This is a genomic window from Roseospirillum parvum (assembly GCF_900100455.1).
Classification (GTDB): domain Bacteria; phylum Pseudomonadota; class Alphaproteobacteria; order Rhodospirillales; family Rhodospirillaceae; genus Roseospirillum; species Roseospirillum parvum.
In genome coordinates, this window is sequence record NZ_FNCV01000010.1 from 1 (window position 1) to 56,671 (window position 56,671).

The 56,671-nt window shown below is 69.8% G+C and carries 48 protein-coding genes and 1 CRISPR repeat array (1 of these 49 cut by a window edge); of the genes, 23 read left to right on the forward strand and 25 right to left on the reverse strand.

The window, feature by feature from the left end; translation table 11 throughout:
• The first annotated feature begins 722 nt into the window (after window positions 1–722).
• Window positions 723–1,117: direct repeats of the CRISPR family, unit length 29 nt; unit sequence CGGTTCATCCCCACGCGGGTGGGGAACAC.
• Window positions 1,118–1,188: 71 nt separating this feature from the next.
• From cas2e to BLR95_RS12940, 10 genes are all read right to left on the reverse strand, one after another.
• Complete coding sequence (gene cas2e / locus BLR95_RS12895; protein WP_092620878.1) at window positions 1,189–1,590, reverse strand: type I-E CRISPR-associated endoribonuclease Cas2e; 402 nt, start codon at window positions 1,588–1,590, stop codon at window positions 1,189–1,191.
• A gap of 4 nt (window positions 1,591–1,594) precedes the next feature.
• On the reverse strand, window positions 1,595–1,897 hold the full coding sequence (locus BLR95_RS16330) for a hypothetical protein (protein ID WP_425438444.1): 303 nt from the start codon (window positions 1,895–1,897) through the stop codon (window positions 1,595–1,597).
• A gap of 5 nt (window positions 1,898–1,902) precedes the next feature.
• On the reverse strand, window positions 1,903–2,655 hold the full coding sequence (gene cas6e / locus BLR95_RS12905; RefSeq protein WP_092620886.1) for a type I-E CRISPR-associated protein Cas6/Cse3/CasE: 753 nt from the start codon (window positions 2,653–2,655) through the stop codon (window positions 1,903–1,905).
• A complete protein-coding gene (gene cas5e / locus BLR95_RS12910) occupies window positions 2,652–3,461 on the reverse strand; it encodes a type I-E CRISPR-associated protein Cas5/CasD (protein WP_092620889.1) in 810 nt (269 codons plus the stop codon). The genes cas6e and cas5e overlap by 4 nt, the downstream gene beginning before the upstream one ends.
• Window positions 3,458–4,549: a type I-E CRISPR-associated protein Cas7/Cse4/CasC gene (gene cas7e / locus BLR95_RS12915; protein ID WP_092620892.1), complete on the reverse strand. Its 1,092-nt coding sequence runs from the start codon at window positions 4,547–4,549 to the stop codon at window positions 3,458–3,460. Before cas7e ends, cas5e begins: the two co-directional genes overlap by 4 nt.
• Window positions 4,546–5,097, reverse strand: coding sequence for a type I-E CRISPR-associated protein Cse2/CasB (casB, locus tag BLR95_RS12920; RefSeq protein WP_092620895.1), 552 nt, complete (start codon window positions 5,095–5,097; stop codon window positions 4,546–4,548). The genes cas7e and casB overlap by 4 nt, the downstream gene beginning before the upstream one ends.
• 22 nt (window positions 5,098–5,119) lie before the next feature.
• Window positions 5,120–6,811 carry a type I-E CRISPR-associated protein Cse1/CasA gene (casA, locus tag BLR95_RS12925; protein ID WP_092620898.1) on the reverse strand — a complete coding sequence of 564 codons (1,692 nt, stop codon included), beginning with the start codon at window positions 6,809–6,811 and terminating at the stop codon, window positions 5,120–5,122.
• Between the two features lie 93 nt (window positions 6,812–6,904).
• Complete coding sequence (locus BLR95_RS12930; protein ID WP_092620901.1) at window positions 6,905–9,655, reverse strand: CRISPR-associated helicase/endonuclease Cas3; 2,751 nt, start codon at window positions 9,653–9,655, stop codon at window positions 6,905–6,907.
• 26 nt (window positions 9,656–9,681) lie between these two features.
• A complete protein-coding gene (locus BLR95_RS12935) occupies window positions 9,682–9,942 on the reverse strand; it encodes a hypothetical protein (RefSeq protein ID WP_092620904.1) in 261 nt (86 codons plus the stop codon).
• Between the two features lie 78 nt (window positions 9,943–10,020).
• Entirely contained in the window at window positions 10,021–10,410 is a 390-nt protein-coding gene (locus BLR95_RS12940; RefSeq protein ID WP_092620906.1) for a hypothetical protein, read from the reverse strand.
• A 122-nt stretch (window positions 10,411–10,532) separates the two neighbouring features.
• Here BLR95_RS12940 and BLR95_RS12945 point away from each other — a divergent pair, with 122 nt between their 5' ends.
• The gene (locus BLR95_RS12945; RefSeq protein WP_092620909.1) at window positions 10,533–11,519 is read left to right on the forward strand and encodes a helix-turn-helix transcriptional regulator; all 987 of its coding nucleotides are present in this window, start codon (window positions 10,533–10,535) and stop codon (window positions 11,517–11,519) included.
• A gap of 6 nt (window positions 11,520–11,525) precedes the next feature.
• Here BLR95_RS12945 and BLR95_RS12950 read toward each other — a convergent pair whose 3' ends face one another.
• A complete protein-coding gene (locus BLR95_RS12950) occupies window positions 11,526–12,449 on the reverse strand; it encodes a metallophosphoesterase (RefSeq protein ID WP_092620912.1) in 924 nt (307 codons plus the stop codon).
• A gap of 316 nt (window positions 12,450–12,765) precedes the next feature.
• Here BLR95_RS12950 and BLR95_RS12955 point away from each other — a divergent pair, with 316 nt between their 5' ends.
• On the forward strand, window positions 12,766–14,097 hold the full coding sequence (locus BLR95_RS12955; protein WP_092620915.1) for an anaerobic C4-dicarboxylate transporter: 1,332 nt from the start codon (window positions 12,766–12,768) through the stop codon (window positions 14,095–14,097).
• Between the two features lie 84 nt (window positions 14,098–14,181).
• Here BLR95_RS12955 and BLR95_RS12960 read toward each other — a convergent pair whose 3' ends face one another.
• Window positions 14,182–14,718: a pseudouridine synthase gene (locus BLR95_RS12960; RefSeq protein WP_092620917.1), complete on the reverse strand. Its 537-nt coding sequence runs from the start codon at window positions 14,716–14,718 to the stop codon at window positions 14,182–14,184.
• A gap of 22 nt (window positions 14,719–14,740) precedes the next feature.
• Complete coding sequence (gene ppa / locus BLR95_RS12965) at window positions 14,741–15,295, reverse strand: inorganic diphosphatase (RefSeq protein WP_092620920.1); 555 nt, start codon at window positions 15,293–15,295, stop codon at window positions 14,741–14,743.
• 236 nt (window positions 15,296–15,531) lie between these two features.
• Here ppa and BLR95_RS12970 point away from each other — a divergent pair, with 236 nt between their 5' ends.
• From BLR95_RS12970 to BLR95_RS12995, 6 genes are all read left to right on the forward strand, one after another.
• Window positions 15,532–15,963: a SufE family protein gene (locus BLR95_RS12970; RefSeq protein ID WP_245689521.1), complete on the forward strand. Its 432-nt coding sequence runs from the start codon at window positions 15,532–15,534 to the stop codon at window positions 15,961–15,963.
• The gene (locus BLR95_RS12975) at window positions 15,960–17,333 is read left to right on the forward strand and encodes a M16 family metallopeptidase (RefSeq protein ID WP_092620926.1); all 1,374 of its coding nucleotides are present in this window, start codon (window positions 15,960–15,962) and stop codon (window positions 17,331–17,333) included. Before BLR95_RS12970 ends, BLR95_RS12975 begins: the two co-directional genes overlap by 4 nt.
• Window positions 17,330–18,652, forward strand: coding sequence for a M16 family metallopeptidase (locus BLR95_RS12980; protein ID WP_092620929.1), 1,323 nt, complete (start codon window positions 17,330–17,332; stop codon window positions 18,650–18,652). Before BLR95_RS12975 ends, BLR95_RS12980 begins: the two co-directional genes overlap by 4 nt.
• Window positions 18,653–18,742: 90 nt before the next feature.
• Entirely contained in the window at window positions 18,743–20,392 is a 1,650-nt protein-coding gene (pgi, locus tag BLR95_RS12985; RefSeq protein ID WP_092620932.1) for a glucose-6-phosphate isomerase, read from the forward strand.
• A 5-nt stretch (window positions 20,393–20,397) separates the two neighbouring features.
• Window positions 20,398–22,287 (forward strand): DNA mismatch repair endonuclease MutL, encoded by a 1,890-nt coding sequence (gene mutL, locus BLR95_RS12990; protein ID WP_092620935.1) that lies wholly within the window; start codon window positions 20,398–20,400, stop codon window positions 22,285–22,287.
• The gene (locus tag BLR95_RS12995; protein ID WP_092620938.1) at window positions 22,288–22,980 is read left to right on the forward strand and encodes a hypothetical protein; all 693 of its coding nucleotides are present in this window, start codon (window positions 22,288–22,290) and stop codon (window positions 22,978–22,980) included. It begins immediately after the preceding gene.
• Here BLR95_RS12995 and BLR95_RS13000 read toward each other — a convergent pair.
• The 4 genes from BLR95_RS13000 to acnA form a co-directional block, all read right to left on the reverse strand.
• Window positions 22,949–23,794, reverse strand: coding sequence for an ABC transporter permease (locus tag BLR95_RS13000; protein WP_092620941.1), 846 nt, complete (start codon window positions 23,792–23,794; stop codon window positions 22,949–22,951). The genes BLR95_RS12995 and BLR95_RS13000 overlap by 32 nt on opposite strands.
• Window positions 23,795–23,805: 11 nt before the next feature.
• Window positions 23,806–25,053 carry an ABC transporter permease gene (locus BLR95_RS13005; protein WP_092620944.1) on the reverse strand — a complete coding sequence of 416 codons (1,248 nt, stop codon included), beginning with the start codon at window positions 25,051–25,053 and terminating at the stop codon, window positions 23,806–23,808.
• 83 nt (window positions 25,054–25,136) lie between these two features.
• Window positions 25,137–26,186 carry an ABC transporter substrate-binding protein gene (locus tag BLR95_RS13010; protein ID WP_176787862.1) on the reverse strand — a complete coding sequence of 350 codons (1,050 nt, stop codon included), beginning with the start codon at window positions 26,184–26,186 and terminating at the stop codon, window positions 25,137–25,139.
• 251 nt (window positions 26,187–26,437) lie between these two features.
• The gene (gene acnA, locus BLR95_RS13015; protein WP_092620950.1) at window positions 26,438–29,122 is read right to left on the reverse strand and encodes an aconitate hydratase AcnA; all 2,685 of its coding nucleotides are present in this window, start codon (window positions 29,120–29,122) and stop codon (window positions 26,438–26,440) included.
• 715 nt (window positions 29,123–29,837) lie between these two features.
• On the opposite strand from acnA, the gene BLR95_RS13020 reads away from it, so the two are divergent.
• The 8 genes from BLR95_RS13020 (at window position 29,838) to BLR95_RS13055 (ending at window position 39,928) form a co-directional block, all read left to right on the forward strand.
• Window positions 29,838–31,808, forward strand: coding sequence for an AMP-binding protein (locus tag BLR95_RS13020; RefSeq protein ID WP_245689523.1), 1,971 nt, complete (start codon window positions 29,838–29,840; stop codon window positions 31,806–31,808).
• Window positions 31,809–31,901: 93 nt separating this feature from the next.
• Window positions 31,902–32,711, forward strand: a complete 810-nt coding sequence (locus BLR95_RS13025) for an ABC transporter ATP-binding protein (RefSeq protein ID WP_092620956.1) — start codon at window positions 31,902–31,904, stop codon at window positions 32,709–32,711.
• 58 nt (window positions 32,712–32,769) lie between these two features.
• Window positions 32,770–33,786 carry a branched-chain amino acid ABC transporter permease gene (locus BLR95_RS13030; RefSeq protein WP_342720041.1) on the forward strand — a complete coding sequence of 339 codons (1,017 nt, stop codon included), beginning with the start codon at window positions 32,770–32,772 and terminating at the stop codon, window positions 33,784–33,786.
• Window positions 33,787–33,863: 77 nt separating this feature from the next.
• A complete protein-coding gene (locus tag BLR95_RS13035) occupies window positions 33,864–34,940 on the forward strand; it encodes a branched-chain amino acid ABC transporter permease (protein WP_092620959.1) in 1,077 nt (358 codons plus the stop codon).
• A gap of 120 nt (window positions 34,941–35,060) precedes the next feature.
• Window positions 35,061–36,389 carry an ABC transporter substrate-binding protein gene (locus BLR95_RS13040; RefSeq protein WP_092620962.1) on the forward strand — a complete coding sequence of 443 codons (1,329 nt, stop codon included), beginning with the start codon at window positions 35,061–35,063 and terminating at the stop codon, window positions 36,387–36,389.
• A gap of 122 nt (window positions 36,390–36,511) precedes the next feature.
• Window positions 36,512–37,360, forward strand: coding sequence for an ABC transporter ATP-binding protein (locus BLR95_RS13045; RefSeq protein ID WP_092620965.1), 849 nt, complete (start codon window positions 36,512–36,514; stop codon window positions 37,358–37,360).
• A 53-nt stretch (window positions 37,361–37,413) separates the two neighbouring features.
• Window positions 37,414–38,643, forward strand: coding sequence for a phenylacetate--CoA ligase family protein (locus tag BLR95_RS13050; RefSeq protein ID WP_092620968.1), 1,230 nt, complete (start codon window positions 37,414–37,416; stop codon window positions 38,641–38,643).
• Window positions 38,644–38,647: 4 nt separating this feature from the next.
• The gene (locus tag BLR95_RS13055) at window positions 38,648–39,928 is read left to right on the forward strand and encodes a trans-sulfuration enzyme family protein (protein WP_092620971.1); all 1,281 of its coding nucleotides are present in this window, start codon (window positions 38,648–38,650) and stop codon (window positions 39,926–39,928) included.
• Between the two features lie 129 nt (window positions 39,929–40,057).
• Here BLR95_RS13055 and BLR95_RS13060 read toward each other — a convergent pair whose 3' ends face one another.
• The 3 genes from BLR95_RS13060 to cbiE are packed head-to-tail and all read right to left on the reverse strand — an operon-like array spanning window position 40,058 to window position 43,667.
• Window positions 40,058–41,539 (reverse strand): hypothetical protein, encoded by a 1,482-nt coding sequence (locus tag BLR95_RS13060; RefSeq protein WP_143131006.1) that lies wholly within the window; start codon window positions 41,537–41,539, stop codon window positions 40,058–40,060.
• Window positions 41,540–41,586: 47 nt separating this feature from the next.
• On the reverse strand, window positions 41,587–42,351 hold the full coding sequence (cobF, locus tag BLR95_RS13065; protein WP_092620977.1) for a precorrin-6A synthase (deacetylating): 765 nt from the start codon (window positions 42,349–42,351) through the stop codon (window positions 41,587–41,589).
• Window positions 42,348–43,667 carry a precorrin-6y C5,15-methyltransferase (decarboxylating) subunit CbiE gene (cbiE, locus tag BLR95_RS13070; RefSeq protein WP_092620980.1) on the reverse strand — a complete coding sequence of 440 codons (1,320 nt, stop codon included), beginning with the start codon at window positions 43,665–43,667 and terminating at the stop codon, window positions 42,348–42,350. Before cbiE ends, cobF begins: the two co-directional genes overlap by 4 nt.
• A 258-nt stretch (window positions 43,668–43,925) precedes the next feature.
• Here cbiE and BLR95_RS13075 point away from each other — a divergent pair, with 258 nt between their 5' ends.
• The 3 genes from BLR95_RS13075 to BLR95_RS13085 are packed head-to-tail and all read left to right on the forward strand — an operon-like array spanning window position 43,926 to window position 46,652.
• Entirely contained in the window at window positions 43,926–44,504 is a 579-nt protein-coding gene (locus tag BLR95_RS13075; protein WP_245689529.1) for a TadE/TadG family type IV pilus assembly protein, read from the forward strand.
• 25 nt (window positions 44,505–44,529) lie between these two features.
• Window positions 44,530–45,075 (forward strand): TadE/TadG family type IV pilus assembly protein, encoded by a 546-nt coding sequence (locus tag BLR95_RS13080; protein WP_092620986.1) that lies wholly within the window; start codon window positions 44,530–44,532, stop codon window positions 45,073–45,075.
• 14 nt (window positions 45,076–45,089) lie between these two features.
• Window positions 45,090–46,652 carry a TadE/TadG family type IV pilus assembly protein gene (locus BLR95_RS13085; protein WP_092620989.1) on the forward strand — a complete coding sequence of 521 codons (1,563 nt, stop codon included), beginning with the start codon at window positions 45,090–45,092 and terminating at the stop codon, window positions 46,650–46,652.
• 18 nt (window positions 46,653–46,670) lie between these two features.
• On the opposite strand, the gene BLR95_RS13090 is transcribed toward BLR95_RS13085, so the two are convergent.
• Window positions 46,671–48,638 carry a sensor domain-containing diguanylate cyclase gene (locus BLR95_RS13090; protein ID WP_176787858.1) on the reverse strand — a complete coding sequence of 656 codons (1,968 nt, stop codon included), beginning with the start codon at window positions 48,636–48,638 and terminating at the stop codon, window positions 46,671–46,673.
• Between the two features lie 368 nt (window positions 48,639–49,006).
• On the reverse strand, window positions 49,007–50,167 hold the full coding sequence (locus BLR95_RS13095; RefSeq protein ID WP_092620995.1) for an aminotransferase: 1,161 nt from the start codon (window positions 50,165–50,167) through the stop codon (window positions 49,007–49,009).
• A gap of 315 nt (window positions 50,168–50,482) precedes the next feature.
• Between BLR95_RS13095 and BLR95_RS13100 the strand changes: the two genes are divergently transcribed.
• Both BLR95_RS13100 and glnA read left to right on the forward strand, forming a co-directional pair.
• Window positions 50,483–50,821 (forward strand): P-II family nitrogen regulator, encoded by a 339-nt coding sequence (locus tag BLR95_RS13100; RefSeq protein WP_092620998.1) that lies wholly within the window; start codon window positions 50,483–50,485, stop codon window positions 50,819–50,821.
• Between the two features lie 174 nt (window positions 50,822–50,995).
• Window positions 50,996–52,405, forward strand: a complete 1,410-nt coding sequence (gene glnA, locus BLR95_RS13105; RefSeq protein ID WP_092621001.1) for a type I glutamate--ammonia ligase — start codon at window positions 50,996–50,998, stop codon at window positions 52,403–52,405.
• A gap of 179 nt (window positions 52,406–52,584) precedes the next feature.
• Here glnA and BLR95_RS13110 read toward each other — a convergent pair whose 3' ends face one another.
• The 3 genes from BLR95_RS13110 to BLR95_RS13120 all read right to left on the reverse strand — a co-directional run bounded on the left by BLR95_RS13110 (window position 52,585) and on the right by BLR95_RS13120 (window position 54,741).
• Entirely contained in the window at window positions 52,585–53,439 is an 855-nt protein-coding gene (locus BLR95_RS13110; RefSeq protein ID WP_218119558.1) for a ParB/RepB/Spo0J family partition protein, read from the reverse strand.
• Window positions 53,436–54,098, reverse strand: a complete 663-nt coding sequence (locus BLR95_RS13115; protein ID WP_092621004.1) for a hypothetical protein — start codon at window positions 54,096–54,098, stop codon at window positions 53,436–53,438. The genes BLR95_RS13110 and BLR95_RS13115 overlap by 4 nt, the downstream gene beginning before the upstream one ends.
• A 76-nt stretch (window positions 54,099–54,174) precedes the next feature.
• Window positions 54,175–54,741 carry a recombinase family protein gene (locus BLR95_RS13120; protein ID WP_092621007.1) on the reverse strand — a complete coding sequence of 189 codons (567 nt, stop codon included), beginning with the start codon at window positions 54,739–54,741 and terminating at the stop codon, window positions 54,175–54,177.
• A gap of 343 nt (window positions 54,742–55,084) precedes the next feature.
• Between BLR95_RS13120 and BLR95_RS13125 the strand changes: the two genes are divergently transcribed.
• Window positions 55,085–55,528 (forward strand): very short patch repair endonuclease, encoded by a 444-nt coding sequence (locus BLR95_RS13125; protein WP_092621100.1) that lies wholly within the window; start codon window positions 55,085–55,087, stop codon window positions 55,526–55,528.
• A protein-coding gene (locus tag BLR95_RS13130; protein WP_092621010.1) for a DNA cytosine methyltransferase crosses the window boundary here: on the forward strand, window positions 55,512–56,671 show its 5' portion. It continues 46 nt past the right edge of the window; 1,160 of the gene's 1,206 nt are visible here — the first part of the coding sequence; it begins with the start codon at window positions 55,512–55,514; its stop codon lies off the right edge, out of view. Before BLR95_RS13125 ends, BLR95_RS13130 begins: the two co-directional genes overlap by 17 nt.

A 56,671-nucleotide genomic window follows, 5' to 3' on the forward strand; every position in this document is an offset into this window, starting at 1 on the left:
TCGAAAAGTCGGCACAGAACTTCTTGGCCGCTGTCATGTTGGCTTCAACACGACTCTGGATGCGGGATTATGAGTCCAGAACCTAGAGCAGATCGTGCGAAATGTGAATCGCGGAGCGCTTCACATTTCGCACGATCTGCTCTCGATCTTAGATGTAGAGCCGATTTGAGCGAAAAATCGTTAACCACCAAGTGGTTCCGATTTTTCGCTCTCGGCTCTAGGCGGGGCAAACGTGATCCGCCGTGAGAGGCGAGACGCGCCGACATGGCGCCCTGGGGTGGTCTTGATCCACCGACAGCGCGGATATACCCTGAAGGCGAAAGGCGGTGGTCGCGGACGGGCGCGCCAACCACCGCTGGCTTGCCAACCGCCCGATCAGGTTGGCGCTCACACCTCTTCAGGTCAGCGGGAGAGCCGCGTTCCGCTTTGGGCGCGATTGACGGTTCATCCCCACCCGGGTGGGGAACACCGAGCGGCGCTCCATTGGCGGGGCAAGTGAACTGAGGGGGCTCGAAACAGACTGAGGGGGCCCGGCCCATCCGGCCCCCCTCAAGTAGTGTGATCGCCTTGGGAGGGTGATGGGCACCTTCGGCGATGTCACCAACCTTTACCCTACGCCCGTCGAGCCCACGATCAAGGCGCCCAGGAAAGGCCGCACCCCTCCCACCCGCCCCTCCATGGCGGATCGGCTGCTCCGGCGATCCAGCCCCCCTTCAATCCCCCGGCTCATCCCCGCGTGGACGGGGAACACAATCAAATCCGAGAGCTGCGCAAGCCCCGAGGCGGTTCATCCCCACGCGGGTGGGGAACACGACAAGCCCATGCATCCCACCCTCATGCGCGACGGTTCATCCCCACGCGGGTGGGGAACACACAGACGCCCGGCGGGTTGTCCGGGTAATTCCCGGTTCATCCCCACGCGGGTGGGGAACACGTGCGCACGCTGTCCCGGCTGATATCATGCCCCGGTTCATCCCCACGCGGGTGGGGAACACGATGCCGCTGCCCGACCCGCTGGTGATCGACACGGTTCATCCCCACGCGGGTGGGGAACACCCGTGCACCCCCAGGCGCTGCTGGAAATCCAGCGGTTCATCCCCACGCGGGTGGGGAACACTCTTTCCAGAGCGCCCTGATTTTAAACACGTTTCACAATGTCAAACAAGCCACCGAGCGTTCATGCCCTGTTCAGGGCGTCCGTCCGGGCCCAGTTTCGATATTGGTTTCGATATTGGCTTCCATCTTGGTTGCCGCGTTGCTTTCGTCCCCGGGCGTGTCCGGTCCGGAGACCTCCGGCCGCTCCACGGCCGCATCCCGGGGCTGAAAGGCGACCAGCCGGAAGCCGTCATAGTCCACCGGCAGGCGCCGGTTGGGGCCGCAGGTGTCGATCTCGAAGCCGGCGTCGGTGGGGGCGCTGAAGGCCAGCACGCCACTGCCCTGGCCGATGTTGTCGAGCACCTGTTGCCAGATCATCTCGCGCGTGCGGCGCCCGTAAACGCCCACATAAACCCCGGCCCGCACCTCCAGCAGCCACACCGCGAGGCGGCCACGCAGGCGGGGCGGCACGTTCTCGACCACGATCACCATCATCGCCCTACCCCCGGTGCCCCTGATCGCCCGAGGGCGTCTCGGCAATGGCGGGAGGCTGGGCCTCCGGCGGCGCCTGGGGCGGTTCCAGGCCGCCGGCGGCCAGCACGTCCTCGATGGTCGGGATGAGCCGTCCCAACAGCTTCTCGCGACGGAAGGCATCGCGGATCAAAAGCCGCATGCCGGTGGCATCGACCACCACGAAGGTGCCGTCGATGACATCGAGCTGGCCCGGCTCGACAAAGATCAGGCTGGAGCGATCCTTGAGCGGGATCGGCTTGGGCGGGGTCAGGCCGGGCAGCGGCGGCACCGGGGTTATGCCCCCGGCGGCGCCGGACGGACCAGCAGCAGCCCGAAGCCGAACGCCTTGGCCGGGCCGATCCCCTGGCGCAGGGCGGCGGCGAAGGCGGCCGGGTCGGTGATGGTCAGCAGGCCGTCGAAATCGAGGCTGGAGAGCACCGCCTGACCGCCCCCGCGCCGCCCCACCCGATGCCGCCGGTAGCCGTCCACGGTGACGCGCGGCGTGCCATCGGTGGCGCGGTCCAGGGCAAAGCCGCGGGACTCGGCGCGGGCGGTCAGCCAGTCCAGGCCCTGGGTGCGCTCGAGCCCGGCCCGGGCGTCGCGCCGCGCCGCGCCGCTGTCGAGCGGATACAGCCCCTCCATGACCACGTCGCGGCGCCGGCTGGCGCGGCTGCCGTCGCCCCGGCGGCGGGCCACCGTGGGGTTGGCGCGCAGCGAGAAGGCCAGCCGTTGGCCGACCCGCCAGGGCACGTCCAGCGGCTTGGGTTCATCGATGTGGAACAGGTCGCCGTGATGGCTCGGCGGGCGGGCCGAGTAGGTGAGGAAGCGGCCCGGCTCGATCTCGCGCCACAGGAAATCGCGCCGGCGTTCGGGCGCGTCGGCGAACAGCGACCACATCAGGCGATGCCCGGTGGCCAGCGGCATCGGCGCGTCGCGACCGCCGGGCAGCAGGATCGGGGCCAGGGCGGCGGCGGCGGCATCGCGCTTCAGGGTGACGCGGGTGAGCAGCCAGGGCCGGTCCGACTCCGAGATCGAACGATCCGTCATGGCGTGGCCTCCTCGGTGGTGGGCGGCGGGGCGGCGGGCGGCGGGGTGGTGGGCGGCGGGGTGGTGGGCGGCGGGGTGGTAGGCGGCAGGGTGGCGATCAGCACGTCGCGCTCGGCGAACTGCCAGCGGTCACGGTTGAGCGGCACGTCGCGGCGGGTTTCGCGCCGCTCGACGCCGCTCAGCCCGGGGGCGCCGACATCGGCGGCGACGGTCCGGCCATCGGCGCCGAGCGCCGCGCGCAACGTCGCTTCCGGAGCCTTGGGCGCGCGCCCGGCCAGCGCCTCGGCCAGACTGTCGGCGGCGATCACCTGGGGATCGAGAGGCAGCGCGAAGGGGCAGCCGCGCCGCCCGAAGTAGGGCGCGAAGACCGGGCGGCGCAGGGCCTCGGCCAAAGCCTCGGGATCGGCGCTGCCGGTGCCATCGGGGCGTGGCCACAGGGCGACGGTGAACAGCGCGTCGGCCCGGTAGTCACGCCGCGAGACCAGGGTGTTCAGCTCGTGACGCGGCAGGGCCAACTCGTCCCGCCGGGTGGCGAAGGCACGCCCGCGCCGGGTCGAGGGCGCCTGGATGGTGTGGTAGTCGGTGAGCGGGCGGCCCGGCGCGTCGTCGCGCACGGCCATCGCCCAGGCCCCATCCAGCACCGCCAACGCCGCCCCCTGATGACGCCGGATGCCCAGCGCCGCCGCCAGCAGGCCGAGCACCCCGGAGCGCCCGGGGCGCGGCCAGCCCGGGCGGTTCTCGCCGACCGCGATCTCGCCCATGGCGGCCAGCGGGCCGTACAGGGCGAAGGTGACGAAGGTGGTCATGCCGTCTGCCTCGCGGCAAAGGCGGCCAGATCGGCCAGGGTCCCCGTCTCGCCCGGCCACTGCCCGGTCAGGTCCAGGGCGCGGGCCGCCGGATCGTTGCCATAGGCCCCGGCGAGGGCGGCCCGGGTCTCGATCAGCGCCGCCACCGACTGCCCCATCTGGTCGGTGCCGCCGACCGGCTTCAGGAACGCCATGGACAGCCCGCGCGGCATGTCCGGGCCGCGCTCGACCAGCACGAACTGGGCCAGGGTGTGGTGGGCGTAGCTGTTCACCTTGCCCTTGGGCACCACGGTGGCGGCGGCGCGGACCAGGGCGGCGATGGAGTCGTCGGCCAACCCTTCCTGACCTTCCAGGTTTTCGACCAGCAGGTCGCGGTTGATGCAGGCGTAAAGGTAGAAGACGCCGGCCCCGTACTCCTGCACGCCCACATGCCCGGCCCCGGAATCGTCGGCCTCGTGCGGGTCCTTCAGGTCATCGACGGCGGTATAGTAGTCGTCCTCGACGATCACCCGGTGGGTGGTCATGGCGTGGGCCACCTGGGCCGCCGCCTCGCGGTTGTAGCGCGGATCGTCGGCCAGCATGCGCCCGAACAGGGCAAGGTCGGCCGCCGTGTCGGTGCGCCGCAGGACGCTGTCGGCGCTGGGCTCGATGCTCTCGCCGGCCAGCGCCCTGTCGGCCAGGGCAAAGGCGGCGGCCCGCTCCTGGGGACTGATGAAGGCCAGTTGCTTGAGGTGGCGGGGGTCCTTGTTCGCCTTGGCCGCCTCGCCGTCGCCGCCGTCGTCCTCCAGCTTGCCGAACACGTCGGCGATGGCCCGGGCCGTCGACAAGGCCGCCTCCGGCGCCATGCCGCCGGCCACCAGATGGTCGTGGAGTTCCTCGCCCAGGCGCTTGGTGCGCTGGGCCAGATGGCCGGCCAGGGCCTGTTGGAAGGCGTCGGAGGTGCGCCAGGCCCGCTTCAGCGACTGGCTGGAGACGCGCAGACGGGGCGCGCCGCCCATGACCACCGTTTTCGGCCGGCCGCTGTCGTCGCGGTTCAGGTTGGCGGCCGGGTACGAGGCCAGGGCGTGGATCTGGATGAAGGTGCTCATGGGCTGTCTCCGGAAGCGGACGGAAGGTCGGCGGTGGGATCGGCATCGGGGCGGGCCCGGCCGGCGTTGTAGTAGTCGAACACCCAGCGCTGGCGGGTGTGGTCGGACCAGAAAAGAAGCGAGTGGGCGAGGTCGGCCACGTTGGCCGTGCCCTTCATCAGGCGGACCAGCCGCACGAAGGCGCTCATCAACTCGCTCTCGTCGTCGCCGTCGGTGAGCAGCAGGCGGCGCAGACGCTGTTCGGAAAGGGTGGCGCCCTCCACGTCGTCATCCTTGGTCGAGGTGGCGCCGACGGCGCGCATCACCGACAGGCCCGGGGCGTGCTCCTTGACGTGGGCCAGGGTCACCGCCAGGGCGCCGACCCGGCCCAGACGGTCCGGGCGGTCGGCACGGTTCAGGCGGCGGGCCAGGGTCAGGGTCTGGGGGACCAGCAGCGCCTCCAGCGGGCTGTGGCAGCGCCGGAGCCTGGCGGCGGCGGCCCGGTTGTCCCGCAGGTCGCGCCACCAGTCGAGCGCCACGGCGCCGCTATCGGGTTTGGGATCGGTCATGGGCGGAGTCTCCAATGGGGCCTCAGGTCTTGGCCGGGCGTCTCTTGGCGGAAGGGCGAGCCTTGGGCTTTTCGGGCGGCGGCAGGCCCAACGCCTCGACCACCTTGCGGCCGTCCTTGAGCTCGGGGACGAAATGGCCGGTGAGCCAGGAGCGGGCCGAGACGACGCGGCGGAACTCGGCCAGTTCCAACCCCTCGACCGGCGCCAGTTCGTCGAACAGCGCGGCGGCGGCGGCGCGCAGGGCGCGCAGGAAGCCACGGCGCGGGACGAGATACGCCTCTTCCGTCTCGCGCCCCTGCCCGGCGGCGGCGGTCAGGGCCGCGAAGAAGGCCGACTCGGTGGCCCGCCAGAAGCGGGCCTCGAGATGTCCGAAGTCGCCCCGGGCATTCTTCTTGGGGTTGGGGAACAGGGCCTCCTTGATGGCATCAACGGTGGCCCGGGCAATGATCTGAGCCGCCGCGACCAGGGCGGCGGCGGTGCCGTGGAGGCGGTCGCGGGTGTCCTCGTCGGGGCTGAGCAGCAGGGGCATCTCGGCCTCCACCCAGCCCCGGGCCTTCATGTTGTCCATGTCATAGCCGAAGGCACGCAGGCGCACCCCGTCATAGCCCCCCAGCCCGGCCAGCCGCGCCCGCGCCGCCGAGACACCGGCGGCGCACCGCCGGGTGGCCTCCCCGGACTCCCCGGACTCCAGGGTCAGGGCCAGCCAGTCGCGGTAGCCGATGCCCGAGGGCCCGCCGTGCACCGGCAGCCAGTCGGCGCCCGGCTTGGGACGGTAGTAGGGGCTCAAGGGGTGCCGGAAGCCGCCCTCGCCGTACTGGAAGCCGTAGGGGCGGGTGACGTAACCGGCGACCATCACCGGATCGGCCTCGCCGGTCAGGTCGCACGCCTCGCCCGGCTCGGCGGCGCGGAAGGCCAGACGGATGCGGCGCGGCATGGCGAACCAGACGTGGCGCGGATCGACCTCGGCCTGGGTGGTGCGCCGTCCCTGCTTGCCGGAAACCCGGGTCGGGCCGAGCCAGGGGAAGATGGCGGCGGGGTCGGCCGGCGCGCCGGAAGGTCGCCGTTCCTCGCAGTCCGGGCGGCTTTCCGCGTTGAGCCAGATCAGGTGCCACAGGGTGGCGCTGCCCGGGGGATCGGCTGGCGGCAGGACCACGGTGGTCAGGGGACCGCCGCCGCGCAGCGAGGTCATGTGGCCGGCGCCACCGCCCGGGGCATAGGTCTGAAGGGTCAACAGGGCCCAGGCGGCGGCGGGGCGCGACAGCCGGGCAACCCGGTCGCGGTGCACGAACAGATCGGTGTTGCGGCTGCGGGTCTGCTGGCCGGGGGCGTCGATGAGCAGGGCCTCGACGCCGGTTTCGTCGCCCGACAGCGCCGCCTCGTCCTGCAGGAAGCGGGGTCCCGCGCCGTCCAGCACCAAGGCCCGGGCGTGGGCCGAAAAGGCGGCGCGCAAGGTTTCCGGCGAAGGCGGCGATTGCCATCCCTCGTCCCAAGCCTCGCCGTCGGCCGGCGGGCAGGCGGTGGAGACCAGACCGATCAGGAACTCGAGCAGGGCGCCGTTGAAATCGGGGCGCGGCGCGGCCAGGGCGACCACCGGCGCATGGGCGCCGCCGGTGAAGTCGGTCAACTGGTCGGGCCGGATGCGATCCACCCGCCCATCGGCCCGGCGCACCGGCAACCAGGGGTGGTCGAGGAGGGAAAAAGAGCCGGTGGCCATGCGGGCTTACCTTTCACAGCGGGCATCAGTTCATTCAATGCGCGCATTGCATGTTGGACGCGCGGGGAGAGTTTTTAAGAGGCCGCCGAAAGTCTAGGAGTGTCCCGGGGGCAACCCACAGCCACCTTGAGGCGCGGGCTGTTCGTCGCCCGCCAGGCCCAGCCCCCGGCGGGCGCAATAGGTCAGGGCGCGCGGGCGGCCCTCGGGGTCGCGGGCCAGGCCCCGCCATGTGCCGTCGGCCCCGGGCTCCAGCGCCACCAGGGGCAGGTCGCGCTCCCAGCGCCCCCAGTCGGCCCGCGCCGCCGCCGCCGCCCGGGCCAGCTCCGGGTCGGGCTCTTCCCAGGCGACCGGGGCCAGCCACCGGGCCGACCAGGAAAGCTGCGACAGGCGCCAGGCCAGGGCCGGCGGCTGGTCGGGGCCGGGATCGATCCACGGGCGCAAGGTGGCGCCCTGCCGGCGGCCCAGGCGCAGCACCACCGGGTCGTCGCCGTCGCGGGTCTTCAGACGGTGGTCGGGCGCCCACAGCGGGGCGTGGGCGTAGCCCGCCGACAGGGCCAGCACGGTGGCCCGGGCCTTCGAGCCGCCGGCCAATGCCGCCCCGTCGGCGACGCGGCTGGCCGCCGTCAGGGCGGGCGGCTCGGTCGCCGCCGGCCCATAGACCGCCTCGATCAGCTCCCGGGCCCGGGCCGGCAGGTCGAAGGCGCCCAGCCGCTGGATCAGCCGCGCCGTCCGCCACAGCACCCCGGCATGGCGATAGACGGCGGCGGTGCCCGGCAGCTCGGCGCGCAGCCAGTCGGCCGGCGGGTCCTCGGCGGCCGGCGGGGCGACGACCAGCAGTTCGGGCGTGCCCAGGCGGTCCGGACGCGGGTGGCGCCACAGCCGGCCGGCCCGCTGGATGAGCAGGTCGATCGGCGCCAGATCGGTGACCAGGGCATCGAAATCCACGTCCAGCGACTGTTCCACCACCTGGGTCGCCACCAGGATGCGGCCCGCCCGCGCCTCGGGCTGGCTGTCGCGGCCGAAGCGGCGCATCACCTCGGCCTCGATGGCCAGCCGGTCGCCCAGGGCGAAGCGGGCGTGGAACAACAGCGGGGCGAGCCCCCGCGCCGCCAAGGCGTCGTGGGTGGCGATGGCGTCGTCCACCGTGTTGCGCAGCACCAGCACGGCGCCGCCGGCCCGCGCCGCCGCCTCGGCCGCGTCCAGCCCGGCGGCCACCGTCGGCAGGCAGCGCACCGGCAGGCGGCGGGCCTGCCGCGTCCAGGCGTCCACCGGCTCGGTCCGGGCGATCCCGGCGCCGTGCAGGGTCGCCGCCGGATAGGGCGCGGTGGCGGTCTGGCCGGCCGCCTCCAAGCCCCCGGCCCCGCGCGCGAAGGCCGCCGTCAGCCGGGCCCGCTGGGTCGCCGGCAGGGTCGCCGAGAGCAGCAGGGTATGGCCGCCCAGGGCGGCGTGGGCCTCGATCAGGGCGGCGATCTCCTCGCCCACGTAGGCGTCGTAGGCGTGGACCTCGTCGAGGATCAGCACCTTGCCCAGCAGGCCGAAGCGGCGCAGCCCGGTATGGCGGGCCGGCAGCACCGACAACAGCGCCTGATCGACCGTGCCCGCCCCCACGTCGGCCAGGAAGGCCAGCCGCCGGTCGTCGGCGATCCAGGCGGCGCACTGCGCCCCGGCCGGCTCGTCGGCGGGGGTTTGCGGCACGCCGCCGCCATAGGCCCCCTCGCCCGGCGCGGCGGGCAACCGGGCCGCCCGGAAGCCCGGGTGCAGCCCCCGGTCGCCGTGGGCCAGGGCCAGGGAGGGTGCCGCCGAGGCAGCGAACAGGCGGCGGTAGAGGGCGCCCAGGCGGTCGAACATGGCGTTGGCGGTGGCCTGGGTGGGCAGGGCCAGATAAAGGCCGCCGGCCCGGCCCGCCGCCATCAGCCGGTGGGCCAGCAGCAGGGCGGCCTCGGTCTTGCCGCTGCCGGTCAGGTCCTCGAGCAGGGCCAGCACCGGGCCATGCGCCGGCAGGGCGACGGTGGCCGCCCACTGTTGCAGCGGAGTGGGCGTCAGGTCGGCACCGCCGGTCAACCCGGCCAGCCCCCGCGCCGGGGCCGCCGGGGCCGGCACCACCCCGGCCTCGGCCACCGCCGTCGCCGCCGCCGGCCGGGCCACTTGGTGCCAATAGGCCGCCGGATCGTCCGGCGCGGCGGCGTAGGGAAACCAGCCCTGGGCCGAGCCGATCCAGTCGGCGGTGGCGATCAGACCGGCGACCGCCAGCGCCGCCCGCTTGGCCGCCGCCTCCTTGAGGGGGGGCGGCTCGGCCGGGGCCAGGGTCGCCACTACCCAGCCGGCAAAGGCGTTGGCGGCCGCGCGGCTGGGCGGCGGAAACAGCCGCCTGGCGAGGTCCCGGGTGGTGCCGGGATCGTCGCGCGGCGGCCGCCCGTGGTGGCCGAAGGCCGCCGGCAGCAACTGGTTCAGGCCCCGGCGCGGACCCAGCCGTTGGGCCACCTCGGGCGGGCACAAATGGGCGAACCACAGCCAGCCGGCGGTGTCGTGCCCGGGATCGGCGAGCACCGCATGCCCGCCCAGCACGGCGGGCAGATGCGCCGGCACCTTGGCCTGGAAGGGCAGCGCGAACTTGCCCATGTCGTGCAGCGCCGCCAGGGTGACGAGCAGCGGCGTGCAGACCGTCTCCGGCAGGGCCAGCGCCTCGGCCAGGGCGCGGCGGCGCAGCGGGTCGGCGGCCAGCAGACGCTCGGCCACCGCCGCCACGTCCAGGGCATGGCAGACCAGGGGATGGGTCGGCAGGTGGAGCGGTGCGTCCCGCGACGGGTGGGCCTTGCCCCAGAACGCCAGGAACGGTTGCCGCATGGCCTCGGCCCCTCCGCTCAATGGGCTCAGCCCCGGTGGTCCGAGGCGGCTTCGGCGGAGACTTCGGCGGAGACCTCGGCGGCAACCTCGGCGCTGGCCAGGGCGTTCTGGACCGCCGCCACCTGGCGCAGCGCGGCCCGATCCTGGCGGGCCCGGGCTTCCATCCCCAGGTCGGCCAGTTCGTAGTGGAAGGCCGCAAGGCGTGCCTTCAGGCGATCGGCCAGCGGTCCGGGCGGCTGGCCGGGACGCTGGGGGTGACGGTGCGGGTGAAGCGATGACACGGACATGGCGGACTCCCTCTCGGCCTTATTCTCGGCAACGGCCCCGACATCCCGCAGCCTGACTCACCGCCCTGCCAGTTTCGGTCACCCTTGGGGGAGAAACGCGATCTCCACGGGTCGGTCCGCCATGCCCAAGCGCGGCGCCACCGGAATGGCCGAGAAGAAGGCCGCGACATCGGCCATGCCGCGCGCCCGGGGATGCTCGCACAGCAGCGGCCCGGGCCACAACCAGACGCCGCGACGGTCGAACAGGATCACGCTTTGCAGGAAGGGGCGATGCGTGCCATTCTCGGTCACCCACGCGCCGCGCAAGGCGCCGTCCCAGGGCGCCAGGATGAGCAGCCCATCGGGCCGCCGCACGGCCAGCGTCCCATCGGGCAGCAGGCGGGCTTCGGGCGGGCGGGCCTCGGGCGGGCGGGCGGACGGGTGGTCGGGCGGGCGGTCGGTCGGGTGGTCGGGCGGTCGGGCGGCCATGGCGACCCCTTGGATGGTGGATGGGGAGGTGGTCTCCCGCGCGTTCCATCATACTCGGTCGTGGGGGAGTCAGAAGCGGTCACCCATGTTCCACCTCCGTTCCCTCTTCCCGGAGTCCCGGCATGCGTCACGAGAAAGGCGAGAACCTGCTCCATCTGGCCCTGGAGATGCAGGCGGCGCGCCACGGCCTGTCGCTGGCCGACATCGAACGGCGCTTCGGGGTCGGCCGGCGCACCGCCATGCGCATGCGCGACGCCGTGCTGCGCCTCTTCCCCCAGGCCGAGGAGGTCCCCCAGGGCGACCGGGTGCGCCGCTGGCGGCTGCCCTCGGGCACCCTGGACCGGCTGCTGGCGGTACCGGCCGACGAACTGGCGACGCTGGAGTCCGCCATCAAGCTGATGGAGGACCACAACCGGCCGCTGGAGGCGGCCACCCTGGCCGGTCTGGCGGCCAAGCTGAAGGCGGTGATGCCGGCCGCCCATCTGCGCCGCGTCGAGCCCGATCTGGAGGCCCTGCTGGAGGCCGAGGGGCTGGCCTGCCGCCCGGGGCCGCGCCCGCGCCTCGACCCTCAGGTCATCGACACCCTGCGCCAGGCCCTGAAGGCGGGCCGCGCGGTGCGTCTGACCTACGGCTCGCGCCGCGCCCCCGAGCCGACGACGCGGGTGGTCCATCCCTACGGCTTCCTGCACGGCCACCGCCACTATCTGGTCGGCCGGCAGAGCGCGCCGGCGCGGCCCGAGGTGCGGCTGTACAGCTTCCCGCGCATCACCGCCGCCGAGGCCCTGGACCTGCCCCTGGAACGCGACCCCGACTTCGATCTGGCGGCCTTCGCCCGGCGCGCCTTCGGGGTCTTTCAGGAGGCGCCGCAACAGGTGGTCTGGCGCTTCGCCCCGTCGGCCGCCGAGGAGGCCCGAAGCTTCCTCTTCCACCCCGACCAGACCCTGGAAGCGCAGCCCGACGGCGGGCTTGTGGTGCGCTTCACCGCCGGCGGCCTGCTCGAAATGGCGTGGTACCTTTATACCTGGGGCGAGGCGGTGGAGGTCCTTGAGCCGCCCGAGCTGGCCGCCCTGGTCCACCCCCACCGCCGGGCCTGGGGCGCCGTTCCATAGCCGGTCTCACGCGCCCCGTTCGCAGGCCACGAAGCCGTCGGGGCGCAGCACCGCCTCGCCATCCCACCGGTAGGCGACCAGCTTGCCGCCCGGCTTGGCCACGCTGTAGTCGAGGCAGGCGATGTTGGGGGCCAGCGGCTCGGGGGTGCCCTGCATCCAGTAGTGGCCCACGAACAGCGGCTTCTCGTGGCGCCCGTAGGTCACCAGATGGTCGCCGTCGATGGGGTCGTCGGGGATGTGGGGGGCGGCGCTTTCCGGCCCCAGGTAGAGGTCCCGGTAGGTCCGCCCCTGGCCCCACCAGCGAACCCGCATCTGATGACGCCGGATGCCATCGTTGTCGGCGTAGCCGGCGCCCTCGGGCAGATCGATTTCCTTACCCTTGAGCAGCGTCTCGACGGCCCGGTACTGCCACGTGCCGCGCCGCGTGGCGGCGTGGAGCAGGGCGTCATCCAACCTGACCTCGGCCCCCGGACCCTCGGCGAGACGGCGGATCGCGGCGGCATCCCAGCAGGCGTGGATGACGCGCAGGCCCGGCAGGTCCAACCACAGGGGCAGGGTGCGGAACCACGCCACCGCCTCGGCCCAGACCGCCGGCCGGTCGGCAAACTCATCCAGGAAGGCCCGGTGCTGATGGGTGTTGCGCTCGTTTCTCGGCCGCAGATGGCCGCCCGCGCCGTCCGCCGTGTGATAGGCGATGGCGTTGAACTCATGATTGCCCATGACGGCCAGCGCCGCGCCGCCGTCGATCATCGGGCGCACGAGGTCGAGGACGCGCCGCTGGTGCGGCCCCCGATCGACGAAGTCACCCACGAAGATGGCTTGCCGGCTGGTGTGCCGGTAAGCGGCCCCCTGCCGACGATAGCCCAGGCGGACGAGCAGCGCCTCCAACTCGTCCGCCCGGCCGTGAATGTCGCCAATCAGATCGTACATGCGTCTTCCTCGTCCCCGGGCCCGGCGGCCATCACGATCCGGGCGCGCCGTGGCGACATCATGGCGATGGCGGCGGCGGCGTGCATCAACCGTCGGCCCCCACAACAGGGAGCCCCGCAACCCGGCCATGCGCCAGGGCCAGCCCAACACGCCTGGACCGCCGGCGTCGAAGCGGTCACCATGCCCCTCTTCCGGCCGGCTCGGCGGGGCCCCACGCTGGTCCACGCCGCGCCGTGCCCCACGCCCGGGCAGGGACGTGGTTTCGCGCCGTCCGTGGTCCGCGCCACGGAAAACGAGAGCAACAAGGAGACTGGCGATGTTGTGGATCCAACTGGCCATCACCCTCGGCGCCCTGTACCTGGGGGCGCGCATCGGCGGCCTGGGGATGGGCATAACCGGCGGCCTGGGCGTCGTCATCCTGTGTTTCGGCTTCGGGCTGGAGCCCGGCTCGCCGCCCATTTCGGTGATGCTGATCATCCTTGCCGCGGTGACCGCCGCCTCGGCGCTGGAGGCGGCCCGGGGCATGGAATGGCTGGTCCAGCTTTCCGAGCGCCTGCTGCGCCGCTTCCCCAAGGCGGTCACCTTCCTGGGGCCGCTGGTCACCTACAGCATGACCGTTTCGGTGGGCACCGGGCATACCGTCTACGTCATCCAGCCGATCATCGCCGACGTGGCGCGCAAGACCGGCATCCGCCCCGAACGCCCGCTGGCCGCCGCCTCGGTGGCCTCGCAGTTGGGCATCACGGCCAGCCCGCTGTCGGCCGCCGTGGTCTGGATGGTGACCCAGTTCGAGGAGCAGGGCGGCGCCTACACCCTGGGCGACGTCTTGATGATCACCATCCCGGCGACCCTGGTCGGGCTGCTGGTGGCGGCCACCGCGCAAAGCTTCGTCGGCAAGGACCTGAAGGACGATCCGATCTATCAGAAGCGCATGGCCGACCCGGTCACGCGGGCCGAGATCGAGGACGCCGATGCCTCGCTGCTCGGCATCACCCTGCCGGCCAGCGCCAAGCGGGCGGTGGCCATCTTCCTGGCCGGGCTGGTCTCCATCGTGGTGCTCGGCATGTTCCCCGAGTTGCGCCCGGTGGCCGACGCCGCGACCGGCAAGCCGGTCGGCATGGGCGACGTCATCCAGATGGCCCTGCTGGCCACCGCCGCGATCATCGTGCTGACCTGCGGCGTGAAGGCCAAGACCATGGTTTCGGGCGGCGTCTTCCGCGCCGGCATGAGCGCCGTGGTGGCCATTTTCGGCATCGCCTGGCTGGCCGACACCTTCGTCACCAACAACCTCGACACCATCAAGCCGGCCATCGAGGGCATGGTGTCCGAGAACCAGTGGATGTTCGCCTTCGCCTTCTTCCTGGTCTCGATCATCGTCAACAGCCAGGCGGCGACGGCCAAGATGCTGGGCCCGTTGGCCTTCCAGTTGGGGGTGGCGCCGGCCACCCTGATCGGCATCTTCCCGTCGGTCTATGCCTACTACTTCATCCCCAACTACCCGAGCGATCTGGCCACGGTGAACTTCGACCGCACCGGCACGACGCGGATCGGCCGCTTCCTGCTCAACCACTCGTTCATGCTGCCCGGGCTGCTGTGCACCTGGGTCTCGGTGGGCACCGGGCTGCTGCTGGTCAACCTGCTGCTGTAGGTGGGGCGGGCCACGCCACACAGGCAAGGGGCGGCGGCCAGAGGGGCGCCGCCCCGAAACTTTGCCCCCAGTTTTCCACGGCCCCTACCCCGGCCGCCACTGCCCGGGGGCCAGTCCGTCCAGCCCATAGGGGCCGACCCGGGTGCGGATCAGGCGCAGGGTGGGGTGCCCGACATGGGCCGTCATCCGCCGGACCTGACGATTGCGGCCCTCGCCCAGGGTGAGCTCGATCCAGCTTGTGGGGATGCGGGCCCGGTAGCGCACCGGCGGCTCGCGCGGCCACAGCCAGGAGGGCTCATCGACCCGGCGCGCCGTGGCCGGGCGGGTCGGGCCATCCTTCAGGGTCACCCCGCCGGCCAGGGCGGCCAGGGCCGCTTCGCCGATGTCGCCCTCGACCTGGACCAGATAGGTCTTCTTCTTGCCGTGGCGCGGCTGGCTGAGGCGGGCCTGGAGCCGCCCGTCATCGGTCAGCACCAGCAGCCCCTCGCTGTCGCGGTCGAGCCGCCCGGCGGGACGCACCCCCGGGCGGTCGATGTAGGCGGCCAGGGTGGGGTGGCCGGTTCCCTCGTCGGTGAACTGGCTGAGCACCCCGTACGGCTTGTTGAACAGGACGACGCCCACCGCCCCGTTCTCCCCGGCTCGGCTACTTCTTTTTCTTGTCACCCTTGAGGGCGTCCTGGTGGGCCTTGATCGAGGCCTCGATCACCTTGGCCGCCTCGGTGGCGTTGCCCCAGCCCAGGATCTTGGTCCACTTGCCCTCTTCGAGGTCCTTGTAGTGGGCGAAGAAGTGCTCGATGCGGCGCAGCTCCACGGGGCGCACGTCGCCGAAGTTGGTGACGTTGTCGTGGTAGGGATGCAGCTTGGAGTGGGGCACGGCGAGCAGCTTCTCGTCCATGCCCGCCTCGTCCTCCATGCGCAGCACGCCGATCGGGCGCGAGCGCAGCACCGAGCCGACGGCCACCGGAATGCGGCCCAGCACCATGACGTCCACCGGATCGCCGTCGTCGGACAGGGTGTGGGGGATGAAGCCGTAGTTGCACGGGTAGTGCATGGCGGTGTGCAGGAAGCGGTCGACGTACATGGCGCCCGATTCCTTGTCCACCTCGTACTTCACCGGGTCGGCCCGCATGGGGATCTCGATGATCACGTTGACGTCCCAGGGCGGGTTCTCGCCCACCTTGATCTTGCCGATATCCATGGCTCTTGGTGTGTCCTCTTGCTTGGCAGAACGCCAGAGGGGGCACGCCGTCCCCCGGACATCGGGGGGCGGGGCGCCGGGCTGGCGAAACGGGAAATGGCGGCGCACCATACCCGCTCGGGGCGCCCTGTGCACCTGCGAAGTTGCTTCCCGCAACTAAAGACCCCAAGGGTTCCCCTTTGCCGTCGGGGAGCCCATATTCGCCCCATTGCCGCCAACAAGCGATGAGGCCAAGGGTGAGCACCGCGCTGGATGACCTGTACGACACCTTCGAACTGCTCGGCGACGACTGGGAGGAACGCTACCGCCACCTGATCGACCTGGGCCGCCAACTGCCCCCCCTCTCCGACACCGAACAGGTACCGGCCAACAAGGTGGAGGGGTGCATGAGCCAGGTGTGGATGGTCATCGGCCCCGACCCCGCCGCCCCCGACCGCCTGACCTTCCGCGCCGTCTCCGACGCCCACATCGTGAACGGCCTGATTGCCGTGCTGCGGGCCCTCTACGACGGCCGCCCGGCCTCGGAGGTGCTGGCGTTGGACATCGACGCCGCCTTCGCCCGCCTGGGCCTGGACGAGCATCTGTCGCCCAACCGGCGCAACGGCTTTGCCGCCATGGTCGGACGCATCCGCCAGACCGCCCAGCAGATGACGGAGGACCAGGCATGAGCCCGCTGGCCCGCCGCCTGACCCTGCTGGCGCTGGTCATCCTCCCCCTGGCCCTGCCCAGCCCGGCCCGGGCCGAGGTGTTCGGGGCCGAGACGGCGACCCTCAAGAATGGCCTTCAGGTGGTGGTGGTGCCCAACCATCGCGGCCCGGTGATCCATCACATGGTGTGGTACAAGGTGGGCGCGGCGGACGAACCGCCCGGCAAGTCGGGGCTGGCCCACCTCTTGGAACACCTGATGTTCAAGGGCACCGAGAAGGTCCCGGCCGGCGAATTCTCGAAGATCGTGGCCCGCAACGGGGGGCGCGACAACGCCTTCACCGGCTCCGACTACACGGCCTATCACCAGACCATTGCCCGCGACCGCCTGCCCCTGGTCATGGAGCTGGAGGCCGACCGGCTGGCCAACCTCCGGCTGGCCGAGGAGGATTTCCAGACCGAGCGCCAGGTGGTCCTGGAGGAACGCCTCTCGAGGGTCGAGAACGAGCCGGCCGCCCTGCTTGCCGAGCGCCTGGATCTGGCCCTGTGGGTGACCCACCCCTACCGCAACCCGGTGATCGGCTGGGAGGACGAGATCAAGGCCCTGACCCGCACCGACGCGCTGGCCTTCCACGCCGCCCATTATGCCCCCAACAACGCCATCCTGGTGGTCGCCGGCGACGTGACGCTGGACGAAGTGTTGCCGCTGGCCGAGAAGTTCTTCGGCCCCATCCCGGCGGCCGAGGTGGCCGAGCGAACACGGCCCGAACGCCTGCCGCCGCCGGCCCGGGCGACCATCGAGATGGCCCACCCCCGGGTCGCCCAGGCCAGCTTCCGGCGCCTCTATCCGGCCCCGGCGGCGAGCGATCCCACGGGCGACACCCCGGCCCTCGAGGTGCTGGGCGAGATCCTCGGCGGCGGCGGCAGCAGCCGGCTCTATCGCCGGCTGGTGGTCGACGACGCGGTGGCGACCACCGCCGGCCTGTGGGTCGACCCCCATGGCCGCGACTACGCCACCGTCGGGCTCTATGGCCGGCCCCGCCCGCCCCACACCCTGAACGACCTGGAAGCGGCCATGGACGCCGAGATCAGCCGCCTGTTGGCAGACGGCGTAAGCGCCGAGGAGGTGGCCGGGGCGATCGACAAGCTGACCGCCCGCGTCGCCTACGCGCGCGACGATCTGGCCACCGGCGCCGAGGTGCTGGGCCGCGCCCTGGCCACCGGCAGCACGGTGGCCGAGGTGGAAGCCTGGCCCGAGCGCATCGCCGAGGTGACGCCCCAGCGGGTGATGGCGGTGGCCCGCGCCGTGCTGGGCGGGGAGCGCGCCGTCACCGGCCTGCTGCGCCCGGCCGCCAGCGCCCCGGAGACCAGCGCTCCGGAGGCCCGCCAATGAAACGCCTGATCGGACTGGCCTGCCTGCTGCTTCTCGCCGTCGCCGCCCCGGCCCGGGCCGAGGTCGCCGTCACCGAGGTTCGCGGCCCCGAAAGCGGCGTCACCGCGTGGCTGGTCGAGGACCGCACGGCACCGGTCGTCTCGCTGGCCCTGGCCTTCACCGGCGGCGCGGCGCTCGACCCGGCCGAAAAGGCCGGGCGGGCCCGCCTGCTCGCCGGTACCCTGGACGAAGGGGCGGGCGAGCTGTCCAGCCCCGCCTTCCGCAAGGCGCTGGAGGACGACTCCATCGAGCTGTCCTTCTCGGCCCGCCGCGACGAGTTCAGCGGCCAGTTGAAAACCCTGGCCGAGCGCCGCGACCGGGCCTTCGAGTTGCTGGGTCTGGCCCTGAGCCAGCCGCGCTTCGACGCCGACCCGGTGGCGCGGGTGAAAAGCCAGATCCTGGCCGCCCTCGAGCGCGACGCCGAGGACCCGCAAACCCTGGCCATGCGCCGCCTGATGGCCGAGTTGTTCAAGGGCCACCCCTACGCCCGGCCCACCGCCGGCACCCCGGAAACGGTGGCCGACCTGAACCGCGACGACCTGCTGGCGGCCGCCCGCGCCACCCTGGTCCGCGACCGTCTGCTGGTCACCGTGGTCGGCGCCATCACCCCGGCCGAGTTGGCCCCGCTGCTCGACGTGGCTTTCGCCGATCTGCCGGAAACGGCGCCCCAACAGGCCCCCGTGCCGGACACCACGCCGCGCCCCCCGGCCAGCCCCGAACAGGCCACCGTGCACATCGCCAAGGACCTGCCGCAGGCGGTCGCCGCCTTCGCCCAGCCCGGGATCAGGCGCGACGACCCCGACTGGTACGCCGCCTATGTGCTGAACTACATCCTGGGCGGCGGCGGCTTCTCGTCGCGCCTGATGCAGACGGTGCGGGTGGACAACGGGCTGGCCTACAGCGTCTACAGCTATCTCTACCCGTTCGACCATGCCGCCCTGTGGCTGGGCGGGGTGGCCACCTCGGCCGACAGGATCGACCGCTCGCTCGACCTGATCCGCGAGGAGTGGCGGAAAATGGCCGAAAACGGCCCGACGGCGACGGAACTGGCCGACGCCAAGACCTACCTGACCGGCGCCTGGGCCCTGCGCTTCACCAGCACCGACGGCATTGCCGGCCTGCTGCTGGCGGCGCGGCGCGAGGGGCTGGGCGAGGACTACGTGAACCGCCGCAACGACTTCATCGAGGCGGTGACGCTGGGCGACCTGAAGCGCCTCGCCGCCCGGCACCTGGATGCCGATCAGGTGCTGACCGTGGTGGTCGGGCCAAAGGCCCAGTAACCAAAGGTCCAGTAAAACGCCCGCCCCCGGCCCGCCTTTGCTAGAGTGGCCGGGGAGTGCCATCCATCGTCCAAGAGGGGAAACGGGGACATGAGCCGGCTCGATCACGCCACCGCCTGGGAGGCCCTGAAAAGCCACTACACCGAGGTCCGTGACCTGCACATGCGCGACCTCTTCGCCGCCGACCCGGAACGCTTCAGGCGTTTCTCGCTGTCGGTCGGCGACCTGATGCTGGACTATTCCAAGAACCGCATCACCGAGGAAACCCGCAACCTGCTGGTCACCCTGGCCGAGGAGCGCGGGGTGCCGGAAATGCGCGCCGCCATGTTCTCCGGCGCGCCGATCAACAGCACCGAGCATCGCGCCGTACTGCACGTGGCGCTGCGCAACCGCGCCGGCCGCGTCATCGAGGTGGACGGCGAGGACGTCACCCCGCTGGTCAACGCCGAACTGGCCAAGGTGCGCGCCTTTGCCGAAAAGGTGCGCGACGGCTCGTGGACCGGGGCCACCGGCAAGCCGGTGCGCGACGTCGTCAACATTGGCATCGGCGGCTCCGACCTCGGCCCGGCGATGGTCACCCAGGCCCTCAAGCCCTACGGCAAGTCGGGCCTCAAGGTGCATTTCGTCTCCAACGTCGACGCCAGCCATCTGGTCGAGACGCTGAAGGGCCTGGACCCCGAGACCACCCTGTTCCTGGTCGCCTCCAAGACCTTCACCACCCAGGAAACCCTGACCAACGCCACCACCGCCCGCCAGTGGCTGACCGCCGCCCTGGGCGAGGCGGCGGTGGCCAACCACTTCGCCGCCATGTCGACCAACGCCGAGGCGGTCGGCGCCTTCGGCATCGACACCGCCAACATGTTCCGCTTCTGGGACTGGGTGGGCGGCCGCTACTCGCTGTGGAGCGCCATCGGCCTGCCCATCGCCATCGCCATCGGGCCGGACAACTTCGACGCCCTCCTGGCCGGGGCCGAGGACATGGACCGCCACTTCCACGAGGCCCCGCTGGCCGAGAACATGCCGGTCATCCTGGCCCTGCTCGGGGTGTGGTACACCAACTTCTTCGGCTCAGGCGCCCATGCCGTGCTGCCCTACGACCAGTACCTGGCCCGCCTGCCCGCCTACCTCCAGCAGGCCGACATGGAAAGCAACGGCAAGACCACCTGCCGCGACGGCAAGCCGGCCCTGTGGGCCACCGGCCCGGTGCTGTTCGGCGAGCCGGGCACCAACGGCCAGCACAGCTTCTATCAGTTGCTGCACCAGGGCAGCCACCTGATCCCCTGCGACTTCATCGCCCCGGCGCAGAGCCACAACCCGCGCGGCGACCATCACGCCATCCTGCTGGCCAACGTGCTGGCCCAGGGCGAGGCGCTGATGCGCGGCAAGACCGCCGCCGAGGCCGAGGCCGAACTGGAGGCCGCCAGCCTGCCGGCCTCCCAGGTCGAGGCCCTGGTGCCGCACAAGGTGTTCCCCGGCAACCGGCCCAGCAACACCCTCATCATGCCGCGCCTGACGCCGCGCACCCTGGGCATGCTGATCGCCCTCTACGAGCACAAGATCTTCGTGCAGGGCGTCATCTGGGGGATCAATTCCTTCGACCAGTGGGGGGTCGAGCTGGGCAAGCAGTTGGCCAAGCGCATCCTGCCGGCGCTCAAGGACGACGCCTCGCCGGCGGCCGGTCACGACGCCTCCACCGCCGGGCTGATCGCCGCCGTCAAGGCGCTGCGCGCCGGCAAGTGACGTCCATGCTGCGCCGGCTGCCCGCCACCCTGGTCAACCAGATAGCCGCCGGCGAGGTGGTGGAGCGGCCGGCCAGTGCCTTGAAGGAACTGGTCGAGAACGCGCTGGACGCCGGGGCGACGCGGATCGACGCCACCCTGGCCGAGGCCGGGCGCAGCCTGATCGCGGTGCTCGACGACGGGCGCGGCATGACCCCCGAGGAGATGGAGCTGGCGGTCGAACGCCACGCCACCAGCAAGCTGCCGGACGACGACCTGCTCGACATCGCCTTCCTCGGCTTTCGCGGCGAGGCGTTGCCCTCGATCGCCTCGGTGGCCCGCCTCAGCCTGACCAGCCGGCCGCGCGATCAGGCCGCGGACAGCGCCTGGCGGCTGACCGTCGAGGGCGGCGAGAAGCGCGACCTGGTCCCCGCCGCCCACCCGCCGGGGACCCGGGTCGAGGTGCGCGACCTGTTCTTCGCCACCCCGGCGCGGCTCAAGTTCCTGAAGTCCAACCGGGCCGAACAGGCGGCCGCCATCGACGCCCTCCAGCGCCTGGGCATGGCCCACCCAGAGGTCGCCTTCACCCTGTCCGACGGCCAGCGGCGCATGGTCGACCTGCCGGCCCTGCCGCCCGACCTGCTGGCCGACCCGGCGAGTGCCCGCCTGTCGCGCCTGACCCGGGTGCTGGGCCGCGACTTCGCCGACAACGCCCTGGCCGTCGATGCCGAGCGTGAGGGGGTGCGTCTGGTCGGCCACATCGGCCTGCCCACCTTCACCCGCTCGACCGCCCAGGCCCAGTACCTGTTCGTCAACGGCCGTCCGGTGCGCGACCGCCTGTTGACCGGGGCGGTGCGCGGCGCCTACCAGGACGTGCTGGCCGGCCACCGCCATCCGGTGCTGGCCCTGTATGTGGAGATCGACCCCCGCGAGGTGGACGTGAACGTCCATCCGGCCAAGGCCGAGGTGCGCTTCCGCGACCCGGCCCTGGTGCGCGGCCTGATCGTCGGCGCCCTGCGTCATACCCTGGCCCAGGCCGGGGTGCGCACGGCGACCACGGTCAGCCAACAGGCCCTGGGCGCGGTGCGGCCGGAGGGCTCGGCGCCGCTGGCCCGGGCCGGGCAAGGGGGGCGCCAGGGATGGCATGGCGGATGGGGCACCTGGTCCCCCGCCCCGCCCTCGGCCGAGGCCATCGCCGCCGGGATGGCCTCCCAGGCCCCGGCGGCGAACGGTCTGGCCGACCAGGGACGCCTCGCCGGTTGGGAGCTGCCGCCCCAGGGGCGCGACCCGGCCAACCAGAGCGATCCCGCGCCGCCCCCCGAGCCACCCGGCGCCGACCACCCGCTGGGGGTGGCGCGCGGTCAGGTGCACGACACCTACATCGTCGCCGAAACGCCGGACGGGCTGGTCATCGTCGACCAGCACGCCGCCCACGAGCGTCTGGTCCTGGAACGCATGAGCGCTGCCCTGGCCGAGTCGGGCGTGCCCCGTCAGGCCCTGCTCATCCCCGAGGTGGTGGAGCTCGACCCGGCGGCGGCGGAACGCCTCGCCGCCCGGGCCGAGGAGTTGGCCGACCTCGGGCTGGTGCTGGAAGCCTTCGGCCCGGGCACCCTGATCGTGCGCGAAACCCCGGCCCTGCTCGGCGAGACCGACGTCCAGGGGCTGATCCGCGATCTGGCCGACGAGCTGGCCGAGACCGACCACACCACCGCCCTCAAACAGCGCCTGGGCGATGTCTGCGCCACCCTGGCCTGCCACGGCTCGGTGCGCGCCGGGCGGCGCCTGTCCCTGACCGAAATGAACGCCCTGTTGCGCCAGATGGAGGCCACCCCCCGGTCGGGTCAGTGCAACCACGGCCGCCCGACCTGGGTGCGCCTGGACAAGACCGACATCGAACGCCTGTTCGGCCGGCGCTGAATGCTGGCCGAGGCGCTGGGCTGGCTGCTCACCCCCGCCCCATGGTGGGCCCGGCGGCGCGGGCTGGTCGGCGAGCAGATGGCCCTGCTGGCCCGCCACCGCCGCTGCCGCGCCGCCTGGGCGCCGCACCTGGCCGCCTGTCGGGCCTTCCTGGCCGAGGCGGCGTCAAATGGGGCGACGGATGGCGGGACGGGTGGAAGCACGGTGGCGGTGCTCGGCTCCGGCGCCCTGCTCGATGTGCCGCTCGATCCTCTGGCCGCCGCTTATGGGCGGGTGCTGCTGGTCGATGCCGTGCACCCGTGGCGGGCCCGCTGGCGGGCGGCGCGGCATCGTGGGCGGGTGCGGCTGATCCACCATGATCTGGCCAGCGGCCTGCCCGAGGCGGCCCACGGCGCCGATCTTGTGCTGTCGGTCAACCTGCTGTCGCGCCTGCCCGACCCCGGGGCCCATCTGGCCGCCCTGGCCGACAGCCGCGCCGCCGCCCTGGTCAGCGACGTGGAACTGATCGAGAGCCAGGGCGACGTCGAGCTGGCGCGCCGCGACCTGCTGGCCGGCTGCGATCTGGCCCTCACGGCCCCGCGCGGCTGGACCTGGAAGCTGGCCCCGGCCCCGGAACTCTACCCCGACCGCGACCTGTCGCTGCGCGTGGTGGCGGGATGGGTCAGCCGAACGTCCCGCCGCGCCGCCCGGTGAGCCGTTCGTTGCGCCGGCGCAACAGCTCCAGGGTGACCAGCAGGATGGTGGAAAAGGCGATCAGAAGGGTGGCGGCGGCCATGATGGTCGGGCTGATGTTCTCGCGGATGCCGCTGAACATCTCGCGCGGCAGGGTGCGCTGTTCGGGGCCGGCGACCAGCAGCACCACCACCACCTCGTCGAACGAGGTGGCGAAGGCGAACAACGCGCCCGAGGCCACCCCCGGGGCGATCAGCGGCAGGATCACCGAGCCGAACACGCGCAGCGGCCCGGCCCCCAGGCTGGCCGCGGCGCGGGCCAGGTTCATGTCGAAGCCCTGCAGGGTGGCGCTCACCGTGATCACCACGAAGGGCGCCGCCAGCGCGGTGTGGGCCAGCACCAGACCGGTATAGGTGGCGGTCAGGCCGAGCGGCGCGAAGAACAGGTAGAAGCCGACCCCGGTGATGACCAGCGGCACGATCATCGGCGACAGCAGGATGCCCAGCACCACGCTCTTGCCCTTGAAGCGGGCCCGGGTCAGGCCGACCGCCGCCAGGGTGCCCAGGGTGGTCGAAAGGATGGTCGAGAAGACGCCGACGATCAGGCTGTTCTTCAAGGCCCGCATCCAGTCGGGATCGGTGAAGAACTCGCCGTACCAGCGCAGGGAGAAGCCACTCAAGGGGTAGGTCAGGAACTGCCCGTCGTTGAACGACAGCGGCACGATGGCGATCAGCGGCGCCACCAGGAAGGCGAAGACCAGCACCGCCGACACCCACAGGGCGGCGGTCCACAGCTTTTCTTCCAGGGTGCGCGGGTGGTGGGGGCCGTGGGTCATGCCGTTTCCCCTCAACGTCCGGCCGGGGTGGCGCCGGCGCGGACCAGCCGGGCATAGGTGGCGAACAGGATCAGCGTCGTCACCAGCAGCACCGAGCCGAGCGCCGCCGCCATCCCCCAGTTCACCGTCTCGGCGGTGTAGAAGGCGATGAAGTAGCTGATCATCTGGTCCGCCGCGCCGCCGACCAGGGCCGGCGTGATGTAGTAGCCCAGCGCGATGATGAAGGTGAGCAGGGTGCCGGCAACGATGCCAGGCAGGGTCTGCGGCAGGTAGACCTTGAGGAAGGCCACCGTCGGCCGCGCCCCCAGCGACAGGGCGGTGCGCATGTAAAGCTTCGGGATGCCCTTCATCACCGAGTACAGCGGCAGCACCAGGAAGGGCAACAGGACATGGGTCATGGCGATGATGACGCCGATGCGGTTGAAGATCAGCCGCGCCGGTTCATCGAGCAGGCCGAGCCAGATCAGCGCGTTGTTGACCAGCCCCTGATCCTGCAACAGCACCACCCAGGCCGCCGTGCGCACCAGCAGCGAGGTCCAGAAGGGCAGCAGGACCAGGATCATCATCGGGTTGGAGAGGTGCGGCGGCAGGGTGGCCAGCAGGTAGGCGACCGGAAAGCCCAGGGCCAGACACAGCAGGGTGACGGTCAGCGCCACCGCGAAGGTGCGCCCGAGGATGTCGAGGAACACCGCCTCCTGCTCCGGCACCGGGCGCAACTGGCCGGTCGGGGTGCGCTCCAGATCGACCGCCTGGAGCAGGAAGAAGGCGGTCAGCGGACCGCTGGCCCGGTCGATGGCGGCCCACAGCTCGGGCTCGGCCCAGCGCTCATCGATATGGATCAGCGTGGCGCGCCACGACTCGGCCGTTTCCGGCAGTTTGCGGGCGCTGGAAAAGAGCAGCGAACGGGCCCCGGGATAATCGGAATTGAGCCGCCGCGCCGCCACCGCCAGGGTGCGGTCGGCCTTGCTCTGGCCGAGGTCGGCGGCCAGGGCGGCGAACACCGCCTCGCCCGGGGCCTCGGTGCGCGGCTGCCAGTCGTCGATCGCCGCCGTCACCCCGGGCCACACCTGGGCCAGTTCGGGATCGTGCACCGCCCGGCGCATCATGTCGCCGATGGGGATCAGGAAGGTGACGGCAAGGAAGGCGGCCAGGGGCAGGATCAGCGCCCCGGCCTTCAGATGATGCAGCCGCTCGGCCCGGCGCAGGCGGGCTTTCAGCGACGGCTCGGGCGGGGCAAAGGAAGGGGCGGCGGTCGGCATGGGCGGCCGGGCAACTCAAGGGGGAAGCGGGAGCCGGCCCCCCGGGGCACGCCCGGGGAGCCGGCGGTGACGATGACAGGGCCTTACTGGACCGCCGCCCACTTGTTGAAGCGGGTGGTCAGCTGCTCGATGTGCTCCAGCCAGAAGGCGGTGTCGATGAGCACGGCGTTGGCCATGTTGGCGTCGGCGGTCGGCAGGTCGGCCAGCCGGTCGGCCGGGATCAGATCGTTCACCCCCTTGGCGCTGACCCCGTAGGCGATCGCCTGGGGCAGCCCGGCCTGGACCTCGGGCTGGCCGACGAAGGCCAGGAAGTCGTAGGACTGATCGAGGTTCGGGGTGCCCGACAGGATGACCCACGAATCGAGGGTGTACAGGCTGCCGTCCCAGACGATGCCGAAGTTGCGCCCGTCGCCCTTGTTGGCGGCGTCGACCCGGCCGTTGTAGATCGAGGTCATCACCACCTCGCCGGCGGCCAGGAACTGCGGCGGCTGGGCCCCCGCCTTCCAGAACACCAGATCGTCCTTGATGGTGTCGAGCTTGGCGAAGGCGCGGTCGACGCCCTCCTCGGTGGCCAGCACGTCGTAGACCTCGGCCGGGGCGACGCCGTCGGCCATCAGGGCGATCTCAAGGGTGGTCTTGGGGCCGCCGCGCAGGGCCCGCTTGCCGGGCCAAGTCTCGGTGTCGAAGAAGTCGGCCCAACTGGTCGGCGCCTTGGCCAGGGCGTCCTTGTCGTAGCCGAGCACGAAGTTGTAGACGATGGCGCCCACCCCGCACTCGGACACCGCCGAGGGGATGTAGGCGTCGGCGCCGCCCAGGCGGTCGAAGTCGAGCGGCTCGAACAGGCCCTCGTCGCAGCCCAGGGCCAGCTCCTCGCTTTCCACCTGGACCACGTCCCAGGTGCTGTTGCCGCCTTCCACCTTGGCCCGCAGCACGCCGATGCCGCCGTCCCAGGATTCGTCGATCAGCGGCGTCCCGGTGGCCTCGACGAAAGGCTGGAAGTAGACCTCCTTCTGGGCGTCCTGATAGGACCCGCCCCAGGAAACCACGGTCAGGTCGCGGGCCTGGGCCCCCTCGCTCACAAAACCGGCGCTCAGCACCAGGGCCGCGCCGGCGATCAGATGACGGGCTCGCATGGACATGTTCGGTTGCCTCCACGATGGACGATGCGCCGGGCAGAGCCCCCCTCGCCCGGCCGCTTCCGACCCGCCCGCCACGGGGCAGCGGTGGTGTCGGAAAACCGTCAAATATCACGAACGATGCGGCCGCACGAGTCCCCGCATGCCGAAGAGGCGAGCAAAAATAAAGAGGTGGCCCGGACGTCCCCGGACCACCCCTGGTGCTGGCGCCAACCCCGGCCGGCGGCCGGAGACGTCGCCTGTCGGTTTCAGCCGGCCAACTGCCGAAGCACGGCGGCCAGGATGCCGCCCTGGCGGTAGTAGGTGGCCTCGTCCTCGGTGTCGATGCGGCACTTGGCGGTGATGTTTTCGGTCGTGCCGTCGGCCCGGGTCAGGGTCAGGGCGACGTCCTGACCCGGCGTCACGCCCTCGGCCAGGCCCTTGATGTCGAAGCGCTCGGAGCCGTCGAGCTTCAGGGTCTGGCGGGTCATGCCGTCCTTGAACTGCAACGGCAGCACCCCCATGCCGACCAGATTGGAGCGGTGGATGCGCTCGAAGCTTTCCACCAGCACCGCCTTGACGCCGAGCAGCTTGGTCCCCTTGGCGGCCCAGTCGCGCGAGCTGCCGGTGCCGTACTCGCGCCCGGCGACGACGATCAGCGGGGTGCCCTCGTCGGCGTAGCGCATGGCGGCGTCATAGATGGCCATCTGCTCGCCCGAGGGGTGGTGGCGGGTCACCCCGCCCTCGACGCCCGGGGTCATCTCGTTGCGGATGCGGATGTTGGCGAAGGTGCCGCGCATCATCACTTCATGATTGCCGCGCCGCGAGCCGTAGGAGTTGAAGTCGGCCGGCTCGACGCCGTGCTCGATCAGATAGCGGCCGGCCGGGCTGTCGGCCTTGATGGAGCCGGCCGGGCTGATGTGGTCGGTGGTCACCGAATCGCCGAGGATGGCCAGCGGCCGCGCCCCGGTGATGTCGGCCACCGGCTCCGGCGTCATGGTCAGGCCCTCGAAGAACGGCGGGTCCTGGACATAGGTGCTGTCGGCCTGCCAGTCGTAGGTCTGGCTGTCGGCGGTTTCGATGGCCTGCCACTCGGCCGAGCCCTCGAAGACCTTGCCGTAGTGGCGCTGGAACATTTCCGGGGTGATGAAGGACTGCACCGCCTCGGCGACCTCCCTGGGGCTCGGCCACAGGTCCTTCAGGTAGACCGGGGTGCCCTCGGCGTCCTCGCCCAGGGGCTGGCTGGCGAAGTCGATGTCCAGCGTCCCGGCCAAGGCATAGGCGACGACCAGCGGCGGGCTGGCCAGATAGTTGGCCCGGGTCAGCGGATGCACCCGGCCCTCGAAGTTGCGGTTGCCGGAGAGCACCGCGCCGACCATCAGGTCGCCCTCGGTGATGGCCGCCGAGATGTCCTCGTCGAGCGGCCCGGAGTTGCCGATGCAGGTGGTGCAGCCGTAGCCGGCGATGTGGAAGCCGAGACTTTCCAGCGGCGCCATCAGGCCGGCCCGGGCCAGGTAGTCGCCGACCACCTGCGAGCCCGGGGCGAGCGAGGTCTTGACCCACGGCTGGCGCTTCAGGCCGCGCCCGACGGCGTTCCTGGCGAGCAGCCCGGCGGCCAGCATCACCGAGGGGTTGGAGGTGTTGGTGCACGAGGTGATGGCGGCAATCACCACCGCCCCGTCGACCAGTTCGTAGTCCTGGCCCTTCACCGGCTGGCGGCGCGGGGTGTCGATGCCGGCCATGCCCTTCAGGGCCTGCTGGCGGAAGTTGTCCTGCATGGCCGACAGGAGCACCCGGTCCTGGGGCCGGCGCGGGCCGGCCAGGGCCGGCTCGATGGTCGCCAGATCGAGGTTCAGCTTCTCGGTGAAGCGCGGCGCCGGGCTGCCCGGGGTGCGCCACATGCCCTGTTCCTTGGCGTAGGCCTCGACCAGGGCGATGGTTTCCGCCGGGCGGCCGGAGAAGCGCAGGTAGTTGAGGGTCTCGGCGTCGATCGGGAAGATGCCGCAGGTGGCGCCGTACTCGGGGGCCATGTTGGCGATGGTGGCGCGGTCGGCCAGGCTCAGGTGGTCCAGGCCGTCGCCGCAGAACTCGACGAACTTGCCGACCACGCCGTGGCGGCGCAGCATCTCGGTCACCGCCAGCACCAGATCGGTGGCGGTGGTGCCCTCGGCCAGGGTGCCGGTCAGCTCGACGCCGACCACCTCGGGGATGAGCATGGAGACCGGCTGGCCGAGCATCGCCGCCTCGGCCTCGATGCCGCCCACGCCCCAGCCCAGCACGCCCAGGCCGTTGATCATGGTGGTGTGCGAATCGGTGCCGACACAGGTGTCCGGGAAGGCCAGGGTGCGGCCGTTCTCCTCGGCCGACCAGACGCCGCGGGCCAGATACTCCAGGTTCACCTGATGGCAGATGCCGGCCCCCGGCGGGACCACCCGGAAGTTGTCGAAGGCGGCCTGACCCCAGCGCAGGAAGGCATAGCGCTCGCCGTTGCGCTCGAACTCGCGGGCGGTGTTGCGGGCCAGCGCGTCGGGGCTGCCGAAGTGGTCGATCATCACCGAGTGGTCGATCACCAGATCGACCGGGTTCAAGGGGTTGATGCGCGCCGGATCGCCGCCCAGGGCGACCATCGCCTGACGCATGGCGGCCAGATCGACCACCCCGGGCACGCCGGTGAAGTCCTGCATCAGGACGCGCGCCGGGCGGTAGGCGATCTCGCGCTGGGCGCCGGGCGCCGCCGGGCCCTCGGCCAGGGCCTTGATGTCCTCGACGGTGACGCTGTGGCCATCCTCGAAGCGCAGCAGGTTCTCCAGCAGCACCTTCAGCGAGAAGGGCAGATCGGCCAGACTGCCGAGACCCGCCGCCTCGGCGGCGGGCAGCGAGAAGATGTCGTAGGTGGTGTCGCCGACGACAAGCTGGCGACGGGTTTTGAGGGTGTCGGCACCGCTCTGGGCCATGGTCGAGGGTCCTCCCAAAGTGGTCGGGGGTGGGGCGCTGGGGGCAGGACGAAAAGCCGTTCGGCGCCCGAAAACGGGGCGCCGCCTGGGGAGCGACCTGGTCGAAGCATCCGGGGGGCGGCCGTCGGAAAAATACAGCCCCGCTGAGGCCGGACGGCGGCGCCCCGGACCGGCGGGTGCGCCCGCTCTCCCCGGGGTGGGGCGGCCCCGGCCACCGCCCCCGGATGCGATCCGGAGCGCGGCGGCGTCGCCGCCACCGGGCGCCCAACCAACCAGAGCCGGTCGGACACCTTGTCGCCGGGATAGACCACACTTTGCCCGCGCTGTCCATAACCCAGGCGGGAAGGCCGGCGGATGGAGGGCGAAAACCCAGGGCGGACGGGGGTCGCGAAAAACCGCCGCCGGAGCCGCTTGACCCTAGGGAAGAATTCGGTTTAGGTGATAGCCACGGTCGGCTTGTATACAAAAAGAGCCCCCCAGGGGTCAGCGCCGACCGGCGAAACAGAGGTTGTTTTACGTTGATGGCGGATCGCCGGCGGCTGCCCTTGCGGCCCCCCGGGACAACAGTCCGCACCTGGGGCAGGCAAGTCGAAGCCAGGGGTCAGCCATCGTTTGGAAGACATGCGCCGGGGCGCGAAAACCGGCGTCCTGTCCGTCGTCGACGGCACGGGGCGGGGGTTGGTGTGTCCTGGGTGCCGGATGGAGACCATGCGCCTTGGTTGACGCCACTGTCGCCAGTGCGGGCCCCGAGCGGGATACCCTGCCCAAGCTTCTCATGCACAACGCCCGGATCCGTCCGACCCTGCCCGCCTACCGGGAGAAGGACTACGGCATCTGGCAGACCTGGTCGTGGCGCGAGGTGGAGGCGGAAATCTTCCGCATGGCCGCCGGCCTGGCCGAGCTTGGTTTCAAGCGCGGCGACCGCATGGCCATCGTCGGCGACAACCGGCCGCAGCTTTACTGGTCGATGGTCGCCGCCCAGGTGCTGGGCGGGGTGCCGGTCCCGGTCTACCAGGATTCGGTGGCCGACGAGATGGTCTTCGTGCTCGAGCACGCCGAGGTCACCTTCGCCATGGTCGAGGACCAGGAGCAGGTGGACAAGCTGCTGGAGTGCCGGACCAAGGGGGCCCGGGTCGACCACATCATCTACGAGGACCCGCGCGGCCTGCGCAACTACCGCGAGGAGGGCGTGCACGCCCTGTCGGCGGTGCTCGACTCGGGGGCCCGGCGGCTCGGGCGCGAACCCGACTTCGCCGCCACCGAGGCAAAACAGGGCAGCGGCGCCGATCTGGCCCTGATGGCCTACACCTCGGGCACCACCGGCAAGCCCAAGGGGGTCATGCTGACCTTCGACAACCTTTTGACGGTGGCCCGCGCGGCGGCCGAGATGGAGGGCTTGAGCGAGCGCGACGAGATCCTGGCCTATCTGCCCATGGCCTGGGTCGGCGACTTCGCCTTCTCGGTCGCCCAGGCCTATCTGTGCGGCTTCACGGTCAACTGCCCGGAAAGCGGCGAGACCCTGCTCATCGACCTGCGCGAGATCGGCCCGACCTATCTGTTCTCGCCGCCGCGCATCTTCGAGAACCTGCTGACCACGGTGATGATCCGCATGGAGGACGCCGGGTCCTTCAAGCGGCGCCTGTTCCACTATTTCATGGATCACGCCCGCACCGTCGGGGTGGCCCTGATGGACGGCCGCCCGGTCTCGCTGGTGGACCGCCTGAAGTACTGGCTGGGCGAGCTTCTGGTCTACGGCCCCCTGAAGAACGTGCTGGGCTTTTCGCGCATCCGGCTGGCCTACACCGCCGGCGAGGCGATCGGGCCCGAGATTTTCGACTTCTACCGTTCGATCGGGATCAATCTCAAACAGATCTACGGCTCCACCGAGGCCAGCGTGTTCATCACCGTGCAGCCCAACGGCGAGGTCAAGCCCGACACCGTGGGCCGGCCCTACCCCGGGGTGGAGATCAGGATCGCCGAGAACGGCGAGGTGATGTTCAAGAGCGCCGGGGTGTTCGCCGCCTACTACAAGAACGACGAGGCGACCCGCGAGACCAAGACCGACGACGGCTGGGTACACACCGGCGACGCCGGGCTGCTGGATGGCGACGGCCACCTGAAGATCATCGACCGGGCCAAGGACGTGGGCCATCTGAACAACGGCACCATGTTCGCCCCCAAGTACATCGAGAACAAACTGAAGTTCTTCCCCTTCATCAAGGAGGCGGTGGCCTTCGGGCACGAGCGCGATTACGCCGCCGCCTTCATCAACATCGACCTGGAGGCGGTCGGCAACTGGGCCGAGCGCATCAATCTGGCCTACGCCGGCTATGCCGATCTGGCCAGCCGGCCGGAAGTCTACGCCCAGATCAAGGACTGCGTGGAAAAGGTCAACGCCGATCTGGCCCAGGACGACCTGCTGGCCGGCGGCCAGATCCGCCGTTTCCTGATCCTGCACAAGGAACTGGACGCCGACGACGGCGAGTTGACCCGAACCCGCAAGGTGCGCCGCAAGTTCGTCGCCGAGAAGTACGCCCCGCAGATCGCCGCCCTCTATGACGAGCAGGTGAGCGAGGTCTACTGCGAGACCGAGGTGACCCAGGAAGACGGCCGCAAGTACATGATCAAGGCCGACCTTCGGATCAGCCCGGCGAAAACCTTCGACCCGGTCAGGAAGGCCGGCTAGGGCGACCTGTCGGCGCGCGGCCACCCCGCCCGCCGGCCGGCCGGCCTCCGCCCCCACCCCAGGCCCGACACCCCTGCGAGGAGAGAGATACCGATGTCCCAAGCCGAGGCGTCCCCGGCCGGTCCGGCCCCGGGCGAGGTGCTGCTCAAGGTCGACAACATCAGCTTGTCGTTCGGCGGCGTGCGGGCCCTGACCAACATCAGCTTCGACGTGATGAAGGGCGAGATCCGCGCCATCATCGGCCCCAACGGGGCCGGCAAGAGCTCCATGCTCAACGTCATCAACGGGTTCTACCACCCGCAGGAAGGCACCATCACCTACAAGGGCGAAACCCGGCGCAAGATGAAGCCGCATCAGGCGGCCCGCACCGGCATCGCCCGCACCTTCCAGAACATCGCCCTGTTCAAGGGGATGAGCGCGCTCGAGAACATCATGACCGGGCGCAACACGGTGATGGCCCACAACCCGTTCACCGCCGCCGTCTACCTGGGCCCGGCCAAGCGCAGCGAAATCCACCACCGGGAGGTGTGCGAGCGCATCATCGACTTCCTGGAGATCGAGGCCATCCGCAAGACCCCGGTCGGCCGCCTGCCCTACGGCCTGCAGAAGCGGGTCGAGCTGGGCCGCGCCCTGGCCGCCGAGCCCGAGATGCTGCTGCTGGACGAGCCGATGGCCGGCATGAACCTGGAAGAGAAGGAGGACATGTGCCGCTTCATCCTCGACGTCAACGAGGAGTTCGGCACCACCATGGTCCTCATCGAGCACGACATGGGCGTGGTGATGGACATCTCCGACCGCGTCGTGGTGCTGGACTACGGCCGCAAGCTGGCCGATGGCCCGCCCGATCAGGTGCGCAACGACCCCGACGTGATCGACGCCTACCTGGGGGTGGCCCATGACTAGGTCCCCTAGCCCCCCCGTCTCCGCCGCTCGCCCCGCCACCGCCAAGAGTTAAGCCCCCATGAGCAATCAACTCCGCATCGCCCTGTGGGCCCTCGGCGCGCCGGTTTCGGTCGGCCTGATCGGTCTTCTGATCTCGGCCATGCCGCTGATCGATTCCAACTTCTTCTTCACCTGGGGCTACTACCTGGAGGTGGTCACCACCGGCCTTCTGACCGGCGTGCTGTATTCGCTGGTGGCACTCGGCTTCGTGCTGATCTTCAAGGCCTCCGGGGTGTTCAACTTCTCCCAGGGGGCGATGGTGCTGTTCGCCGCCCTGTTCTTCGTCGGCTTCATGGACAAGTGGGGCCTGCACCCGGCGCTCGCCTTCCTGCTCACCGCCGGGGTGATGATCCTGCTGGCCATGCTGATCGAGCGGGTGGTCTTGAGGCCGCTGGTCAACCAGCCGGCCATCATCCTGTTCATGGCGACCATCGGCATCACCTACTTCCTGGACGGCCTGGGCCAAACCATCTGGGGCTCGGACGTCTTCACGCTCGATATCGGCCTGCCCAAGGACCCCATGTTCCTGATGGAAGGCACCTTCGAGGGCGGGGTGATGGTCAACCAGTTCGACATCGTGGCCGCCGTCGCCGCCGGGGCGATGGTGATCGTGCTGGCCTTCCTGTTCCAGTACACCCGCATCGGCCGCGCCCTGCGCGCGGTGGCCGACGACCACCAGGCGGCGCTGTCGGTGGGCATTCCCCTGAAGACCATCTGGGCCATCGTGTGGTCGGTGGCCGGCATCGTCGGCCTGGTCGCCGGGGTGATGTGGGGCTCGAAGCTCGGGGTGCAGTTCTCGCTCGCCCTGGTGGCGCTCAAGGCGCTGCCGGTGCTCATCCTGGGCGGCTTCACCTCGGTGCCGGGGGCCATCGTCGGCGGCCTGATCATCGGCGCCGGCGAGAAGATCGCCGAGATCTTTTTCGGCGGCTACATCGGCGGCGGCATCGAGGACTGGTTCGCCTACATGCTGGCCATGGTCTTCCTGCTGTTCCGGCCGCAAGGGCTGTTCGGCGAGAAGATCATCGAGCGCGTCTGACCGGCGCCTATCGACCCCCGCCCCAAGATCCCGCCCCAAGATCCCTCAGGGCAAGGCTTTCAAAGGCACATCCGACCATGATCTACCGCGAAGCCGGACAGTTCAAAACCTCCTACGCCCGCGACGGCGGTCTCTATCCCATCCGCCAGGACCGCTATGGGCTGATCGTCCTGTTGCTGGTCGCCGTCTTCGCCGTGCCGATGATGAGCGAGTACTGGCTGGTCACCATCTTCCTGCCCTTCCTGGTCATGGCGGTGGCGGCCCTGGGGCTGAACATCCTGACCGGCTACGCCGGGCAGCTCAGCCTGGGCACCGGCGGCTTCATGGCCTGCGGGGCCTATGCCGCCTACAAGCTGGCCACCGCCTTTCCCGACCTCAACATCGTGCTGGTGTTTCTCGGGGCGGGGCTGGTCAGCGCCCTGGTCGGCATCCTGTTCGGCATTCCCTCGCTCAGGATCAAGGGCTTCTATCTGGCGGTGGCCACCCTGGCGGCGCAGTTCTTCATCCTGTGGCTGCTCAACAAGGTGCCGTGGTTCGTCAACTACAGCCCCTCGGGCGTCATCTCGGCGCCGCCGCGGGCCATTTTCGGCGACATCTACGTGACCGGCGCCACCGCCACCCCGGAAGCCAAGTACCTGTTCGCCCTGGCCGTCGCCGCGCTGCTGGCGCTGGCCGCCAAGAACCTGACCCGCTGCGCCATCGGGCGCTCGTGGATGGCCATCCGCGACATGGACATCGCGGCCGAGATCATCGGCATCAAGCCGATGGCCACCAAGCTGGGGGCGTTCGCCATCAGCTCGTTCTACTGCGGCATCGCCGGGGCCATGTGGGCCTTCATCTACACCAGCTCGGTGGAGGCCAACGCCTTCGAGATCAGCCGCAGCTTCCAGGTGTTGTTCATGGTCATCATCGGCGGCCTGGGCTCGATCCTCGGCTCGTTCCTGGGGGCCGCCTTCATCGTGCTTTTGCCGATCCTCTTGAAGAACGCGCCGGAGATGGTCGGTCTGTCGATCCCGGTCGACGTCATCGCCCACATCGAGTTCATGATCTTCGGCGCCCTGATCATCTTCTTCCTGATCGTCGAGCCGCACGGGCTGGCCCGTCTGTGGCAGATCGGCAAGGAGAAGCTGCGCCTGTGGCCCTTCCCCTACTGACAACCAACACAACTGGCGACCAACAACGAGGCCGGCGACCAAGCCGGCCCGCGTGACCGAAACCAGAGAGAGCGGACCCCTTAAACGATCCCGGACCCAACTAAGGGAGGAGAGACCCCCATGAGCTTCCGCAAGACCCTGACCATGGCCGCCCTGGCCGGCGTGGTCGGTGCCGGCGCCCTGGCGCCCGCCCCGGCCCAGGCCCAGGAAAACGGGCAGTACATGCCGCAGATGGTGTATCGCACCGGCCCCTATGCCCCCAACGGCATCCCGCTGGCCAACGGCGAGGGCGACTACCTGCGCCTGTTGAACGAGCGTGACGGCGGCATCAACGGCGTGCCGATCCTGATCGAGGAGTGCGAGACCGCCTACAACACCGACCGTGGCGTGGAATGCTACGAGAAGATGAAGAACGGCGGCCCCACCGGCGCCGCCCAGTTCAGCCCCTACTCGACCGGCATCACCTACGCCCTGATCGAGCGCGCCACGGCCGATCAGATTCCCATCTTCTCGATGGGCTACGGCCGCGCCGACGCCAGCTACGGCAAGGTCTTCGAGTACGTCTTCACCGCCCCGGCCACCTACTGGGCCGGCGCCGACGCGGCCATCCAGTACATCAAGGCCGAGGAAGGCGGCGACCTGTCGGGCAAGAAGATCGCCCTGGTCTACCACGACAGCGCCTACGGCAAGGAGCCGATCGCCACCCTGGAGCATCTGGCCGGGCAGGAAGGCTATAACCTGTCGCTGTTCCCGGTGCCCCATCCGGGCCTCGAGCAGAAGTCCACCTGGCTGAAGATCGGCCGTCAGGTGCGCCCGGACTGGGTGATCATGTGGGGCTGGGGCGTGATGAACCAGACCGCCATCAAGGAAGCGGCCGCCGTCGGCTTCCCCATGGAGCGCTTCATCGGCAACTGGTGGGCCGGGGCCGAGCCCGACGTCCGCCCGGCCGGCGAGTCGGCGATCGGCTACAAGGCCCTGCAGTTCCACGGCGTGGCCCACGACCTGAAGGTCCACCAGGACATGAAGACCCACCTCTATGCCAACGGCAAGGGGCTGGCCGATGACGAGAGCCAGGTCGGCGAGGTGCTCTACAACCGCGGCATCGTCAACGCCGTGATCAGCACCGAGGCCGTGCGCACCGCCATGGACCACTTCGGCAACAAGCCGATGACCGGCGAGCAGGTGCAGTGGGGCTTCGAGAACCTGAACCTCACCGCCGAGCGTCTGGAAGCGCTGGGCCTGACCGGCCTGATGAGCCCGCTTTCGCTCTCCTGCGCCGACCACGAGGGCGGCGGTCAGGCCCGCATCGTGCAGTGGGACGGCGAGGACTGGCGCCCGGCCAGCGACTGGATCGTGCCCAACCGCGCCGGCTTCCTGAGTGAAGCCTACGAGGCCTCGGCCATGCAGTACGCCAACGAAAAGGGCCTCACCCCGCGCGACTGCAATTGATGGCGGCGGGGCGACCGCATACCGCCTCGCCCCACCCCCTCCACCAACACCCCGGAGCACGCCCGGCGCGCGCTCCGGGGCCCCATCCCGGCGCCGACCGATAAGCGAGAAGGACCACCGTCGTGAGCACCGCCCCTGTCCAGAGCAGCGCCGGGGAGGCCCCCGGGGCCACCGCGCCGATCCTCTCGGTGAACAACATCGAGGTCATCTACGACCACGTGATCCTGGTCCTCAAAGGGGTCTCGCTGGAGGTGCCCGAAGGCGGCATCACGGCCTTGCTGGGGGCCAACGGGGCGGGCAAGACGACCACCCTCAAGGCCATCTCGAACCTGCTTCGGGCCGAGCGCGGCGAGGTCACCAAGGGCTCGATCACCTATCGCGGCGAGCAGGTCGACAGCATGACCCCGAGCGAGCTGGTGCGCCGTGGCGTCATCCAGGTGATGGAGGGCCGCCACTGCTTCGAGCATCTGACCATCGAGGAAAACCTGCTGACCGGGGCCTACACCCGCAAGGACGGCTGGAGCGCCGTCAAGGAAAGCCTGGAGATGGTCTACCACTACTTCCCGCGGCTGCGCGAACGCCGGGGCAGCCAGGCCGGCTACACCTCGGGCGGCGAGCAGCAGATGTGCGCCGTCGGCCGCGCCCTGATGGCCAATCCCAGGGTGATCCTGCTCGATGAGCCGTCGATGGGGCTGGCCCCGCAGTTGGTCGAGGAAATCTTCGAGATCGTGCGCCAGCTCAACGCCGAGCAGAACGTCTCCTTCCTGCTCGCCGAGCAGAACACCAACATCGCCCTGAAGTACGCCAAGTTCGGCTACATCCTGGAAAACGGCCGGGTGGTCATGGAAGGCGACGCCGCCGAGCTGCGCGAGAACGAGGACGTCAAGGAATTCTACCTGGGCATCGCCGGCGGCGACCGCAAAAGCTTCCGCGAGGTCAAACACTATCGACGCCGCAAACGCTGGCTGTAGACTGCGGGCCACCCCACCGCCCCACCCCCGAACGGCAGCGAGAGGCGACCCCCATGGCCCATTTCGACGACCTGGAAACCCGCGACCCGGCGCAGCGACAGGAAGAGCTTTACGCCGCGCTGCCCGGCCTGATCGCCCACGCCCAAAGCCAGACCGACCACTATGCCAAGGCTCTGGCCGGCATCGACCCGGACAGCATCACCAGCCCCCAGGCCCTGGCCGGCCTGCCGGTGACCCGCAAGAGCCAGCTGATCGAGTTGCAGAAGGCCAACCCGCCGTTCGGCGGTCTGGTCGCCCGCGACCGGCGAATCGAGCGCATCTTCCAGTCGCCCGGCCCGATCTTCGAGCCGCAGGGGCAGAACCCCAACTTCTGGCGCGCCGCCCGCGCCCTCTATGCCGCCGGCTTCCGCCCCGGCGATCTGGTCCACAACAGCTTCGCCTATCACATGACGCCGGGCGCCTGGATCCTCGATGACGGCTGCCGGGCCCTGGGCTGCACGGTGTTCCCGGGCGGCGTCGGCAACACCGAGGCCCAGGTCCAGGCCATCGCCGGCTATGGCGCCAATGCCTATGCCGGCACGCCCAGCTTCCTGCGCGTCCTGCTGGAGAAGGCGCGGGAGATGAAGCTCGACCTCGCCTCGCTGAAAAAGGCGATGGTCTCCGGCGAGGCCCTGCCGCCGTCGCTGCGCCAGCGCATCGCCGAGCTGGGGGTCACCGTCCACCAGTGCTACGCCACCGCCGACCTGGGGCTGATCGCCTACGAATCGGAAGCCCTGGAAGGGATGATCGTCGACGAAGGGGTGATCGTCGAGATCGTCCGCCCGGGCACCGGCGAGCCGGTCGCCGAGGGCGAGGTGGGCGAGGTGGTGGTCACCACCTTCACCCCGGAATACCCGCTGATCCGCTTCGCCACCGGCGACCTGTCGGCGGTGCTGCCCGGCACCTCGCCGTGCGGGCGCACCAACACGCGCATCAAGGGCTGGATGGGCCGGGCCGACCAGACGACCAAGGTCAAGGGCATGTTCGTCCACCCCGAGCAGGTGGCCGAGGTGGTGCGCCGCCACACCGAGATCGCCAAGGCCCGGCTGGTGGTCGACAGCGACGACAACCACGACCGCATGACCCTGAAGGTGGAAGCCGAGGGGGTCGGCCAGGTGCTGGCCGACGCGGTGGCCCAGTCGGTGCAGGCGGTGATCAAGCTGAAAGGCCAGGTGGAGATCGTCGCGCCCGGCAGCCTGCCCAACGACGGCAAGGTGATCGACGACGTCCGCACCTACGAGTGACGCCGTGAGCACCGACCGAGACAATTCCGGCTGGGGCACCGAGACCCGGGCCGTGCATGCCGGCGTGGCCCGCTCGCCGCACCAGGAAACGTCGGAGGCCCTGTTCCTCACCTCGGGCTTCGTCTACGACAGCGCCGAGGAGGCCGAGGCCGCCTTCAACGGCGAGTTGGAGCGCTTCGTCTACTCGCGCTTCCGCAACCCCACCATCGGCCAGTTCGAGACCCGACTGAGCGCCCTGGAAGCACCCGCGCCCGGCGGCACGGTCGCCGCCCGGGCCACCGGCAGCGGCATGGCGGCCCTGTTCGCCGCCCTGTTGAGCCAGCTTCAGGCCGGCGACCGGGTGGTGGCGGGGCGCGCCCTGTTCGCCTCGACCCGCGTCCTGCTGGCCGAGGTGCTGCCCCGCTTCGGGGTGATCTGCGATCTGGTCGACGGCCCCGACCCTGCAGTCTCGGAACTTGCAACCTCGGAACTTGCGGCCTCGGAACTTGCGGCCTCGGAACTTGCGGCCTGGGAAGCGGCGCTGGCCACCCCGGCCCGGCTGGTGCTGATCGAGACGCCGACCAATCCGACCCTCGAGGTGCTCGACATCGCCGCCATCGCCAAGCTGGCCCATGGCGCCGGGGCGCGGCTGATCGTCGACAACGTGTTCGCCACCCCGTGCCTGCAAGGGCCGTTGGCCCTGGGCGCCGACATGGTGGTCTACTCGACCACCAAGCACATCGACGGCCAGGGGCGCTGTCTGGGCGGCGCCATCCTGGGCGCCCCCGATCTGCTGGTCGAGGTTCTCGACCCCTTCCTGCGGCACAGCGGCCCGGCGATGAGCCCGTTCAACGCCTGGGTCATGCTGAAGGGCCTGGAAACCCTGCCCCTGCGCGTCGAGCGTCAGGCCGCCAGCGCACTCAAGGTGGCGCGGGCGCTGGAGGCGCTGCCCGGGGTGCTGAAAGTGAGTCACCCGGGCCTGGAAAGCCATCCCGGGCATGCCATCGCCAAACGCCAGATGACCGCCGGCGGCCCGATGCTGGCCTTCGAGGTGGCGGGCGGCAAGCAGGGTGCCTTCAACACCCTGAACCGGCTGCGGCTGATCGCCATCTCCAACAACCTCGGCGACGCCAAAAGCCTCGCCTGCCACCCGGCGACCACCACCCACCAACGCCTGGAGCCGGCGGAACAACAACGCCTGGGCATCACCCCGGGGCTGATCCGCCTGTCGGTCGGCCTGGAAACCCCCGACGACCTGATCGCCGACCTCGCCGGCGCCGTCGCCAAGGGGGCGCCGCCCCCTTGACCCCCGCCGTGACTCAAAACCCCACAGAGGGGGGCAAGCCCCCTCTGTGGGGTTTTGATTCAGGGTGGGGTCTGGGGAGGCCTCCCGGCCTCCCCAGCGGGGTTCAAAGGGGCAGCGCCCCTTTGCGACTCAGCGGGTGAAGACCAGGTGGTTGCCCTGGCGGTACTCGGTCTGGTGGGTGTTTTCCAGCCAGTCGCGCAGGTCCTTCGAGGTATTGAAGCGTCGCAGGCTGATCACCGGCGGCTGGGTCTGCTCGATGATGCGCTGGATGTCCGCCTCCGACAGTTGGCCGGTCTTGCGGCGCTTGTCGGTCCAGACGGCCAATGCCGGCGGCACCAGCCGGCCGGCCCGGATGGCGTCCATGGGGCGGTCGGTGACCACCAGTTGCCCCGGCGCGCTGTGCGTCCTGAGCAGGGCGACGGCCTTGCCGTCGGCGCGGCCCGCCGGGCGAACCAGATCCCGCTCGGTGCGGGCGATCTGGCTGGCGATCGGGCCGGCCACCTGGCTGAGGGCGTAGACCACCGCCAGCCCGGCAGCCAACCCGGCCAGACGCCGCCAGCGCGGCGTGGTCGATGCCATGGCGGCGGCCAGCGGCGCCACGGCAAGGCCGCCCAGCCAGGCCAGCGGCACCACCAGCAGCAACAGGTGATGATACCACAGCGGCTGATGGTCCATCAGGGCCAGCCCGGCGACGGCCAGCCAGAGCACGGGCAACAGGCGACTCCAGCGCCAGCCGATCAGGCTGGCGACCAGCCCCACCCCACCCAGCCACAGGTACTGGGGCTCCTTGCCCAGCTTGAACCACAGGGCATCGACCCCGCCGCCGACCCCGAACAGGCCACCGCTGCTGGCCGCGAGGTGGGGGCTGACGATCTGCGACAGGGGCGCCCCGGAAAGCAGCCACAGGACGGCCAGGGCGGCGATCAGGCCGGCCAGCCAGCCACCGCAGCGGGCCACCGCCAGCCGCCAGCCGAGCGGCCGGTGGACCAGCAGCACGGCAAGCAGCAGCGACGGCAGCAGAACCCCGACGAACAGCTTGGTGCCCAAGGCCAGGGCGGCCACCCCGGCACTGGCGGCCAGTCGCCCCGGCGAAGGAACGCGGCGCCCCCGGGGATCGGGCCCCAGGGCCAGATCCAGCGCCAGCATGCCCAGGGCCAGGGCCGGCAGGCCGACCAGCACGGAGACGGCCAGACGCTGGAACAGCCAACCCGACAGCAACAGGGCAACGGCGGCCAGCCCGGCCACCGCGCCCTCGGTGCGGCCCAGGATGCGGAACAGGCAGACGGCGAGCAGCCCGGCAAAGCCGGCGATCAGGGCCCGGGCCTCGGCCACCGGCGCCTCGACCAGATGGAACAGCGGGGCCAGCAGCCAGGTCAGCACCGGCGGCTGGTCGCTCCAGATCTCGCCGTAGAGGTCGTAGCCGCCGGCCACCAGGGCGGCCTTCATCAGGTTCACGCCCTCGTCCAGGTCCAGCTCGTAGGGCTGCCACCAGGGGCCGAGCAGACTGACAAAGGCAACCACCGACAGCCCCACCGCCAGCTCGTAGGCGAGGCGGGCGGACATCGGCAGCGGCTGGGCGGCGGGGGCGGTGGCGGCGATGGAGGTTGTCATGGCCGGGTTGTAAGCCGCCCGGCGAACCCCGGCAAGGGGAAGGGTGCTCAACCGTCGCGGCGGCGCAGCAGGTAGCAATCCATGATCCAGCCCTTGGCGGCGCGCAGGCGCTGGAACTCGGCCTCCACCTGCCCGGCGACCTGATCCAGCGGCCCGGCGATCAGGGTCTCGTCGGGCAGGCCCAGGTAGGCGCCCCAGTAGATCATCAGGTCGTGGCCGATGAAGTGCTTGTAGGCGTGCCGGGTGTCGAGCATGACGAAGACGTTGTCGACCGCCTCCGGGGCCATCTTCTCCAGCGCCCGGCCGGGGGTGACGGTGATCCGCCCGCCGACCCGGTTCATGGCCACCCGGTGGCGGGCGGTCAGGGCTTGCAGGCTGGTGATGCCGGGGATGACGGTGAACTGGAAGTCGTCGCGCCCGGCCGCCTTCAGGTCGTGCAGGATCTGGATGGTGCCGTCATAAAGCGCCGGATCGCCCCACAACAGCATGCCGCCGGTCTGGCCGTCCTCCAGTTCCTCGGCGATCAGGCGGCCGATCAGGTCGATCTTCTTCTGCCGCCAGTCCTCCACCGCGCCCAGGTAGTCGGCGGCGGCGCGGTCGCGTTCGGGGCTGGGGGCGTGGACCAGCCGGTAGGGCTTGTCGGTGGCGAAGCGGCGCAGGATGGTTTCGCGCACCTGGATCAGCTCGTCCTTGCCGGGGCCGGCCTTGTCGAGCAGGAAGAAGACGTCGACCTGATTGATCGCGGCGATGGCCCGCCCGGTCAGGTCATCCGGGTCGCCGGGGCCGAGGCCGATCAGATGGACGGTCTTCATGGCAAGGCGTCCTGATGACCGCCCGGGCCGCCGTCCCGCGGCTTGGTGAGCACGAACAGGGTCACCGGCATGGCCGGGCGCCACGCCGTGAAGCCCCCGAGCGGCCCGCCGTGGGCCACCGACAGGCGGACCAGATCGGCCTTCAGGTGGCGCCCGAAGCGGCTGTTGAGGGCGGCCACGGCGGCCTCGCTTTCCAGGGTCACGGCGTTGGCGACCAGCCGGCCGCCGGGTTTCAGGGCCTGCCAGCAGGCCTCGAAGACGCCTTCGGTGGTCAGCCCGCCGCCGATGAACACGGCATCCGGCGGCTCCAGGCCGTTCAGCGCCGCCGGGGCCCGCCCGCCGACCACCTTGAGGCCGGGCACGCCGAGGGCGGCCTTGTTGTGGTTGATGGTGGTGGCGCGCTCGGGCGCCGCCTCGATGGCGATGGCCCGGCAGCGCGGGTCGGCCCGCATCCATTCGATGGCGATCGAGCCGGCGCCGGCGCCGACGTCCCACAGCAGCTCGCCCGGCCGGGGGGCGAGGCGGCCCAGGGTCATGGCCCGCATGTCGCGCTTGGTCAACTGGCCGTCGTGGCGGAAGGCGTCGTCGGGCAGGCCGGCCAGACACGAGCCGGGCGGCACTGCACCGGCCGCCGCCACCTCGATGGCCAACACGTTGAGGTCGGCGCCGCGCGGCTGGTCCCAGCTTTCGGCGCGGCCGGCGAGCAGGCGCTCCTCGGCCCCGCCCAAGTGCTCGAGCACGGTCATCCGACTGGCCCCCAGACCCTGGGCGGCGAGATGGGCGGCCAGCCGGGGCGGCGTCTCGGCACTGTCCGACAAAACCAGCAGCCGGGCCCCGGGGTGCAGGTGCACGGCCAGCCCTTCCACCGCCCGGCCATGGACGCTGAAGCAGACCACGTCCTGCAACGCCCAGCCCAGCCGCGCCGCGGCCAGCGAGAACGACGAGGGGGCGCTGAAGACGCGCATCTCGGCCAGCGGCAGCCAGCGGGTCAGGGTGGCGCCGATGCCGTAGTGCATGGGGTCGCCACTGGCCAGCACGCAGACTGGGGCCGGGGCGCCGGCGGCCGGCGGCTCGGCCGGGCGCTCGGCGAGGATCATCTCGCGCGCCTTGTGGAAGGGGCTGGGCCAGCTCAGGCGGCGCTGGGCGGCGTCGGCCGGCAACAGGTCCAGGTGGCGGCGCCCGCCGATGACCACGTGGGCCCCGGTGACGGCGGCACGGGCGGCGTCGGACAGACCGGGCAGGCCGTCCTCGCCGATGCCGACCACGGCCAGCCAGGGGGTGGGCGCGGCGGCGTTGGGGGTGCTGGGATCAGTCATGGTCCCGGGGTGATACGCCAAGCCGAGGGCAGCGGCAAGTGGCTGTGCAACGCCCCCCAAAGCGTGATGCCGGCTACTGCGCGATGGCATAGGTGGCGCTACAGTAGCCTGAACAATTGACCGTTTCCCAGCCAGTCCGCCCACATGGTAAACTTATGCGGCGTTTCTTCGACAGTCGCTCCGCCTTGCCCGGCCTGGCCGACGCGCCGCCCGGCCGACCGGATGCAAGCCGCCCGGGAGCCCCTTTTGGTGAAGGCCATGAAACCCTGGAAGGCCATGAACTCGGGCGTCACCAGATCGGCCCGCCCCTCGCCCGCCGGCCGGCGGCGTCTGTTCGGGCTGCTCGGCGACCGCCGGGGCGCCACCGCCATCGAGGTGGCGCTGATCCTGCCGATCTTCGTCACCCTGATGTTCGGCACCCTCGAGGTGGGCCTGCTGTTCTTCACCGCCACCGTCATGGAAGGCGCGGTCAGCGAGGCCGGGCGGCTGATCCGCACCGGTCAGGCGCAACGGGAAACCAGCCCCCTGGCCACCTTCAACGCCCAGCTTTGCGAGCAGTTGGCCGGGATCATCAACTGTGACGACATCCAGTACGACGTGCGCACCTTCTCCAGCTTCGGGGTGATCACCCTGACCCCCGACCTGGACGAGGACGGCGAGCTCGAATCGCCGGTCTTCCAGCCCGGCGGGGCCGAGGAAATCGTGGTCATCCGCTCGGTCTACAAGTGGAACTTCCTGGTTCCCTTCATCGGCAACCTGATCAGCCCCAACGGCGACAGCTACTACCTGATGCAGGCCACCGCCGTGTTCCGCAACGAACCCTACGAAACCTCCTGACCGACCCCGGGACAACGGCGACACCATGCGGCACCCCCACTCCCCTCGCCTTCTGGCCCGTCTGGCCGGTCTGCCCGCCGATCGGCGCGGCATGGCGGCGGTCGAGTTCGCCATGATCGTGCCGATCATGGTGGTGCTGTTCGCCGGGGTGGTGGAAATCACCAATTTCGTGATGCTCGACAAGAAGATGATCGCCGCCACCCAATCGGCGGCCGATCTGGTGGCCCAGGCCGACGAGCTGACCAGCGCCGAGTTGAGCGACATCCTGACCGCCGCCCGGTTGGTGATGGCCCCCTTCCCGGGCGACAACGTGGCGCTGGGCGTGGCCTCGGTGCGCTTCGACGACGACGGCGACGCCTACGAGGACTGGAGCGACGGCATCAACGGCGGCGACGTGCCGGCCTCGGCCAGTCTGGCCGCCGGCATGGGGGCGGCCAATGAAAGCGTCATCATCGCCCGCATGACCTACGCCTACACCCCGATCTTCGGGCAACTCATCATGTCGCCGACGCAGCTTGAGGAGTTCTCCTACACCCGGCCCCGCACGGCGGCCTTCATCGAGTTGAACTGAGGAGTTCCCAAGCCATGTGGACCCCCTCCAGCCCATTTGCCCGCGCCCTTGCCCGGCGACCTGGTGTCCCGCGCCTTGCCCGGCGCCTTGGTCAACTGCCGGGCGACCGGCGGGGGGTCACCGCGGTGCTCTTCGCCGTGGCCCTGATTCCCCTGGTGCTGGCGGTCGGCGTGGCGGTGGACATCAGCCGGGCCTACATGGTCAAGGCGCGCCTGGGCCACGCCCTGGACGCCGCCGGGCTGGCCGTCGGCTCGATGGCCGACCGCACCGACGAAACGGCCAACAAGGCCATGCTCGACCGCTTCTTCTACGCCAACTACCCGAGCGACGTGGTCGGCACGGTGACCGAGCTGAACATGAGCGAGGTGGACAACGTCATCACCCTGACCGCCACCGTGGAGATGAAAACCAGCTTCATGACCCTGGCCGGCATCGACACCATCGAGGTCGCCGGGTTCAGCGAGGTGACGCGCGAGACCAAGGGCCTGGAACTGGTCATGGTGCTCGACAACACCGGCTCGATGGCCGGCACCAAGCTCTCCTCGATGAAGACCGCGGCGACCAATCTGGTCAACATCCTGTTCGGCAGCGACGAAACCTCGGACAACCTCTACATCGGTCTGGTGCCGTTCGCCGGCACGGTGAACATCGGCTCCGACAACACCGCCCTGACCAGCGGCCCGCCCTACATCGAGCAAAGCCTGAAGGACGCCGGCCTGAACGACGGCACCACCTACATGGGCCCCAACGACGACCGCTTCACCTACGACGGCTGGGGCCCGATCTCGGGCTGGGGACCGACCAGCACCCACTGGTGGACCGGCGACACCACCTACAATTGGTGGGGCTGCGTCGACGCGCGCCCCTACCCCAACGACGTCGAGGACACCGACACCACCAGCGGCGGCTTCTGGCGGCCCTACTACTGGGCCGACACCCCCTACAACTCCTCCAACCCCGACTGGGACGCCGGCAACGCCAACAACTGGCGCTGGAGCAACGGCTCGACCTACGACATCGACAACACCGGCCCCAGCACCCTGGGCCCCAACAAGGGCTGCCCGCGCGAGCTGACCCCGCTGACCAACACCAAGCAGACCCTGATCGACGAGATCGACGCGATGTGGGCCGACGGCTACACCCACATCAACATCGGCGCCGTCTGGGGCTGGCGGGTGATCTCGCCGGGCGAGCCGTTCACCGGCTCCAAGGCCTATGGCGAGGAGGACTGGAACAAGGCGGTGATCATCCTGACCGATGGCGACAACACCACCCACGATCAGGTGGACACCGCCTACGGCTACCGCTGGGAAGGCAAGCTTGCCGGCTACACCTCGGGCTGGCAGACCGAGGGCGAGTTGGATGACCGCCTGAGCGAGGTCTGCACCGGCATGAAGAACCTGGGCATCATCGTCTATACCATCACCTTCCAGGTCTCCAGCAGCTCGACCCGCACGCTGATGGAAAACTGCGCCACCGACAGCGGCAAGTACTACAACTCGCCGACCGAATCCGAACTGAACGCGGTGTTCGAGAAGATCGCCAACGAGCTGTCCAACCTGCGCCTGTCCAAGTAGGGCGCCGGCGGAAGCGGCTTATACCGCCACGGTGCGATCACGCCCGGCGTGCTTGGCCTCGTAGAGCGCCACGTCGACCCGCGACAGCCAGGCCGAGACGCTTTCCCCCGGCCGCAAGGCGCTCACCCCCAGCGACAGGGTGACCCGACCGACCTCGCCGAAAGGTGCCCCGCCCACCGCCTGGCGCAGGGTCTCGGCCAGCCGGCGGGCCCCGTCGCGGTCGGTGCCGGGCAACAGGATGAGGAATTCCTCGCCGCCCCAGCGGGCCAGCATGTCGGTCTCGCGCAGGCGCTCGGCAAGGCGGGCCGCGACCTCCTGCAACACCTGATCGCCGGCCGGGTGGCCGAAGCGGTCGTTGACCCTCTTGAAGTGGTCCACGTCGATCATGACCAGGCTGGCCGGGTGGACCAGCCGCTGGGCCCGGCGGATCTCGCCGTCGATCACCCGCTGCGCGTGTTGGCGGTTGAACAGGCCGGTCAGCGGATCGTGGGTCGCCTGATGCTCCAGGCGGCGCATCAGCCGGCGCTGCTCGGTGACATCGTTGATCATGCACAGCAGGTAGTCGCGGTCGCCGCCCTTGATGGGCACGATCCTCAGCTCGCCGATGAACGGCGCGCCATGGCGATCGACGTGGCGCACTTCCAGCGGCGGCGCCTCGGCATGGCGGGCCAGGGCCTCTTGAATCACCGTCTGGCGGCGCTCGACGTCGGGCAGCAGGCCCAACTCGACGGCGGTGTGGCCGATCGCCGCCTGATAGCTCAGCCCGAAGGTGTCGAGCAGGGCCTGGTTGACGTCCACGAAGCGGCCCGTCTCGGGCTCGGAGAGGATCATCAAGGTGTTGTTGTAGCGGAAGGTCTTTTCGAACACCTCGCGCTGGAAAGTCAGCTCGGAGAGATCGCGGGTGGTGGTGAACAGGGCCGGCCGGCCGTTCCAGGTGCCCCGGGTGACGCGGGTCTCGCAGGGGATGACGCGGCCATCGGCGGCGATCAGGGGGAAGGCGCACTCCTGGCAGGTGCCGGCCATGATGGCCTCCAGGGTGTGCGCCGCCTCGGCGCGCCGTGCCTCGGGGATCAGCGAGAAGGCCGAGCGGTCGATCAACGCGCCGCGCGGATAGCCCAGGCCGTCCACGGTGGCGGTGTTGACCTCGATGATGCGGGCGCTGTCGTCGAGCACCATCAGGAAGTCGCGCGACAGGTTGAAAAAGGCCCGCAGGTTGCCGTGGCCGCTTTTCAGGGCCCGATCCAGCCAGTGCGTCTGGGTGATGTCGCGGCCCAGCTCGACCACCCCGGTCAGCGCCTCGGCGGCGTCGTGCACCGGGAAGGCGCGGATCTGCCACACCCGGCCGTCCGGCGTGGCGCGGGTGGTCTCGGCCGGGCGACCGGTGTCAAAGCAGGTGACCACCGGGCAATGGGCGCACGGCTCGGCGGAGTCGGCCCACACGGCGTGGCAGGTCCGGCCGATCACCTCCTCGGGCCGGCGGCCGACGCTCTCGGCGGCGGCCTGGTTGGCCCAGCGCACGACCAGGTCGGGGCTGTCGTAGAACGTCACCATGTCGGAGATGGCGCCCAGGATCAGGCGCTTCTCGCGCTCGCTGGCCGCCGCCGTCGCCTCGGCCCGCTTGCAGGCGCTGATGTCGGTGTGGGTGCCGACCATGCGGGTCGGGGCGCCCGCCGCGTCGCGGGCCACCACGCGGCCGCGCCCCAGGGTCCACAGCCAGCCGCCACCGGCCCGCCGCAGACGGAACTCGACCGACAGCGGGGCCCCGTCGGCCAACCGGGCGGCGACCTCGGCCAGCACCGCCGGGCGATCGTCGGGATGCATCAGGTCGGCCCAGACCTCGCGGGTCACCGCAAAGGCGCCGGGCGGATGGCCCAGGGCGGCGAACCAGGCGTCGTTCCAGATGACCTTGTCGGTGGTCAGGTCCCAGTCCCAGATGCCGTCGGTGGTCGCCTCCAGGACCAGTCGCAGGCGCTCTTCCTCGGCCATGGGCGGGGGGGAAGTCCCGGAATCCCGGCACGCGTCGGACGGTTCCGGCGCGCCCGGGGGCGGCGGTGTGGACGGTCCCGACATTGGTTCTGGTCTTTTCAACCGGCCGCCGTGGCGGCGCCTCGATCCTGTCTCAAATATACAACAGAATGTAATGTCGGGCACGAAATATGACACTCGATGAAATACCTTAAGGTGCAGAAACCAACAGGAAAATCCTCTTTTGCGGGAATTCCCCGCCCTGCCCTGGAACCTATAAAATAGAATTTTATCTTTCGTTTAAGCGACTTGTCGCCATCCCTGGACGACGGGGGTGAGTCATCCACCCGGCGCGGCGCCGCCGGGCAGGAAGGCCGCGCCGAGTCGCTTCAGCCGCCGAAATGGTCGGCCAGCCGGTTCAGGGCGCCGTCCAGCGCGGCGTCGGTCTTGGCGAAACAGAAGCGGGCCAGATGGCGCGGCGGCCGGGCGGCATAGAAGGGCGACACCGGCACCGCCGCCACCCCGGCCTGGGTGGTCAGATGGCGGCAGAAGTCGTCGTCCTCCATGCCATTGGCCCGGGCCGAGATGTCGGCGGTCAGGAAATAGGTGCCGGGGCAGACCAGCGGCGTGAGCCCCAACTGGTCGAGGCCGCCGGCCAGACGGTCGCGGCGGGCCTGCATGTCGGCGACCAGCCCCTGGTAGTAGCCATCCTCCTTGCCCAGGCCATAGGCCACCCCGGCCTGCAACCCGATGGGCGTGGTGAAGGTCAGGAACTGGTGGGCCCGGGCCACCGCGCCGAGCAGCAGGGGGGCGGCGGTGATGAAGCCCACCTTCCAGTTGGTGATGGAAAAGATCTTGCCGGCCGAGCCGATCTTCAGGCAGCGCCGGCGCATCCCCGGCCGGGTAATCAGCGGGATGTGGGGCAGGCCATCGAAGACCAGATGCTCGTAGACCTCGTCGCACACCGCATAGGCATCGTGGGCCTCCAGCAGGGCGGCGATGAAGTCCAACTCCTCGGCGCTGTAGACCTTGGCGCAGGGGTTGGTCGGGTTGTTGAGCAGCAACAGCTTGGTCTTGTCGGAGAAGGCCTCGGCCAGGGCTTGGCGCGGCAGGGCCCAATCCGGCGCCTCCAGGCGGACCAGCCGGGGGATGCCGCCGGCCCGGCGGACCATGGGCAGGTAGCTGTCGTACAGGGGCTCGATCAGCACCACCTCGTCGCCCGGCTCGATCAGGCCGAGCAGGCAGGCGGCCAGCGCCTCGGTGGCGCCCGAGGTGACCATCACCTCGCCCTCCGGGTCGACCTCCAGGCCGTAGAAGCGCTTCTCGTGCGCCGCCACCGCCTGACGCAGGGCGGGAATGCCCAGGCTCGGCGGGTACTGGTGCGGCCCCGCCTCCACCGCCCGGGCGGCGGCGGCGATGACATCGGGGGGCTCCAGGCCTTCGGGAAAGCCCTGGCCCAGGTTGATCGCCCCATGCTCGACGGCGAGGCGGCTCATGATGCTGAAGATGGTGGTGCCGTATTCGGAAAGAACGCCGTTGCCCGGTTTCATCGCAGCCCTTCGAATGATCGTTATGTGCACCGCGCCATGATCGACCGCCCCGGCGGCCGGTTCAAGCAAAGTCGACGCCCCCGATTGCCCGCCAGATTGCCCGACAGACGGGCGTTGCCGCTGCCCATTTTTCCGGCATTTGCCGGACTCTTGGTCAGGCGGGCCGCCGCCCGGACCCGCCCCGCCATCCCGGAACGGCGGAAAACCGCCCCTGGCACGGTTCCTGTAAGAGAGCCGACATGTCCGCCCGGCGGGCCGCTCCCGGCTGATCGCCGGGTGGGGCACGTCCCTGGAACTCGAAAGCGATTGAGGTCCATGAAAAAGATCGAGGCCATCATCAAGCCCTTCAAGCTCGACGAGGTGAAGGAAGCCCTGCACGAAATCGGCCTGCAAGGCATCACGGTGACCGAGGCCAAGGGCTTCGGACGCCAGAAAGGCCATACCGAGTTGTACCGCGGGGCCGAATATGTGGTCGACTTCCTGCCCAAGGTGAAGATCGAACTGGTCATCGAGGACGACCTGATGGAACGCGCCGTCGAGGCCATCCAGCAGGCGGCCCACACCGGGCGCATCGGCGACGGCAAGATTTTCGTCTCCACCGTCGAGGAAGCCATCCGCATCCGCACCGGCGAGCGCGGCAAGGAAGCCATCTGAGCCGCCTCCACCCACCCGACAGACCGGCCGGCGAGAAGCGCGCCGCCGCCGGTTCTTGACGAGGCGCCCCCCTGACCACGGCCCCAGCCAAGGCCCTGACCAGGGGCCCCTCCGCCAAGACCACCTTCCGCGCGAAACACCCACCGACCAACCAGTGACGGGGATTTAAAGACCATGTCCGATGCCAGCAAAGTCATGGAAATGATCAAGGAAAACGACGTCCAGTACGTCGATTTCCGTTTTACCGATCCGAAGGGCAAGTGGCAGCACACCGCCCAGCACGTGGACAGCGTTGACGAGGACATGCTGACCGACGGCATCATGTTCGACGGCAGCTCGATCGCCGGCTGGAAGGACATCAACGAGTCCGACATGATCCTCATGCCGGACCTGTCGACCGCCGTGATGGACCCGTTCGCCGCCCAGCCGCAGCTGATCCTGTTCTGCGACATCGTGGAGCCGGCCACCGGCCAGCCCTACGAGCGCGACCCCCGCTCGATCGCCAAGAAGGCGCTGACCTACATGGCCTCGGCCGGCATCGGCGACACCGCCTACTTCGGTCCGGAAGCCGAGTTCTTCGTCTTCGACGATGTGCGCTGGAACATCTCGATGAACAAGGTCGGCTACGAGATCGACAGCGAGGAAGGCCCCTACGTCACCGGCAAGGCCTTCCAGGAAGGCAACATGGGTCACCGTCCGCGTCCCAAGGGTGGCTACTTCCCGGTGCCCCCGGTCGACGCCGGCATGGACATGCGCGCCGAGATGGTCAGCACCATGAAGGAAATGGGCCTGCCCATGGAGAAGCACCACCACGAGGTGGCGCCCTCGCAGCATGAGCTGGGCTTCAAGTTCCTGACCCTGATCGAAGCCGCCGACGCCATGCAGATCTACAAGTACTGCACGCACATGGTGGCCCACGCCTACGGCAAGACCGCCACCTTCATGCCCAAGCCGGTGGCCGGCGACAACGGGTCGGGCATGCACACCCACCAGTCGATCTGGAAGGACGGCCAGCCGCTGTTCGCCGGCTCGGGCTATGCCGACCTGTCGGAGACGGCGCTCTACTACATTGGCGGCATCATCAAGCACGCCAAGGCCCTGAACGCCTTCACCAACCCCTCGACCAACTCCTACAAGCGCCTGATCCCGGGCTTCGAGGCGCCGGTGCTGCTGGCCTACTCGGCGCGCAACCGCTCCGCCTCGTGCCGTATCCCCTACGGCTCCAGCCCCAAGGCCAAGCGGGTCGAGGTGCGCTTCCCCGACCCCACCGCCAACCCCTACTTGGCCTTCAGCGCCATGATGATGGCGGGCCTCGACGGCATCCAGAACAAGATCCATCCGGGCGACCCGATGGACAAGAACCTCTACGACCTGCCGCCGGAAGAGCTGGCCGACGTGCCGACCGTCTGCGGCAGCCTGCGCGAGGCCCTGGAAGCCCTGGACGCCGACCGCGAGTTCCTGAAGAAGGGCGACGTCTTCACCGACGACGCCATCGACGCCTACATGGACCTGAAGTGGGACGAGGTCTACAACTTCGAACACGCCGTCCACCCGATCGAGTACGAGATGTACTACTCGGTTTGATCGGAATGCCGAAAACCCTTGTCTTGCGCCACACCCGGCTATGACTGTGTAGCAGGCGTGTGGAGCGGTCAAGGGACCGACCTCGGAGGCCCCCGTCAGGCGACTGGCGGGGGTTTCCATTTGGGCCGCGCCCGCCTCAAGGGTGTGCAAAATGCACCCCGTAAGGATTACACAGGGGATCAGAAGTCGTCGTTCTCGCCGTCCACCTCCTCGGGGACAAGCAAGCCGAGTTCATGGACTAGGTCCGGCAGGTTCCGACCGAAGTAGATGGCGAAGGTTCGGGCGGCCAGCGTGGGGTTGGTGGCGAGCTTGGTGCTGAACTCCCTTGAGAGCCGGTCGGCATAGTCCGCCGCCTGGACCTCCAGACGCGCCTCGCGATCCTCGTCGCTCAACTCCTCCCGCTTGAGGCCCTTGTGGGCATTCATCGCCTCGAACCAGAACTTGAAGCCGAACGCCTCCTCGCCCAGTTCCCTCTTCACCCGGCGCATGATGGCAATGCTGCCGTCCGAGGCGCCCGACGCCTTGGCGATCTGCTTCTTGGAATGCTTGCCGAGAAGCACCAGACGCCACGCGTAGTTCTGCCGCTCCTGGGTGCTCATCGGCAGTTTGGCCTTGCTGTTGGCCCGTCCAGCCGCCAGCACCGCCTGTTCCAGGGTGCCGTTGAAGTACTCCACCGGAATGTCGTTGGTGACACCGGACGACTCGTAGGCCGCCACGCGATGATGACCATCAAGCAGGATCACCGAACGCCCAACCTGCGCCACCAGAAGCGGATCGAGACGCCCCCCGGCCTTGATGGCCCGCTGAAGCTCGCTGATGTGCCGTTCGTCCATCCCTCGGGGCTGGAACAGATCGGGGTGAAGCTCGATTTCCGACAAGGGCAGACGACCCGGCCGGACCTCGGGTTCTGGCTCCCGCTCGGCCCTGGCCTTCAACTTCTCCAGCAAGTCCAGCGGCTCAAAAGCCAACCATTCTTCTTCCTCGTTCGCCACGGCCTCGGGAATGCCGACCGTTTTTGCTTCCTTCCCGGTCACGTCAGGTTCCTCACAGCTTCGCCCAATTGATGAACTTCATCCCGGCGCTTCCTCGCGTCCTCTTCCTCCCGCCGGGCCAGCATCAGCCCAGGCAAGCCGAACGCCTCGTTCAGCATGGCCGCCATGGTCAGCGTGGTGGTGGCCGGAAGATCGCGGTAGACCCGCTTCACCCGACCTGACCCGTGATCGAACCAACTCCCCGCGTTGACGTCCGTCAGGCCACGAAGACGCCGGCTCAGTTGGTGCCGAAAGGCGTCATCGGACTGGAAGCGCCGGTGGTCATGCTCCTGCATCATGTACAGGGCCAGGGCGGTTTCGATCACCGTCCACGGCTCGACATGATCGGCGATCCTGACCACCTCGACACAGGCCTGGCGCTGGTGACGGTTCATGGCCCGACCGTCCAGGGCCTGGGCGACCACGCCCCGGCAGTGCTCGACCAGCGCGGCCCAGCGGGCCTCGATCTGGCCCCACAGGGGGCTGTCCGGGTTGCGGGACTTCCGTTGTCGAACCAGGGCCACGAAGGGGACCAGTTCAGCCTTGGTGACGCCGGTTTGCTGGGGGTGGCCGTGGCGGCGCTGGCGGCTCTTGTGGGTGCTGCACAGGCTGCCCCAGCGGGTGACCGGAGCCGTGCAGCCAGGAACGCGACAGGTGCTCATTGGGATCGCTCTGCGAAGAATCCGCACCCGCCCCCGGAGAGACAGGCACGAAGGAAATTTCCAGGGGAGAGGGTAATCAGGCGCTGGAGCCGGGATTGTCAAGAATGCGGTAGACCGAGGCCCGCCCGATCTCCAGCCGCCGGGCGATCTCGGTGGCTCCCACGCCTTCGGCCTTGAGCCGGCGAACCTCCGTCTCCTTGGCCCGGGCCGTGGCCTTGCGGCCCTTGTACTTGCCCTCGCGGCGGGCCTTCTCGATGCCCTCGCGCTGGCGCTCCAGCATGATCTCGCGTTCAAACTCCGCGATGCCGCCAAGCACGGTCAGCATCAGCTTGCCGGTGGAGGTGGCCGTATCGATGCCCATGTCCAGGATGCGAAGGCTGGCCCCCTTGGCCTGGATCGCCTCCGTGATCTCCAGCAGATGCTTCACCGAGCGGGCCAACCGGTCCAGCTTGGTCACCACCAGGGTGTCACCCTCGCGGATGAACTCCAGAGCCTGGGCCAACTGCTCCCGGTTGGGGACATCCACCGAGGAGACCTGTTCGCTGAACAGCTTATCGCACCCCGCCGCGCGAAGATCGCGGGCCTGGGCTTCGATGCTGGCCTTCTGGTCCAGGGTTGAGGTGCGGGCGTAACCGACGAGCATGGGGGCCTCCGGGGCAAGGTGTCTCACAACGTCTTAAACGCATGAGTCCACCCGCCCCGAAAGTCAAGAGGCAATGTGTATGAGACACCCTGGACCGCATCCCGAGACGACTCGCTGGGGCAAGGCTCATTGAGACGGCGGCCTCAAGAGGCGAGCGAGCGAGCGGGAGTTGGAAGTCACCATCCAGCACCAACGCCAACCGACCCACCCCACCGGGGGAAATCGGCGCTTGCCCATGTAGGTTTAGGCGCTCAGATTTTCGCGCTGAAACACCCGCACCCACTCGCCGACCTGGCTCACCGCGAGAGTCATCCCGGAAGCCAAGGGGCCAATGCCTGAATCGATGGCTGATACTCTGACCCCTTCTCAACGATCAGAACGAATGAGCCGCGTTCGCGCTCGCGACACCCGACCCGAGTTGGCCGTCCGGCGCGTCCTCCATCGCTCGGGCTATCGATACCGCCTTCAGGGCAAGGATTTACCGGGCCGGCCAGATATAGTATTCCGATGCAGGAAGAAGGCCATATTTGTCCATGGCTGCTTTTGGCACAGACACCCCGGATGCGCCTTGGCGCGAATGCCGAAATCTCGAGTAGAGTTCTGGGTGACGAAGCTGGAAGGCAACCGTGATCGCGACCTCCGCAATCAAGCGGCGCTTATCGCGATGGGCTGGGAGTTCCTGGTTATTTGGGAATGCGAGATAGGGAACACAGGAGCGATGGAGGAGAAACTTCGGCAGTTCCTGGGATCAACGAGGGAGGTTGGGGGACGTGTTCAAGTCGGTTGAACTCTTCGCGGGAGCTGGTGGCTTGGGCATGGGAGTCGGCCTCGCCGGCTTCACCCCAATGGCCGTTGTGGAGCGGGACCGCTGGGCCGCCGACACGGTGCGGGAGAACGCCGCCCGTGATTTCCCGCTCGTGAAGGACTGGCCGCTATTCGAGGGCGATGTTCGACATTTCGATTTCGACACCCTCGAAGACAAGATCGACTTGGTTTCGGGAGGCCCACCGTGCCAACCGTTTTCCCTCGGAGGCAAACACCGCGCGAATGCCGACGACCGAGACATGTTCCCCGTTACCGTGGACGTGGTTCGTCGCCTTCGGCCGAAAGCCTTCATTCTTGAGAATGTCCGTGGCCTGACCCGGTCGGCTTTTGCCAACTACTTTCAGTACATCCTCCTGCAACTCAGCTTCCCGGAGATCGTGCGCCGCCCACGCGACAACGCCGAAAACCATCTGAAGCGGCTGGAGGAAGCCAAGACCTCAGGCCGGCGCGACGGGCTGACCTACGAGGTTGTTCACCGTGTCATCAACGCAGCCGATTATGGCATCCCTCAAAAGCGGGAGCGCGTATTCATCGTTGGCTTCCGTCAAGACCTTGAGGTCAAATGGTCATTCCCCACCGAGACTCACAGTCTAGATGCGCTCCTTGAGGACCAGTGGGTGACCGGCGACTACTGGGATCGGCACCGTATCGCGTCTCGCCACCGCTCACCCACGCCACTCCGCCTGCGACGCAGAATCGAGGCCATCAGGACCAGCAACGACCGCCCAACTCGCTCAAGCAAGCCCTGGCGAACCGTTCGTGACGCCCTGCTCGATATGCCCGACCCGCGCGAGACATCGGAGTTGTTCCACGACCATAGATACCAGCCAGGGGCCAGAGCCTATCCCGGCCATACAGGAAGTCCTCTCGACTTGCCCTCCAAAGCCCTCAAGGCCGGTGTCCATGGTGTCCCCGGCGGGGAAAACATGATGGTGCTGGACGATGGGAGCGTCAGGTACTTCAGCGTCCGAGAAGCCGCTCGTTTGCAGACGTTTCCCGATGGCTACAAGTTCCATGGCGCGTGGTCCGAAACCATGCGGCAACTCGGCAACGCCGTACCGGTCCGCTTGGCACAGACCGTGGCGAGCAGTGTTGCGGAACAACT

Bases quoted from the DNA above. Each gene is read 5' to 3' on its own strand.
- cas2e (WP_092620878.1), bottom strand. From the start codon at position 1,590: ATGATGGTGATCGTGGTCGAGAACGTGCCGCCCCGCCTGCGTGGCCGC.
- cas6e (WP_092620886.1), bottom strand. From the start codon at position 2,655: ATGACGGATCGTTCGATCTCGGAGTCGGACCGGCCCTGGCTGCTCACC.
- cas5e (WP_092620889.1), bottom strand. From the start codon at position 3,461: ATGACCACCTTCGTCACCTTCGCCCTGTACGGCCCGCTGGCCGCCATG.
- cas7e (WP_092620892.1), bottom strand. From the start codon at position 4,549: ATGAGCACCTTCATCCAGATCCACGCCCTGGCCTCGTACCCGGCCGCC.
- casB (WP_092620895.1), bottom strand. From the start codon at position 5,097: ATGACCGATCCCAAACCCGATAGCGGCGCCGTGGCGCTCGACTGGTGG.
- casA (WP_092620898.1), bottom strand. From the start codon at position 6,811: ATGGCCACCGGCTCTTTTTCCCTCCTCGACCACCCCTGGTTGCCGGTG.
- BLR95_RS12930 (WP_092620901.1), bottom strand. From the start codon at position 9,655: ATGCGGCAACCGTTCCTGGCGTTCTGGGGCAAGGCCCACCCGTCGCGG.
- BLR95_RS12935 (WP_092620904.1), bottom strand. From the start codon at position 9,942: ATGTCCGTGTCATCGCTTCACCCGCACCGTCACCCCCAGCGTCCCGGC.
- BLR95_RS12940 (WP_092620906.1), bottom strand. From the start codon at position 10,410: ATGGCCGCCCGACCGCCCGACCACCCGACCGACCGCCCGCCCGACCAC.
- BLR95_RS12945 (WP_092620909.1), top strand. From the start codon at position 10,533: ATGCGTCACGAGAAAGGCGAGAACCTGCTCCATCTGGCCCTGGAGATG.
- BLR95_RS12950 (WP_092620912.1), bottom strand. From the start codon at position 12,449: ATGTACGATCTGATTGGCGACATTCACGGCCGGGCGGACGAGTTGGAG.
- BLR95_RS12955 (WP_092620915.1), top strand. From the start codon at position 12,766: ATGTTGTGGATCCAACTGGCCATCACCCTCGGCGCCCTGTACCTGGGG.
- ppa (WP_092620920.1), bottom strand. From the start codon at position 15,295: ATGGATATCGGCAAGATCAAGGTGGGCGAGAACCCGCCCTGGGACGTC.
- BLR95_RS12975 (WP_092620926.1), top strand. From the start codon at position 15,960: ATGAGCCCGCTGGCCCGCCGCCTGACCCTGCTGGCGCTGGTCATCCTC.
- BLR95_RS12980 (WP_092620929.1), top strand. From the start codon at position 17,330: ATGAAACGCCTGATCGGACTGGCCTGCCTGCTGCTTCTCGCCGTCGCC.
- pgi (WP_092620932.1), top strand. From the start codon at position 18,743: ATGAGCCGGCTCGATCACGCCACCGCCTGGGAGGCCCTGAAAAGCCAC.
- mutL (WP_092620935.1), top strand. From the start codon at position 20,398: ATGCTGCGCCGGCTGCCCGCCACCCTGGTCAACCAGATAGCCGCCGGC.
- BLR95_RS12995 (WP_092620938.1), top strand. From the start codon at position 22,288: ATGCTGGCCGAGGCGCTGGGCTGGCTGCTCACCCCCGCCCCATGGTGG.
- BLR95_RS13000 (WP_092620941.1), bottom strand. From the start codon at position 23,794: ATGACCCACGGCCCCCACCACCCGCGCACCCTGGAAGAAAAGCTGTGG.
- BLR95_RS13005 (WP_092620944.1), bottom strand. From the start codon at position 25,053: ATGCCGACCGCCGCCCCTTCCTTTGCCCCGCCCGAGCCGTCGCTGAAA.
- BLR95_RS13010 (WP_176787862.1), bottom strand. From the start codon at position 26,186: ATGCGAGCCCGTCATCTGATCGCCGGCGCGGCCCTGGTGCTGAGCGCC.
- acnA (WP_092620950.1), bottom strand. From the start codon at position 29,122: ATGGCCCAGAGCGGTGCCGACACCCTCAAAACCCGTCGCCAGCTTGTC.
- BLR95_RS13025 (WP_092620956.1), top strand. From the start codon at position 31,902: ATGTCCCAAGCCGAGGCGTCCCCGGCCGGTCCGGCCCCGGGCGAGGTG.
- BLR95_RS13030 (WP_342720041.1), top strand. From the start codon at position 32,770: ATGAGCAATCAACTCCGCATCGCCCTGTGGGCCCTCGGCGCGCCGGTT.
- BLR95_RS13035 (WP_092620959.1), top strand. From the start codon at position 33,864: ATGATCTACCGCGAAGCCGGACAGTTCAAAACCTCCTACGCCCGCGAC.
- BLR95_RS13040 (WP_092620962.1), top strand. From the start codon at position 35,061: ATGAGCTTCCGCAAGACCCTGACCATGGCCGCCCTGGCCGGCGTGGTC.
- BLR95_RS13050 (WP_092620968.1), top strand. From the start codon at position 37,414: ATGGCCCATTTCGACGACCTGGAAACCCGCGACCCGGCGCAGCGACAG.
- BLR95_RS13060 (WP_143131006.1), bottom strand. From the start codon at position 41,539: ATGACAACCTCCATCGCCGCCACCGCCCCCGCCGCCCAGCCGCTGCCG.
- cobF (WP_092620977.1), bottom strand. From the start codon at position 42,351: ATGAAGACCGTCCATCTGATCGGCCTCGGCCCCGGCGACCCGGATGAC.
- cbiE (WP_092620980.1), bottom strand. From the start codon at position 43,667: ATGACTGATCCCAGCACCCCCAACGCCGCCGCGCCCACCCCCTGGCTG.
- BLR95_RS13075 (WP_245689529.1), top strand. From the start codon at position 43,926: ATGAAACCCTGGAAGGCCATGAACTCGGGCGTCACCAGATCGGCCCGC.
- BLR95_RS13080 (WP_092620986.1), top strand. From the start codon at position 44,530: ATGCGGCACCCCCACTCCCCTCGCCTTCTGGCCCGTCTGGCCGGTCTG.
- BLR95_RS13085 (WP_092620989.1), top strand. From the start codon at position 45,090: ATGTGGACCCCCTCCAGCCCATTTGCCCGCGCCCTTGCCCGGCGACCT.
- BLR95_RS13090 (WP_176787858.1), bottom strand. From the start codon at position 48,638: ATGGCCGAGGAAGAGCGCCTGCGACTGGTCCTGGAGGCGACCACCGAC.
- BLR95_RS13095 (WP_092620995.1), bottom strand. From the start codon at position 50,167: ATGAAACCGGGCAACGGCGTTCTTTCCGAATACGGCACCACCATCTTC.
- BLR95_RS13100 (WP_092620998.1), top strand. From the start codon at position 50,483: ATGAAAAAGATCGAGGCCATCATCAAGCCCTTCAAGCTCGACGAGGTG.
- glnA (WP_092621001.1), top strand. From the start codon at position 50,996: ATGTCCGATGCCAGCAAAGTCATGGAAATGATCAAGGAAAACGACGTC.
- BLR95_RS13115 (WP_092621004.1), bottom strand. From the start codon at position 54,098: ATGAGCACCTGTCGCGTTCCTGGCTGCACGGCTCCGGTCACCCGCTGG.
- BLR95_RS13120 (WP_092621007.1), bottom strand. From the start codon at position 54,741: ATGCTCGTCGGTTACGCCCGCACCTCAACCCTGGACCAGAAGGCCAGC.
- BLR95_RS13125 (WP_092621100.1), top strand. From the start codon at position 55,085: ATGGCTGATACTCTGACCCCTTCTCAACGATCAGAACGAATGAGCCGC.